53 protein-coding genes and 1 tRNA gene (1 of these 54 only partly in view) are annotated in these 56,652 nt (G+C 69.2%); 29 read left to right on the top strand and 25 right to left on the bottom strand.

Annotation, left to right across the window (positions count from 1 at the left end):
• From ACWGIC_RS20610 to ACWGIC_RS20560, 11 genes are all read left to right on the top strand, one after another.
• Window positions 1-142, top strand: partial view of an NUDIX domain-containing protein gene (locus ACWGIC_RS20610; RefSeq protein ID WP_452077546.1) — the final stretch only. It extends 323 nt beyond the left edge of the window; the window shows 142 of its 465 coding nt (coding positions 324-465); its start codon lies beyond the left edge, outside the window; the stop codon is at window positions 140-142.
• The gene (locus ACWGIC_RS20605; protein ID WP_452077545.1) at window positions 139-318 is read left to right on the top strand and encodes a hypothetical protein; all 180 of its coding nucleotides are present in this window, start codon (window positions 139-141) and stop codon (window positions 316-318) included. Before ACWGIC_RS20610 ends, ACWGIC_RS20605 begins: the two co-directional genes overlap by 4 nt.
• A gap of 1 nt (window position 319) precedes the next feature.
• The gene (locus ACWGIC_RS20600; protein ID WP_452077544.1) at window positions 320-961 is read left to right on the top strand and encodes an HNH endonuclease family protein; all 642 of its coding nucleotides are present in this window, start codon (window positions 320-322) and stop codon (window positions 959-961) included.
• A 14-nt stretch (window positions 962-975) separates the two neighbouring features.
• Window positions 976-1,416, top strand: a complete 441-nt coding sequence (locus ACWGIC_RS20595) for a hypothetical protein (protein ID WP_452077543.1) — start codon at window positions 976-978, stop codon at window positions 1,414-1,416.
• Window positions 1,413-1,757 carry a hypothetical protein gene (locus ACWGIC_RS20590; protein WP_452077542.1) on the top strand — a complete coding sequence of 115 codons (345 nt, stop codon included), beginning with the start codon at window positions 1,413-1,415 and terminating at the stop codon, window positions 1,755-1,757. The genes ACWGIC_RS20595 and ACWGIC_RS20590 overlap by 4 nt, the downstream gene beginning before the upstream one ends.
• A gap of 12 nt (window positions 1,758-1,769) precedes the next feature.
• Complete coding sequence (locus tag ACWGIC_RS20585) at window positions 1,770-2,708, top strand: bifunctional DNA primase/polymerase (RefSeq protein ID WP_452077541.1); 939 nt, start codon at window positions 1,770-1,772, stop codon at window positions 2,706-2,708.
• Window positions 2,709-2,742: 34 nt separating this feature from the next.
• A complete protein-coding gene (locus tag ACWGIC_RS20580) occupies window positions 2,743-3,768 on the top strand; it encodes an AAA family ATPase (RefSeq protein WP_452077540.1) in 1,026 nt (341 codons plus the stop codon).
• 129 nt (window positions 3,769-3,897) lie between these two features.
• Window positions 3,898-4,602, top strand: a complete 705-nt coding sequence (locus tag ACWGIC_RS20575) for a DNA methylase (protein WP_452077539.1) — start codon at window positions 3,898-3,900, stop codon at window positions 4,600-4,602.
• A gap of 43 nt (window positions 4,603-4,645) precedes the next feature.
• Window positions 4,646-5,194, top strand: a complete 549-nt coding sequence (locus ACWGIC_RS20570; protein WP_452077538.1) for a hypothetical protein — start codon at window positions 4,646-4,648, stop codon at window positions 5,192-5,194.
• Window positions 5,195-5,417: 223 nt separating this feature from the next.
• Entirely contained in the window at window positions 5,418-5,651 is a 234-nt protein-coding gene (locus tag ACWGIC_RS20565) for a helix-turn-helix domain-containing protein (protein ID WP_452077537.1), read from the top strand.
• Complete coding sequence (locus tag ACWGIC_RS20560) at window positions 5,635-6,840, top strand: tyrosine-type recombinase/integrase (RefSeq protein WP_452077536.1); 1,206 nt, start codon at window positions 5,635-5,637, stop codon at window positions 6,838-6,840. Before ACWGIC_RS20565 ends, ACWGIC_RS20560 begins: the two co-directional genes overlap by 17 nt.
• Before the next feature lie 71 nt (window positions 6,841-6,911).
• On the opposite strand, the gene ACWGIC_RS20555 is transcribed toward ACWGIC_RS20560, so the two are convergent.
• Window positions 6,912-6,985, bottom strand: a tRNA-Thr gene (locus ACWGIC_RS20555).
• A 127-nt stretch (window positions 6,986-7,112) separates the two neighbouring features.
• Between ACWGIC_RS20555 and ACWGIC_RS20550 the strand changes: the two genes are divergently transcribed.
• Window positions 7,113-8,801, top strand: a complete 1,689-nt coding sequence (locus ACWGIC_RS20550; RefSeq protein WP_452077535.1) for a hypothetical protein — start codon at window positions 7,113-7,115, stop codon at window positions 8,799-8,801.
• A 96-nt stretch (window positions 8,802-8,897) separates the two neighbouring features.
• Here the strand turns inward: ACWGIC_RS20550 and ACWGIC_RS20545 are convergent, their stop codons facing one another.
• From ACWGIC_RS20545 to ACWGIC_RS20535, 3 genes are all read right to left on the bottom strand, one after another.
• Complete coding sequence (locus tag ACWGIC_RS20545) at window positions 8,898-10,097, bottom strand: DNA polymerase III subunit delta' (protein WP_452077534.1); 1,200 nt, start codon at window positions 10,095-10,097, stop codon at window positions 8,898-8,900.
• Window positions 10,094-12,244: a bifunctional MFS transporter/dTMP kinase gene (locus ACWGIC_RS20540; RefSeq protein WP_452077533.1), complete on the bottom strand. Its 2,151-nt coding sequence runs from the start codon at window positions 12,242-12,244 to the stop codon at window positions 10,094-10,096. The genes ACWGIC_RS20545 and ACWGIC_RS20540 overlap by 4 nt, the downstream gene beginning before the upstream one ends.
• A 148-nt stretch (window positions 12,245-12,392) precedes the next feature.
• Window positions 12,393-12,974 (bottom strand): hypothetical protein, encoded by a 582-nt coding sequence (locus ACWGIC_RS20535; RefSeq protein WP_452077532.1) that lies wholly within the window; start codon window positions 12,972-12,974, stop codon window positions 12,393-12,395.
• Between the two features lie 564 nt (window positions 12,975-13,538).
• Here ACWGIC_RS20535 and ACWGIC_RS20530 point away from each other — a divergent pair.
• The gene (locus ACWGIC_RS20530) at window positions 13,539-13,667 is read left to right on the top strand and encodes a hypothetical protein (protein WP_452077531.1); all 129 of its coding nucleotides are present in this window, start codon (window positions 13,539-13,541) and stop codon (window positions 13,665-13,667) included.
• Window positions 13,668-13,742: 75 nt separating this feature from the next.
• Here ACWGIC_RS20530 and ACWGIC_RS20525 read toward each other — a convergent pair whose 3' ends face one another.
• From ACWGIC_RS20525 to topA, 3 genes are all read right to left on the bottom strand, one after another.
• Window positions 13,743-14,594, bottom strand: coding sequence for an ESX secretion-associated protein EspG (locus tag ACWGIC_RS20525; RefSeq protein ID WP_452077530.1), 852 nt, complete (start codon window positions 14,592-14,594; stop codon window positions 13,743-13,745).
• Window positions 14,595-14,657: 63 nt separating this feature from the next.
• A complete protein-coding gene (locus ACWGIC_RS20520) occupies window positions 14,658-15,806 on the bottom strand; it encodes an MFS transporter (RefSeq protein WP_452077529.1) in 1,149 nt (382 codons plus the stop codon).
• 61 nt (window positions 15,807-15,867) lie between these two features.
• The gene (topA, locus tag ACWGIC_RS20515) at window positions 15,868-18,744 is read right to left on the bottom strand and encodes a type I DNA topoisomerase (RefSeq protein WP_452077528.1); all 2,877 of its coding nucleotides are present in this window, start codon (window positions 18,742-18,744) and stop codon (window positions 15,868-15,870) included.
• A gap of 306 nt (window positions 18,745-19,050) precedes the next feature.
• On the opposite strand from topA, the gene ACWGIC_RS20510 reads away from it, so the two are divergent.
• Window positions 19,051-19,866, top strand: coding sequence for a S1 family peptidase (locus ACWGIC_RS20510; RefSeq protein WP_452077527.1), 816 nt, complete (start codon window positions 19,051-19,053; stop codon window positions 19,864-19,866).
• Window positions 19,867-19,931: 65 nt separating this feature from the next.
• Here ACWGIC_RS20510 and ACWGIC_RS20505 read toward each other — a convergent pair whose 3' ends face one another.
• Window positions 19,932-20,633, bottom strand: coding sequence for a hypothetical protein (locus tag ACWGIC_RS20505; protein ID WP_452077526.1), 702 nt, complete (start codon window positions 20,631-20,633; stop codon window positions 19,932-19,934).
• 102 nt (window positions 20,634-20,735) lie between these two features.
• Here ACWGIC_RS20505 and ACWGIC_RS20500 point away from each other — a divergent pair, with 102 nt between their 5' ends.
• Window positions 20,736-21,020, top strand: coding sequence for a hypothetical protein (locus tag ACWGIC_RS20500; protein WP_452077525.1), 285 nt, complete (start codon window positions 20,736-20,738; stop codon window positions 21,018-21,020).
• A 143-nt stretch (window positions 21,021-21,163) separates the two neighbouring features.
• Here the strand turns inward: ACWGIC_RS20500 and ACWGIC_RS20495 are convergent, their stop codons facing one another.
• The gene (locus ACWGIC_RS20495) at window positions 21,164-21,751 is read right to left on the bottom strand and encodes a hypothetical protein (RefSeq protein ID WP_452077524.1); all 588 of its coding nucleotides are present in this window, start codon (window positions 21,749-21,751) and stop codon (window positions 21,164-21,166) included.
• Window positions 21,752-21,888: 137 nt separating this feature from the next.
• Window positions 21,889-24,174, bottom strand: a complete 2,286-nt coding sequence (locus tag ACWGIC_RS20490; protein ID WP_452077523.1) for a sodium-translocating pyrophosphatase — start codon at window positions 24,172-24,174, stop codon at window positions 21,889-21,891.
• A gap of 276 nt (window positions 24,175-24,450) precedes the next feature.
• Between ACWGIC_RS20490 and ACWGIC_RS20485 the strand changes: the two genes are divergently transcribed.
• Window positions 24,451-27,591 (top strand): DEAD/DEAH box helicase, encoded by a 3,141-nt coding sequence (locus tag ACWGIC_RS20485; RefSeq protein WP_452077522.1) that lies wholly within the window; start codon window positions 24,451-24,453, stop codon window positions 27,589-27,591.
• Between the two features lie 46 nt (window positions 27,592-27,637).
• On the opposite strand, the gene ACWGIC_RS20480 is transcribed toward ACWGIC_RS20485, so the two are convergent.
• From ACWGIC_RS20480 to ssd, 8 genes are all read right to left on the bottom strand, one after another.
• Window positions 27,638-28,258: a bifunctional DNA primase/polymerase gene (locus ACWGIC_RS20480; protein ID WP_452077521.1), complete on the bottom strand. Its 621-nt coding sequence runs from the start codon at window positions 28,256-28,258 to the stop codon at window positions 27,638-27,640.
• A 1,108-nt stretch (window positions 28,259-29,366) separates the two neighbouring features.
• Entirely contained in the window at window positions 29,367-29,729 is a 363-nt protein-coding gene (locus ACWGIC_RS20475) for an Rv3654c family TadE-like protein (protein WP_452077520.1), read from the bottom strand.
• On the bottom strand, window positions 29,726-30,064 hold the full coding sequence (locus tag ACWGIC_RS20470) for a TadE family type IV pilus minor pilin (protein ID WP_452077519.1): 339 nt from the start codon (window positions 30,062-30,064) through the stop codon (window positions 29,726-29,728). The genes ACWGIC_RS20475 and ACWGIC_RS20470 overlap by 4 nt, the downstream gene beginning before the upstream one ends.
• Complete coding sequence (locus ACWGIC_RS20465) at window positions 30,064-30,228, bottom strand: DUF4244 domain-containing protein (RefSeq protein ID WP_344265646.1); 165 nt, start codon at window positions 30,226-30,228, stop codon at window positions 30,064-30,066. Before ACWGIC_RS20465 ends, ACWGIC_RS20470 begins: the two co-directional genes overlap by 1 nt.
• 42 nt (window positions 30,229-30,270) lie before the next feature.
• Window positions 30,271-30,966 carry a type II secretion system F family protein gene (locus ACWGIC_RS20460; protein ID WP_452077518.1) on the bottom strand — a complete coding sequence of 232 codons (696 nt, stop codon included), beginning with the start codon at window positions 30,964-30,966 and terminating at the stop codon, window positions 30,271-30,273.
• Window positions 30,963-31,715, bottom strand: a complete 753-nt coding sequence (locus ACWGIC_RS20455) for a type II secretion system F family protein (RefSeq protein ID WP_452077517.1) — start codon at window positions 31,713-31,715, stop codon at window positions 30,963-30,965. The genes ACWGIC_RS20460 and ACWGIC_RS20455 overlap by 4 nt, the downstream gene beginning before the upstream one ends.
• Window positions 31,716-31,755: 40 nt before the next feature.
• Window positions 31,756-32,907 (bottom strand): TadA family conjugal transfer-associated ATPase, encoded by a 1,152-nt coding sequence (locus tag ACWGIC_RS20450; protein ID WP_452077516.1) that lies wholly within the window; start codon window positions 32,905-32,907, stop codon window positions 31,756-31,758.
• A complete protein-coding gene (gene ssd / locus ACWGIC_RS20445) occupies window positions 32,908-33,966 on the bottom strand; it encodes a septum site-determining protein Ssd (protein WP_452077515.1) in 1,059 nt (352 codons plus the stop codon).
• A 689-nt stretch (window positions 33,967-34,655) separates the two neighbouring features.
• Between ssd and ACWGIC_RS20440 the strand changes: the two genes are divergently transcribed.
• The 8 genes from ACWGIC_RS20440 to ACWGIC_RS20405 all read left to right on the top strand — a co-directional run bounded on the left by ACWGIC_RS20440 (window position 34,656) and on the right by ACWGIC_RS20405 (window position 44,885).
• Window positions 34,656-35,477 (top strand): HAD family hydrolase, encoded by an 822-nt coding sequence (locus ACWGIC_RS20440; RefSeq protein WP_452077514.1) that lies wholly within the window; start codon window positions 34,656-34,658, stop codon window positions 35,475-35,477.
• 673 nt (window positions 35,478-36,150) lie between these two features.
• On the top strand, window positions 36,151-37,923 hold the full coding sequence (locus tag ACWGIC_RS20435; RefSeq protein ID WP_452077584.1) for a glycoside hydrolase family 3 protein: 1,773 nt from the start codon (window positions 36,151-36,153) through the stop codon (window positions 37,921-37,923).
• Window positions 37,920-39,200: an exo-beta-N-acetylmuramidase NamZ family protein gene (locus ACWGIC_RS20430; protein ID WP_452077513.1), complete on the top strand. Its 1,281-nt coding sequence runs from the start codon at window positions 37,920-37,922 to the stop codon at window positions 39,198-39,200. The genes ACWGIC_RS20435 and ACWGIC_RS20430 overlap by 4 nt, the downstream gene beginning before the upstream one ends.
• Window positions 39,201-39,211: 11 nt before the next feature.
• Entirely contained in the window at window positions 39,212-40,966 is a 1,755-nt protein-coding gene (locus ACWGIC_RS20425) for a serine hydrolase (RefSeq protein ID WP_452077512.1), read from the top strand.
• 211 nt (window positions 40,967-41,177) lie between these two features.
• A complete protein-coding gene (locus ACWGIC_RS20420; RefSeq protein WP_452077511.1) occupies window positions 41,178-42,179 on the top strand; it encodes a MurR/RpiR family transcriptional regulator in 1,002 nt (333 codons plus the stop codon).
• Between the two features lie 16 nt (window positions 42,180-42,195).
• Entirely contained in the window at window positions 42,196-43,125 is a 930-nt protein-coding gene (locus ACWGIC_RS20415) for an N-acetylmuramic acid 6-phosphate etherase (protein ID WP_452077583.1), read from the top strand.
• 91 nt (window positions 43,126-43,216) lie between these two features.
• Entirely contained in the window at window positions 43,217-44,293 is a 1,077-nt protein-coding gene (locus ACWGIC_RS20410; RefSeq protein ID WP_452077510.1) for a HoxN/HupN/NixA family nickel/cobalt transporter, read from the top strand.
• Window positions 44,294-44,306: 13 nt separating this feature from the next.
• Window positions 44,307-44,885, top strand: coding sequence for a hypothetical protein (locus ACWGIC_RS20405; protein ID WP_452077509.1), 579 nt, complete (start codon window positions 44,307-44,309; stop codon window positions 44,883-44,885).
• A gap of 60 nt (window positions 44,886-44,945) precedes the next feature.
• Here the strand turns inward: ACWGIC_RS20405 and ACWGIC_RS20400 are convergent, their stop codons facing one another.
• The gene (locus tag ACWGIC_RS20400; RefSeq protein ID WP_452077508.1) at window positions 44,946-45,398 is read right to left on the bottom strand and encodes a carboxymuconolactone decarboxylase family protein; all 453 of its coding nucleotides are present in this window, start codon (window positions 45,396-45,398) and stop codon (window positions 44,946-44,948) included.
• Window positions 45,399-45,469: 71 nt separating this feature from the next.
• Here ACWGIC_RS20400 and ACWGIC_RS20395 point away from each other — a divergent pair, with 71 nt between their 5' ends.
• Window positions 45,470-46,348: a sigma-70 family RNA polymerase sigma factor gene (locus ACWGIC_RS20395; protein WP_452077507.1), complete on the top strand. Its 879-nt coding sequence runs from the start codon at window positions 45,470-45,472 to the stop codon at window positions 46,346-46,348.
• Between the two features lie 2 nt (window positions 46,349-46,350).
• On the opposite strand, the gene ACWGIC_RS20390 is transcribed toward ACWGIC_RS20395, so the two are convergent.
• Window positions 46,351-47,226 carry an aldo/keto reductase gene (locus ACWGIC_RS20390; RefSeq protein ID WP_452077506.1) on the bottom strand — a complete coding sequence of 292 codons (876 nt, stop codon included), beginning with the start codon at window positions 47,224-47,226 and terminating at the stop codon, window positions 46,351-46,353.
• 88 nt (window positions 47,227-47,314) lie between these two features.
• Between ACWGIC_RS20390 and ACWGIC_RS20385 the strand changes: the two genes are divergently transcribed.
• Entirely contained in the window at window positions 47,315-47,884 is a 570-nt protein-coding gene (locus ACWGIC_RS20385) for a TetR/AcrR family transcriptional regulator (RefSeq protein WP_452077505.1), read from the top strand.
• Here ACWGIC_RS20385 and ACWGIC_RS20380 read toward each other — a convergent pair.
• From ACWGIC_RS20380 to ACWGIC_RS20360, 5 genes are all read right to left on the bottom strand, one after another.
• Window positions 47,869-49,689, bottom strand: a complete 1,821-nt coding sequence (locus ACWGIC_RS20380) for a helix-turn-helix domain-containing protein (protein WP_452077504.1) — start codon at window positions 49,687-49,689, stop codon at window positions 47,869-47,871. The genes ACWGIC_RS20385 and ACWGIC_RS20380 overlap by 16 nt on opposite strands.
• Window positions 49,686-50,993 (bottom strand): MFS transporter, encoded by a 1,308-nt coding sequence (locus ACWGIC_RS20375; RefSeq protein WP_452077503.1) that lies wholly within the window; start codon window positions 50,991-50,993, stop codon window positions 49,686-49,688. The genes ACWGIC_RS20380 and ACWGIC_RS20375 overlap by 4 nt, the downstream gene beginning before the upstream one ends.
• Before the next feature lie 34 nt (window positions 50,994-51,027).
• On the bottom strand, window positions 51,028-51,777 hold the full coding sequence (locus tag ACWGIC_RS20370) for a 3-hydroxybutyrate dehydrogenase (protein WP_452077502.1): 750 nt from the start codon (window positions 51,775-51,777) through the stop codon (window positions 51,028-51,030).
• Between the two features lie 89 nt (window positions 51,778-51,866).
• The gene (locus ACWGIC_RS20365; protein ID WP_452077501.1) at window positions 51,867-52,589 is read right to left on the bottom strand and encodes an oxidoreductase; all 723 of its coding nucleotides are present in this window, start codon (window positions 52,587-52,589) and stop codon (window positions 51,867-51,869) included.
• The gene (locus ACWGIC_RS20360) at window positions 52,586-53,083 is read right to left on the bottom strand and encodes a phosphoribosyltransferase (protein ID WP_452077500.1); all 498 of its coding nucleotides are present in this window, start codon (window positions 53,081-53,083) and stop codon (window positions 52,586-52,588) included. The genes ACWGIC_RS20365 and ACWGIC_RS20360 overlap by 4 nt, the downstream gene beginning before the upstream one ends.
• 113 nt (window positions 53,084-53,196) lie before the next feature.
• Between ACWGIC_RS20360 and ACWGIC_RS20355 the strand changes: the two genes are divergently transcribed.
• The 3 genes from ACWGIC_RS20355 to ACWGIC_RS20345 all read left to right on the top strand — a co-directional run bounded on the left by ACWGIC_RS20355 (window position 53,197) and on the right by ACWGIC_RS20345 (window position 56,538).
• A complete protein-coding gene (locus ACWGIC_RS20355) occupies window positions 53,197-53,775 on the top strand; it encodes a GNAT family N-acetyltransferase (protein WP_452077499.1) in 579 nt (192 codons plus the stop codon).
• A gap of 118 nt (window positions 53,776-53,893) precedes the next feature.
• Entirely contained in the window at window positions 53,894-55,873 is a 1,980-nt protein-coding gene (gene acs, locus ACWGIC_RS20350; protein WP_452077498.1) for an acetate--CoA ligase, read from the top strand.
• Window positions 55,874-56,010: 137 nt separating this feature from the next.
• Window positions 56,011-56,538 (top strand): DUF6319 family protein, encoded by a 528-nt coding sequence (locus ACWGIC_RS20345; RefSeq protein WP_452077497.1) that lies wholly within the window; start codon window positions 56,011-56,013, stop codon window positions 56,536-56,538.
• Window positions 56,539-56,652 lie beyond the last annotated feature (114 nt).

Below are 56,652 nucleotides of genomic sequence, written 5' to 3'. Positions count from 1 at the left end.
GCTCGCCGGGGACGACGCCGCCACCGCGGAATGGGTCCCGCTCGACACCGCGCTGTGCGCCCGCCTCGCGTTCGACCACGCCCGCATCCTCGCCGACGCCGCCGCCGTCCTGGTCGCCCTCACCTCGCAGGAGGACAAATGAGCACCGAGATCTACCACCTTGTCGCCAAAACCTCGTGGTGGAACGGGACCTACACCTCCTACTGCGGGATCACCAGCCCCCGCAAGGGTTCCCGGACCCCGTGGTTCCCGGCCACGAAGACGAAGTGCGCCGCCTGCCTCGCGGCCTACGCGATCGCGACAAACGGGGGCAAGTGACATGCGCGCCGCTCTGTTCGCCCTCGCCGTGGCCGGGCTCGCCCTCGGGGCCGCCCCGTCCGGCTGCTCCGCCCGCGCCGACCGCGCCCCGGCACCCGCTGCCGCGGGGTCGTCGGCGACGGATGTCCGTGCGGCGCAAGGGATGCTCGCCCGGCTGCGCGTCGCCCCGGAGGACACCGGGGTCCACTACCGGCGCGAGGACTGGCCGCACTGGGACCGCATCGGCGGCGAGTGCGACGCCCGGGAACAGGTCCTCAAGGCCCAGGGCCGGCACGTCACGACCGGCGCGCACTGCACGGTCACCGGCGGCGAGTGGACCAGCCCCTACGACGGCGTCACCGTCACCACACCGTCCGGGCTGGACATCGACCACATGGTGCCGCTGGCCGAGGCCGCGCGCTCGGGGACCCGCGGATGGACCCGCGCCCAGCGCGAGACCTACGCCAACGACACCGCCGCCGTGCTGGTCGCCGTCACCGCGAAAGCCAACCGCAGCAAGGGAGACCAGGACCCGGCCAAGTGGCTGCCTGCCCGCGACCGGTGCGGCTACGTCGCGCACTGGGTGGCCGTGAAAGCCAAGTACGCCATGACCGTCGACCCCGCCGAGGCCGCCGCGATCCGCGGCGTGCTCGACCACTGCTGAAAGGACTATCCACAATGGACGCCAACAACGCCGATGTGCGCGTGTTCGACCTGTACTCGATCCTCGCCGTCACGCACGGCCTGCCCTCGACCGCCCGCCAGTACCAGGACCTCATCGGGCACCTGATCGGCCAGCCCGCGCCCTCGCCCACGATGGCCGCGATCGCCTACGACGAGCGGTGCCGGGAAGCGCTGTTCGAGCAGCACCCGCGGCTGCGCAGCATCCCGCCCAAGCCCGTGTTCGGCGAGGCCGACACCGCCGCCATGGACGCCTGGGCCGCTGACCAGGCCAACCGGCTGGGAGCCGACCGGCTGCCGGTGCGGCGCATTCCGGCCGAGGACGCGCCCGGCGACCCCTACACCGAGTTCATCAACAACGTGCCCGACCCGTGGAAGGTCTACAACCTCGACCCCGACGCGCCCGACGTCGACCCGAACGCGGGGTGGACGGAATGACCACCATGGACACCGCCGCGCCCCTGCCTCCCGGATTCGCTTACATCACCTGCGTTCTGCCCGACCCGTGCCGCACCTGTGGCGTCTGCCCCGGCGAGGACTCGGACGGGTTCCGGTGGCACTGCGACGACATCGCGTCCGCCGTCGCCGCGCTGGCGGAATCCGGATGGCAGGTCACCCCGGACGGCCTGATCTGCGACCAGTGCGCCGCCCGCGCCGAATGCGACGCCCGCGGCCACGACTGGGGCGACTGGTACCCCTCACAGCTCTCCCGGCAGGGACCATCCGAGTTCCGCACCTGCCGCCGCTGCATCGCCCACGACACCCGCCCCGCCGCCTGAGAGGAGACCACTGTGGACAGCACGCTCATGGACGCCGCGCTCGACGCCGCCGCCCGCGGCTGGCACGTGTTCCCGCTGCGCCCCGGCACGAAGCGCCCGGCCGGGCACGGTGCCGAGGTCTGCCCTGGCACCGGCCGCTGTGCCGGCGGTCACCGCACCTGGGAGCAGCGCGCCACCACCGACCCGGAGAAGATCCGCGCCGCCTGGAGCCACGCGGCGTACGGGATCGGGATCGCGACCGGCCCGTCCGGGCTGTGCGTGATCGACCTCGACACCGCCAAGCCCGGCGACAAGGTCCCGCCCCGCTGGGCGGAAACCGGTGCTGCGTCGGGAGAAGACGTGCTCGCGGTGCTGGCCGAGGAAGCCGGGCAGGAGATGCCCGGCGACACCCTCACCGTCCGCACCCCCTCCGGCGGCCTGCACCTCTACCACCGCAGCCCAGGGGACGTGACATTGCGCAGCTCAGCGGGCGAACGCGGGAGCGGGCTCGGGTGGAAGGTCGACACCCGCGCGTGGGGCGGGTACGTCGTCGGGCCCGGCACCGTCACCGCCGCCGGCCGCTACGAACTGCTCGCCGACGTCCCGCCAGCTCCGCTGGCGGAGTGGCTGGTCGAGCGGCTGACCCCGCCGCCGCTGCCCGCCCCGCCCGCAATCCCGGTGCGCCCGGCGGGCGACCGGCGCGGCCGGTACCTGCAGGCCGCGATCACGGCCGAGTGCGGGAAGGTCGCCGACGCCAGCACCGACCGCAACGCCACGCTCTACGGCGCGGCCGTCGCGCTCGGGCAGCTGGTGGCCGGCAAAGCCCTGGGCGAGGACGAGGTGCGCGCGGCGCTGCTCGCCGCCGCCGGCCGCCACATCGGAATCCGGGCCTTCACCCGCCGCGAGGCCGAGGCCACCATCGCGTCCGGCCTGCGCGCCGGGCGCAACCGGCCACGGCAGATCGCCGCCTGACCTGCACGTTGTCACGTCCCTGGAGGTCTCGACCATGACCACGCCCCGGCCTTTGGCCGCCGTGCCGACACCGCCCGCCCGCCGCACCCGGTGGACCGACGCGGAACTCATGCGAGAGGAATTCCCGCCGGTCAAGTGGGCCGTCCCCGGCCTGCTCGCCGAAGGGGTCAACCTGCTGGCCGGCGCGCCGAAGCTGGGGAAATCGTGGCTCTCGCTCGGGTTGGGCGCGGCGATCGCCAACGGCGACCTCGCGCTCAACTCGATCGAGGTCGAACGCGGCCCGGTCCTCTACTGCGCACTGGAGGACACCGGACGTCGGCTGCAACGCCGCCGCCGACAGCAGATCTCCGCCGGCGGACGGCCCGCGCCGCTGCTCACCCTCGAAACCGCCTGCCCCACCATGACCGCCGGCGGCGAGGCCGTCCTGGTCGAATGGCTGGAAGAGAACGCGAGCGCGCGGCTGGTCATCATCGACACGTTCGAGAAGATGCGCGGCGCGGTCGCGCCCGGCTCCTCGGCCTACAGCGGCGACTACGCCGCCGGCACGCGGTTCAAGGAGATCGCCGACCACTACGGCGTCCCGTTCCTGCTCATCCACCACGTCCGCAAACAAGGCGCGGAGGACTGGCAGAACCTCGTGTCCGGCACCGCCGGATTGACCGGTGCCATGGACGCCACCCTGGTCCTCGAACGAGGCCGCGGCCAAGCGGACGGAATCCTGCACGTGACCGGCCGCGACGTCGAGGAAACCGACTACGCCATGGTTTTCGACGCGCACGCCGGCGCGTGGACCAAATTGGACGGACCCGCCAGCGACCACCTGGTCGCCGACACCCGCGCCGCCATCCTGCAACTGCTGCGCGAACACGGGCCCCTCGCGCCGAAGCTGGTCGCCGAATCGCTCGGCCTCAACGCGGGCACCGCCCGCCAGACCTGCAAGCGCATGGCCGACTCCGGGCAACTGCACAAGTCCCCCGGCGGCGAGTACAGCGTCCCCGCGCACAGCGGTGACACCCCCGTGCAGTCACCGCTGTCACCCCTGTCACTCAACCCCGGCTGACCAGCCGCAACAGGCGTGACAGCCCGCGTGACACCCCGCACGCCTGTCACGCTCCCGCCCCCGCCAGCACGCCAGGGGGACGTGACAAACCCCAGGTCAGACCCCATGCCCGCGAGAGAGGACACCGCGATGACCACCGTGACACTCCCGGAACGGCCCCGCTGGACCGGCCCCGGCCCCCGGCCGCGGATCCTGGCCTGCTTCTGCTGCCAGGGCGGGGAAGCCATGGGCTACTACCTCGCCGGATTCGACGTCACCGGCGTCGACATCCAACCCCAGCCCCGGTTCCCGTTCCCGTTCGTCCAAGCCGACGCGATCGCCTACGCCCGCGACCACGGCCACGAGTTCGACGCCGTCGCCGGCGGCCCGCCCTGCCAGGGCTACTCCCTGACCTGGCGCATCCACGGCAACGACCACCCTCGCCTGATCACCCAGTTCCGCGAGGTGCTGACCGGGCTGGGCAAGCCGTACGTGATCGAGAACGTCGAGGAAGCCCGCAGCCAGCTGCGCAACCCCGTGCTGCTGTGCGGCGCGATGCCGCAATTCGGGCTGCACACCCACCGGCACCGCCTGTTCGAAACCAACTGGGACCTCGCGGTCCCGGACCACCCCGACCACACCGCCGAACCCGTGAAAATGGGCCGCCCGCTGCGCCCCGGCGACTGGTACCACGCGGTCGGCAACTTCTCCGGCGTCGCCTACGTCCGCGCCGACATGGGCGTGCCCTGGATGAACCGCGACGGCATCCGCGAATGCATCCCGCCCGCCTACACCCGCCACATCGGCGCACAACTCCTCGCCCGCCTCGCCGCGCCGATACCCGCCGCCGCCTAGGGGACGCGACAAACCCCAGGTCAGGCCACCGAGAGGAGAGCAGATGATGTGCCGGTCAGCCGCCGAAGGAGGACGCCGCTGCAACGGGCGCAGCTGCGGAGCCGCCGGCGCACGCCAACGCCAAGCCAAACGCCGCGCACGACTCGCCCTCGAATCCGCCTACGAGTCCGGGGACATCACCGCCATCGGGGACGCGAAAGTGAAATACGCCCGCGTCACCGGTCAAGAACCGCCCAAACCCGTAGTCAAAAACACCGCGGCGACCCAGGATTTCGCCGCCCGCAAAGCCGCCGCGGCGTCCCTACCCAAGACCGGCACGACCGAGGAACGCATTCACGCCGCCGTGCGCACCCTCGCCCGCCAGTCCGGCGACTGGATCGGCCTGGCCGACCTGCGCGAAGCACTCGGAGACATCCACCCCGACGAACTCAACCGCGCAATGCGCGACCTGTCCCGGACCGGAAACGCCCACCTCGTCCCCGAATCCAACCGCAAAGCACTCCAGCAAGAAGACCACGACGCATCCGTGCGCATCGGCGGCGAAGCCAACCACCTCATCAGCATCCAAGACCACCAGCACACCCCGCACTAGCCACCTGACCAGGCACTTGTCACGTCCCCCTCCAGGACGCCCGCCGCGTGACAAGTACGGCACCCCAGACCTGTCACACCTGTCACTCCGTCACTCAACACCCCCTGACCAGCACAAACCGCCGTGACACCCGCGTGACACCCCACCCGGCTGTCACCCGACGAAAGGAGACCGCCGTGTTCGACACCGCACCCGTCCAGCTTCACGACACGAAAGGCCTCCCATGGACGCCAACGTTTCGCCGCTGCCAGTGCCGGCGCGGCACCTGTACCGCATTCCGGAAGCCATGCGGCTGCTCTCGATGAGCCGATCGGTCATCTACGAACAGCTGCGCGCCGGACGCCTGTTCTCCGTGAAGCAGGGCCGGGCGCGACTCATCCCCGCAAAAGCCATTCAGCAGTACGTAGACCAACTCATTCAGGAAGCAGAGGGGGCCGGATATGGCCAAGCGGCGTAGCCGCGGCGACGGCGGACTCTACTGGGACGAGTCCCGTCAACGCTGGACAGCTGAGGTCACCGTGGGATTCCGGGCCGACGGCAAGCGCATCGTCCGGAAAGCGCGGGGCAAGACGAAGACCGAGGCGAAAAACAAGCTGAAGGAACTCCTTAACGACGTTGAGGACGGTGCCACTAACGCGTCGGCCAGCTACACCGTCGCGCAGGCGGTGAACGACTGGCTGGACAGCTATGAACGGGGAGAGCGGGACCCGAACACGGTCAAGGCAGTCCGGTCGCTGGCGAATAACCACATCATCCCGGCGATCGGCGGGCGACCGCTGGTGAAGCTCGACGTCGACGACGTCGAGGAGTGGCTTGCTGACAAGGCGAACATGCTGGTCACCTCGACCCTGCGCAACCTCCGCTCCATCCTCCGGCGGGCGATCAACCGGGCTCAGGTGCGCAAGCGGGTTCGGCACAACGTCGTGCTGCTGTGCGACGAACTCCCGGCCGGGAAAGGGGAAGGCAGGCCGTCGAAGGCCCTCACGCTCGCACAGGCGGAAGCCGTGCTCACGGCGGCGGAGGAGTCGCCGATGCGCGCCTACATCGTGGTGTCGCTGCTCACCGGCGCTCGGACGGAGGAAATGCGGCCGATGACCTGGGATCACGTCGACCTGGTTGGCCGGCCGAAGGCAACGCCGCCCATCCCGCCGAACGTCAAGGTATGGCGGTCGGTGCGCGCGAAGGGGGAGACGAAGACCCGGAAGTCGCGCCGGACGCTGGCACTGCCCGCACGGGCCGTCAGGGCGCTAGAGGACCACCGGGTGGCCCAGCGGGCGGTGAAGGCGGTCGCTGGAAACAGCTGGAAAGAGCACGGGCTTGTGTTCCCGACCAGCATCGGCACGGAGCAGGATGTCAACAATGTCCGGCGCGACTTCCGCAGGGTGATCAAGGCGGCCGGGCTCAACCCGGCCCAGTGGACGCCCCGGGAACTGCGCCACAGCTTCGTGTCGATCCTCTCGGACAGCGGAATGCCCATCGAGGAGATCTCGCGCCTGGTCGGGCACAGCAGCACCGCAGTGACAGAGCTGGTTTACCGGAAGCAGATCCGGCCGGTAGTCGAGTCCGGCGCGACCGCGATGGACCAGCTGTTCCCCGAACCGGGTGAACCTGACGAAGACTCGCCACCCACCAGCAAGGCTTCTTAGTCACCCATTTAGTCACCCACCACACGAATCAGGCCCCATCCGATATGTCTCGGATGGGGCCTGACCTGCGGAGCCGCCTGGGGGAATCGAACCCCCGACCTATTCATTACGAGTGAATCGCTCTGGCCGACTGAGCTAAGGCGGCATGCCGCTGTGCGACGGTCATCAGTGTAGCGGAGACATGGTGCGTCACCTTGCGGGGGCCGCGTCGTTAGGCTCCTATGACTTCGGTCTCACTCCCCGACCCGGCCATTACCTGGAGGACCCGGCACATGCAGCGAAGACTGCCCCGTGCGCTGGCGGTACCCGCAACTGCCGCGTTGCTGCTGCTCCTGGCCGCGCCGGCCGGTGCGCAGGAGATCCCGACGACGCCGATCCCGCAGCCGAACAACCCCACGCAGCCGCCCGCGTCCGCGCCCATCGGGCCGCAGCCGCTCGGGCACGCGGTCGGGGACGCGGGCACGGCGCTCGGCGTTCTGCGGCTGCTGCCGAACTCGGTCAGCACGAGCACGATCCTTCCGGGCTTCGGCCAGACCTTGCCGAAGCAGTCCGCGCTCGAGGCGGGCATGGGCCTGTCCAGCGCGTCGGCCAACTCGGAGGCGTACCTGGCCTACGAGAAGGCGATCGCGCAGTCGTCGCCGTTCGGACTGGCCGTCGGGGGCCAGGCTCCGCAGACGCCGGGCAGCCTCGTGCAGACCGCGCTGCCGGACAACCCGAAGGAGATCAGCGGGGGCCTGAACGCGCCGTCCAACCCGCTGCTGAACGTCGGGCTGCTCAACGGCACCGCGCACGCCCGCTGGAGCGAATCGCTCGGCCCGTGCGTGGACACGATCGCCGACGCCAGCACGTCCGTCGCGAGCCTGTCGCTGCTGAACGTCATCCCGACGCTGCCGCAGGTCCCGCTGCTCGGCAGCGGCGGGCTGAACCTCCCGCAAGGCACCCAGCTCGCGCAGGGTTTCGACCCGAAGAGCGGGCTGCAGAGCCTCGGCGGGCTGCTGCCCGGCAGCGGCCAGACGCCCACCGCGGGCACCGGTTCGCTGCTGAGCCTGCCGAACACGCTGTCGTCGCGGTCGCAGGTGAAGCTCGTCGACATCCCCGGCTCGAAGAACAAGGCGGTGCAGTCGAAGTCCACGCTGCAGGCGGCGGACATCAACATCCTCAAGGGCACCCCGCTCGAGCTGAACCTCAAGGTGGCCAGCCAGCCGACGCTCACCGTCACCTCCACCGGCGACGCGAAGACGTCCAAGGTGGACTACCAGGCTCCGGTGATCACCATCGCGGCCGGCGGCAAGACGCTGTACACGCTCGACGCGGCGCACCCGACCAAGGACATCCCGATCGGCCTGCCGCTCTCGCAGCTGAGCGACCAGTTCGGCGCGCTGGACAACGTGCCGGTGGTCGGCGGTCTCGTCGCCACCGCCACGCAGGGCCTCAAGCAGCTCGGCGACACCGCGGGGAAGGTGCTCGACCTCGGCGTGCTGCGGCTGAGCATCGCGAACCTCGACCAGAAGCAGTCCGAGTCGACCACGCCGTTCAAGGGCTACCAGCTGGGCGCGGCGGCACGGCTGCTCGACCTCCAGGTGCTGCCGACGAAGAAGCTGAAGGAACTGCTGCCGAAGCAGGCGGGCGACAACCTGCCGTCGTCGCTGGCGCAGCTGTCGCTGGGCGAGCAGATCGCCCGCTCGTACGCCCCGACCGGCGGCGTCGTGTGCGGCACGGCGACGACTCCGCCAGCCCCGCCGCAGGGCGGTGCCGCACCGGCGGGTCCGGTGAAGCACCTGGCCTACACGAACGGCGCGTACGACACGGTGCCGCTGTTCTGGACGGGCACGGCGATGCTGCTGATGGGCGTCGTCATGGTCGCGGCGTTCCCGAACCGGCGACGTCCCGCGCTGGTGCTGAAGCGGCCGTCCGGCGGTCCGGACACCCCGTTCAAGCCGTCGCCGCATCCGCGCGACTGACCTAGGCAAAAGAGAACGGCCCTCTCGCTGACTGGCGAGGGGGCCGTTTTTCGTGAGCGGCGATCCCGGTTCTAACCGTGATCAACACTCACGAGGTCAGCCTTGGCGAAGCGTGGTGACCATGGCTTCCACCGCGATCCTCGGCTTCACGTTCAGGCCGATCGCCTCGCGGCACTCCAGCACGGCTTCCAGGCGGCGGAGCGTCGACTCCGGCGACCAGGCCGCCGCAGCCGAGTTGATCTGCTCGGCGTGGTCGGGATGGGTCAGCGTCGCGCCGGAGCGCGTGGTGGTGACGAGGACGTCCCGGTAGAAGCCAGCCAGGTCGACCAGCGCGAGGTCGAGCGTGTCCCGCTGGGTTCGCGTCGCGCGGGACTTCTGCCGCTTCTCCAGCTGCTTCACCGCGGCCTCGGCGGCCCGTTTCGCTCCGCCGACACCCTTGCCGGTGCCGTCGCCGCCCATCGCGGTGCGCAGTTCGGAGCGTTCCTGCTCGTCGCGGCCCTTGCTTTCCTCGCCCGCGTCCGCTTCCGCGGCGCTGATCAGCTGGTCGGCGCTGGTGAAAACGTCGTCCGGACGGCGCAGCCCGAGCGGAATTCGCAGCACGGTGGCGCGACGCTGCCGAGCGGCCTCGTCAGTGGCCAGGCGGCGAGCGCGGCCGACGTGCCCGTTGCACACCGCCGCGGCCCAGTTGGCTCGCTCAGGATCGACACCGTCCCGCGAGATCAGTACCTGCGCGATCGCCTCGGCGGGCGGAGTGCGCAGCGGGACCAGCCGACACCGCGAACGGATGGTGACCGAGACGTCCTCCGGGTGGTCCGACGGAGCGCACAGCAGGAACACGGTGCGCGCGGGCGGCTCTTCCACGGCCTTGAGCAGCGCGTTCGACGCACCCTCGGTCAGCCGGTCGGCGTCCTCGATGATCACGACCTGCCATTCGCCGGTCGTCGGCCGGCGTGCCGCCGCTTGCACGAGCGCGCGCATCTCGGCGACCGAAATGGACAGTCCTTCCGGGACGACCAGCCGCACGTCCGCGTGGGTTCCGGCCATCGTCGTGCGACAGCCGGGGCACGCGCCGCAGCCGGTTCCGGTGCTGCACTGCAGGGCCGCGGCGAACGTGCGCGCGGCGACCGAACGGCCGGAGCCCGGCGGTCCGGTGAGGAGCCAGGCGTGCGTCATCGCCGCTGGCGCGACAGGTTCTCCGGCAACGATTTTCGCTGCCGCGGCCGCCGCCGTGGACAACGTTTCCACGGCGGGTTCCTGGCCGACAAGTTCAGTCCAGACGCCGATCGGAGACGTCACCGATCCTCCACTTTGGACACCACGGGCAGCGCGTCCGCCCCGTTCTGTGTGGCTTCCGCTTCGGCGGCCGCTGCCTCGGCGACATCGGCCTGAGCCGCGTCTTGCGGCTGTTCGGGTTCTTCCTCCGCCGGTTCCGCGGGCACGAGCCCGGCGAGCGGGCCGACGAAAACCGACTGGACGGCGCTGCGGACACGGCCCGCGACCTCACCGTCGGAGCCCTCGGCGTCGACCACCACGTACCGGTCCGGGTCGGCGGCGGCCATCTCGGCGAGCAGCTTCTGCACCCACAGCTGGTCCTTCAGCGACGGCTGCGGATCATCCGGGTGCTCGGAGTCGAGAAGGACGGTCAGGTCCGGGCGGAGCCGTCCGGTGGCCCAGTCGACCAGCCCTTCCAGCTCGTCGCGGTCCAGCTCGCCGGCCGCGGACAGCGACGCGAGCGGAGAGTCGACGAAGCGCTCCATGACGACCACGGACCCGGCGTCGAGCGCGGGCTGGATCTGGCGTTCCACCAGTTCGGCGCGCACGGCCGCGGCGACGAGCGCCTGTGCCCGGACCCCGGTGAGGGCGGCGTCCGAAACGAGCGTGCGGAACCGCTGTTCGCCGAGCGCCGGGTCGGCGGAGAGGACGACCGGCCGGGTGCCGGTGCCGAGCCAGCGCGCGAGACGGGCGGCCTGCTCGGCGGTGTTGACGGCGGTGGTGCCCTCGATGGCGATCAGGAAGCCGTTGACGCGGCGCGGGTTGCGGCGCAGCGCGTTGCGCAGGTCGCTGAAGATCTTCTCGGTGCGCCGCTCGTCCATCTGCCGGTAGGCGATGATCCCGAGCAGCACGGCGAGCAGCCCGCCGCCGAGGATGACCGGACGGGTGCCGTCGACGATGATCGGGGTGCCGAACAGGGTGACGTTGCGCTGCCGGACCAAGCCGATCAGCACCGGCGTGACCACTGTCGCGCCGAACAGCACGATCTTGAGCATCGCCTGGTAGATCGCGTTGATGCGGCCGCGGATCGCGTCCTCGACGCGGGAGCCGATGATCGTGACGCCGGTGAGGAAGGCGGTGCCGGCGCAGATGCCGACGAAGGCGACCGCGCCCACCGAGATCGCCAGGTGCGGCGACAACGCGACGACGCCGAGCGCGAGCCCGGCGAGGACGATCGAGATGCCGAAAAGCCGGTCGTGCGGGAGCCGGTGCGCGAGCTTCGGGGCCAGCGCCATGCCGATGGCCAGCCCGATGAAAACGGCCAGCATGAGCAGGTTGAACGCCGCGTCGCCGCCCAGCAGCGAGGACGAGTACGGTTTGGCCGCGCCGATGACCGCGCCGCCGGCCGCGAACGCGCCGAAGGCACCGATCAGCAGGCCTCGGACGATCGGCGTGCTGCGGACGAACTTGAGCCCGTCGCGCATCATCGCGCCGAAGCCGAACTTCTCCTCGTCGGCCCGCTTGACCTTCTGCTCCGGCAGCGAGTGGACGTCGCGCAGGGACAGCTCGGGAATGCGGGTGGCGACGATGATGCCGCTGATCAGGTACAGCAGGCCGGTGATGACGACGACGACCTTGGCGATGTACAGGTCGACGCCGGGGCCCTGGAACAGGTGGAACGTGGAGTTCGCGCCCTGGATCAGCGCGTTGGCCCCGGCGGCGGTGATGACGGCGAGGCCGTAGGTCATCACCATGCCGAGCTGGTTGGCGGTCTCGACCTGCTCGGGGCGGCGCAGCAGATTCGGGACCGCGGCGTCCTTGGACGGGATCCACATGATCGAACAGCAGCCGACCAGGAAGTTCGCCACGAACAGCCACCACGGAGCCCCGACGACGGCGATCGAGAGCAGGAACCCGCAGCGCAGCAGGTCGCAGACGACCATGATCTTGCGCCGGTCGAACCGGTCCGCGAGCAGGCCGCCGACCGGCGCGAAGAGCAGGCCGGGCAGCAGCGCGGTGACGACGACGCCGACGAACGCGTAGTTCTGCGCGGAGTAGTTGTCGAGGAGCTTGGTGCTCAGGCTGGTCAAGTTCAGCAGGTTCAGCCAGTCGGCGACACTGCACAGATACGTGACGCCCCACAGCCGACGGAATGGCTTGATCGCCAGCACTCGGCGGGCCCGGTGGATCGTGGACGTCCCGCCCGATCCGCCCGGGCCGGTGCCAGGCACCGACCGTACGCCCTCGCTGATACGCCCACCCCACTTGTCACGGCGGCGTCAGGCGACCCCTGCGGATCCCCCGACCGTGTGGTCGCCAGGGTAGTCCCGCCGCGGACGCGGGTACGGCACGCCCCGTGATATGCGTGGTCAGCGAGGGTCAGCCAAACAGCCCCTTCACACTGCTCACCAGGCTAGCGATGAGTTCGATCGCGACAATTCCGAACACGATGAGCAACACCACGGCGAGCACCACGCCGGCCGTGCTGCTGGAGGGACGCCCGAAACTGGGCATGCTCATCGAGGGCAGCCCGCGCCGGCTCTGCCGCCCGGCGAGCTCCTCCTCGATGTCGTCGTCGGCGATCTCGGTCACCCGCTTCGCCCGCGGCAAGGGCACCTTTTTCAGCAGCTGAGGGGCCTTGGTCGGCCACGTCCGCTGCCGAGGCAACAGCCCGAGCGGCACCAGATCCGGCCGCTCGGTCGGCGGAATCGGATTCGGCGTCTTGACGACTTCCTTCTTCTTGGCCTCTTCCTTCAGTGCGGCCTCGACCATCCGCTTGACCTCTTCGGGGTCGTGCTGGACCGGCTTGGCGGTCGGCAACGGCCGTGGCCCGCGACTCGTCGCGATCTCGAACCCGGACAACGGGTCGGAGAACTGCTCGCCCCCGACGTCGCCGGCCAGCGTTCCGTCCCGGTCGGGCCCGGAGGCGGGAAAAAACGGAGTCCCGTCGCTCGTGCTCATGGTGACCACCTCACTACGGAATGTCCGCCGAGTCCAGTGTCGGCGAGAGTACCGGCTCCCGCATCCGCCCAATGGCCGCAGAACCACTACTGCCCGCGCTCGCGGAGCGGCTCGGGCACCCGGGCCAGTGACCGCTGATAGACGGCGGTATGACGGGGTTTGCCTGGGTGGGGCTGGGGTGGTTTGGGGGGCGGGGTCGGTTAGTGAGCGGACAAGGGGATGGGGGGGCTGGCAGCCGCTGGGGGCTGGGCTGGCAGCACGCTCCGCGTGCGGGAGCCGCTGACGGGCTGGGTTGGCAGCACGGCTCCGCGTGCGAGAGCCGCTGGCGGCCTGGGTTGACTCGCCCGGCTTCAGCGCCGAACTGGTCTCGCCGGAGCCGATTGAGGGCCTGAGTCAGCCAGGTCCAGCCCAGCCGAACCAGCCGAGCCCAGTTTCGAGAGGACGCGGCCGGACCGCCCGCGGGCCCGACTCGTCTAAACCCGGACTCGGCCGGACCAGCGCAGCTCGGCCGGGCTCGGCCCTGGAACGGCACGGGCTCAGCTCGCCTAGCCGGGCACGGCTGGAGTGACCGGGCTCGACCAGTCCTCGCTGGCCGAGCTGGACTTGCTGGCTGCGCTCGGCTCGCCGAGCCCAGGCCAGACGAGCGCGGTACGGCACGACTCGCTTGACCGGGCTCGGCTCGCCCGCCCCTAGCCTCGACCTCGCCAGCACGGCCTAACCCGCCCCAGCCACCCCCGCCAGAACCCGCTCCACCGGCCTCACTCCCCGTCAAGCATGACTGCGCACCGCCTCCACGATCCAAGCCTCCGCCGTCCCCCGCGTAGCGGGCGACCACGTCACCACCCATCCACCGCCGCCGCCCTTCGGCGCGGCCCGGAACTGATACCTCCCCTGGTCGTTGTCCACCAGCCCGAACGCCCCGTGCGGGTACTCCGCCAGCACCGCGTCCCGCACGGCCAGGTCCACCAGCACCGTCCCCTGCCGGGGCCGGGCCACTGCTTCCCGGATGACGTCCAGGTCTCCCCACGCCGCCCGCGGGATCAGGCCGCTGTCGTCCGTTTCGATGCGCACTGCCGGGCCGGGGCCGGGCGGGCGGTCCGGCAGACCGTCGAACACCCACCCGGGCAGTGCGCTGAGCATCCCGGACCGCAGTCGCGCCCGGCGGCCCAGTTTGCTCATCACCGTGGTGAAGTCCTCGTCCCCGAAGAACCGCACCTCCCACGGCTCCTCGCTCGCCGGGAACACCCCGGTGACCACTCCCCGGATGAACCCTCCGCGCAGCACTCGGTACAGCTCGACCGCCTCGGCGGTCACCTGGCCGTCCGTGGCGAGCCCGAGCGCGGCCATCCCGGCGACGAACCGGGTGTACTGCTCCACCTCCTCGGCCAGCCCGGCGCCGAGCATCGGCCCGAACGACTGCCGGACCTCCTCGGCGAGGCTCAGTCCCGAAGCCGCTCCGGCGGGCTCCTCCTCGGCCAGCACGGGCGGCACCTCGAAATGCGGGTCGTAGAACTCCATCACCGAAGGCCGCTGCGGCATCTCGGCCCGCAGCGGTCCGATGACCTCGTCGATGACGTCGAAGACGACGGGTGCTGAACTGCTCACCCCGTCATTGAACACCCTGGTACCGACAATTTCTCGAACTTTTGTTCGAATCAACCCATCCGTGCGGCGAGCGGTCGGTCAACGCCGCGACACTGGATCGCTGACACGCATCGTGGGCGCGAGGAAACCGACCGTTACCAGGAGAGCGCCGACCACGGCGAGCGTCCAATGCAGGCCGATCCCACCGCTCAGGCCGCTGACCAGCACCGGACCGGCGAGGAACCCGAGGTACCCGCACGCCGCGACGGCCGCGATCGCCCGGCCTGGGGCTTCCGGCTGCTTCCGTCCGGCCGCGCTCCAGGCGAGCGGCACCATCCCGGAAACCCCGAGCCCGACCACGGCGAACCCGAGCACCGCGACCGCCGGCACCGGGACCGCGACCACCAGCAGGAACCCGGCGACCGTCACCGCGGTCGCAACCCTCATGAATAGCACCGCACCGACCCTCTCGACGAGACGGTCGGCGACCGTGCGCACCGCGATCATCGTGATCGAGAACGCGAAGTAGCCCAGCGATGCGACGGCTGCGCTCGCGGTGGTGACGTCCCGGAGGTAGACCGCGCTCCAGTCGTTCACCGTGCCTTCCGCGACGAAACCGCAGAACGCGATCACACCCAACGGGATCAAAGCCTTGCTAGGCAAGGCAAACGCTGCCTCGCCTTGTCCACGGTCGGCCCCCGGCAGGAACTGCGAAGCAGCGAAAACCGCGAGCACCACCAGCACGACGCCAGCGCCGGTGAAGTGCGCTTCGATCGGCACGCGCCACACCTCCATAAGTGCCGCGACGCCCGAGCCAGCCAGTCCCCCGATGTTCCAGAACGCATGGAAACCGGCGAAAATCGGTCGCCCGTAAGCCTCTTCGACGCGCGCGGCGTGCGCGTTCATCGAGACGTCCAGCAGGCTGTTGCCCACTCCGAGCACCACGAGCGCGGCGACGAACAACGGAACGCTGGGCGCGAAGGCGACGAGCGGCAGGCCCCCGCACAACACCGCGGCCCCGCAAAGAACCCCGCGCCGGCTGCCGATCTTCGTGATCAACGGCCCCGCGGCCAGCAAAGCGACGACCGAACCGGCGGCGAGCCCGAACAACCCGATCCCGAGTTCTCCGGCGCCCATGCCGAGTTTCGCTTGTGCCGCAGGCACTCGCGCCGCCCACGAAGCGAAGGCCGCGCCGCACACCGCGAAAACTACGGAAACCGCGGCACGAGCGCGCTGTGTCTCCCCCATCGATCCCCCTGACACGAGAAAGGGCCACCCGGAGTTTTCCAGGTGGCCCTTCAGATCCTCGTTACTTCGACTTCGTCGCGGTACTGCTCCGCTTAGCCGGCGCCTTCTTCGCAGTAGTCGACTTCGCCGCCGCGGACTTCGTCGTGGTCGACTTGGTCGTGGTGGACTTCGCCGGTGCCTTGCGCGTCGTCCGCTTCTTCGGAGCCGGGCCCTTCGCGCGCTTCTCCGCCAGCAGTTCGGCTCCGCGCTCCGCGGTGAGTTCCTCGATGCTGTCGGACTTCCGCAGCGTCGCGTTGTACTCGCCGTCGGTCACGTACGGGCCGAAGCGACCGTCCTTGACCACCATCGGCTTGCCCGACACCGGGTCGTCGCCGAGTTCCTTCAGCGGCGGACGCGCGGTGGCCGACCGGCCGCGCTGCTTCGGCTCCGAGTAGATCTTCAGCGCTTCTTCGAGCGTGATCGAGAACAGCTGGTCCTCGGTCTGGATCGACCGCGAGTCCGTGCCCTTCTTCAGGTACGGCCCGTAGCGTCCGTTCTGCGCGGTGATCTCGTCACCCGACTCCGGGTCCTTGCCCACGACGCGCGGCAGCGACAGCAGCTTCAGCGCGTCGTCGAGCGTGATCGTCTCGATCGACATCGACTTGAACAGCGAACCCGTACGCGGCTTCGGAGCCTTCGCCTTCGCGGCCTTCTTCTGCGCCGCAGTAGCGTCCTCGGGCAGCTCCGGCTCAGGCAGCAGCTCGGTGACGTACGGACCGAAGCGGCCTTCCTTCGCCACGATCTCGTGCCCGCTGACCGGGTCGGTGCCCAGCACACGGCCTTCCTGCGGCGTCGCGAAGAGCTTCTCCGCGATCTCCGGCGACAGCTCGTCCGGCGGCAGGTCCTCGGGCAGGTTCGCGCGCTGCGACTCGCCGTTGACCTCACGCTCGAGGTACGGCCCGTAGCGGCCGACGCGCACCACGACCTGGTGCCCTTCGGCGTCGCTGAACATCGGGATCGAGTTGATCTCGCGCGCGTCGATGCCCTCGACACTGCCGTCGACCAGCTTCTTCAGCCCGCCGAGACGGCCGACCGAGCCCTCGACGCCGAAGTCGCCGCCGAAGTAGAACTTCGACAGCCATTCGACGCGGTGCTCGTCGCCGTTGGCGATGCGGTCCAGCTCGTCCTCGAGACCGGCGGTGAAGTTGTAGTCCACCAGCCGCTCGAAGTGCCGTTCCATCAGCCCGACCACGGCGAACGCGACCCACGAGGGCACCAGCGCGGAGCCCTTCTTCCACACGTAGCCGCGGTCCTGGATGGTCTTGATGATCGACGCGTACGTCGACGGGCGGCCGATGCCCAGCTCTTCCAGCTTGCTGACCAGGCTCGGCTCGGAGTAGCGCGCGGGCGGCGACGTGGAGTGGCCGTCCGCGGACAGCTCGGGCGCGGTCAGGCCCTGGTCCTTGACCAGCACCGGAAGCCGGCTCTGCTTGTCGTCGGCCTCGCCGCCGGCTTCGGTATCGACTGCCTCGACGTACGCCTTCAGGAAGCCGGCGAAGGTGATCGTGCGGCCCGAAGCGGCGAAGGTGCACTCCTCGCCAGTCGACGCGGTGCCGACGATGCGCACCGACATCGTGGTGCCCTTCGCGTCCGCCATCTGCGACGCGATGGTGCGCTGCCAGATCATCTCGTAGAGCCGGAACTCGTCGGTGTCCAGCTCTTTCGCGACCTGACCTGGCGTACGGAAGACCTCGCCCGACGGCCGGATCGCCTCGTGCGCTTCCTGCGCGTTCTTCACCTTGCGCGTGTACTGGCGCGGCGACGGCGAGACGTACTCCTTGCCGTACAGCTGCGTTGCCTGGTTTCGCGCGGCCGTGATCGCCGACTCCGACAGCGTCGTGGAGTCGGTACGCATATAAGTGATGTAACCGTTCTCGTACAGCTTCTGCGCGACCCGCATCGTGCGCTCGGAGGTGAAGCGCAGCTTGCGGCCCGCCTCCTGCTGCAGCGTGGACGTCATGAACGGCGCGTACGGCTTGCGCGTGTACGGCTTCTCTTCGACGCTCGCGACCTTGTAGTCGCGGTCCTGCAGCCCCTGGGCCAGCGCCCGGGCCTCGGACTCGCCGAGCACGCGGATGTCCGCGGCGTTGCCCTTCAGCTGGCCGTTCGAGTCGAAGTCCCGGCCGGTCGCGAGCCGCGAACCGTCCACCGCGACCAAGCGAGCCGGGAAGTTGCGCGGCGAAGCCTCGGCACCGGCGTCCATGGTCGCCGAGATGTCCCAGTACGACGCCGAGGTGAAGCGCATCCGCTCGCGCTCGCGCTCCACGACGATCCGGGTCGCCACCGACTGCACGCGGCCCGCCGAGAGCTTCGGCATGACCTTCTTCCACAGCACCGGCGAGACCTCGTAGCCGTAAAGCCGGTCGAGGATGCGGCGGGTTTCCTGCGCGTCGACGAGGTCGGCGTCCAGTTCGCGGGTGGCCGCGGCGGCCGCCTGGATGGCCTGCTCGGTGACCTCGTGGAAGACCATCCGGCGCACCGGGACCTTGGGCTTCAAGGTCTCCAGCAGGTGCCAGGCGATGGCCTCGCCCTCGCGGTCGGGGTCCGTCGCGAGGTAAAGCTCGTCGACGTCCTTGAGCAGTCCCTTCAGCTCGGTGACCTTGGACTTCTTGTCCGGGGTGACGATGTAGAGCGGCTTGAAGTCGTTGTCGATGTCGACGCCGAGCCGAGCCCACGATTCGCCCTTGTACTGGGCGGGGACGTCGGCGGCGCCGCGGGGCAGGTCCCGGATGTGCCCGACGGAGGACTCGACGACGTAGTTGCCGCCGAGATAGGGGGCGATCTTGCGGGCCTTGGTTGGCGACTCGACGATCACCAGCCGCCGTCGATCGGCACCGCTGCCCCCGGTACCGCTCTTCTTGGTCCGTGTTCCTGCCACGCTGCCCTGCTCTCCACTCATCTCCGCGCCGCCGCAGCGGCGCTCTCCCCCCTGCGTCAGAGGGGTACTGCGCCCGCGTCTCGACCTGTCAGTGTGCACGTCCCCGGTGTCCGCGCAGCGTCGAGGTGCCCTGACGAGCCGCCGGGCCCTTGCCCGTCGGATCGCCGCTGACCTCGGCGATGTTTCTCCTCCACACCTAGCACGTGATGTCGGACACGTGCCGTGCAGGGTAACCGGTCATACCACCGATACCCTCCGTTAGACGGTGGCGGGTCCAAGTCTGTCGACGGTTCACTTATTCCTCCCCCCAGCCGAAAGGAACCCACCATGATCCGCCGACTGGTTGGCACCGCGATCGCCGTCGCGGCGACATTCGCGCTGGTCACCGCCCCCGAAGCAAGCGCGGCGACCACCACGTTCACCGGTGCCGTGGCGCTGTCCAACTGCTCTGGTTCGGTCGTCAAACCGGCCGCCACGCCGATGGACGCGCCCGCGATGGTGCTGTCGAACGGCCACTGTCTTGAGGAAGGCATGCCCGAACCGGGTCAGGTGATTGTCGGGCAGGGCTCGAACCGCTCGTTCGATCTGCTGTCGCCGGACGGGCAGAGCTCGGTGGGCACCGTGACGGCGACCAAGGTCGTCTACGCGACGATGACCGACACCGACATCTCGCTGTACCAGCTGAGCGAGACCTACGCCGACATCGAGCAGAAGTACAGCGTCCCGCCGCTCGAACTGGTCAACAGCCACCCGCAGGCGGGCACGCCGATCGACGTGGTGTCCGGGTACTGGAAGCAGATCTACTCCTGCTCGATCGACGGTTTCGTGCACGAACTGCACGAGAACAACTGGGTCTGGAAGGACTCGATCCGCTACGTGCCCGGCTGCGAGACCATCGGCGGCACCTCCGGTTCGCCGGTCGTCGACCGCAACACCGGCAAGGTCATCGGCGTGAACAACACGGCCAACGACAACGGCGAGCGCTGCACGCTGAACAACCCGTGCGAGGTCGACGAAGCCGGCAACGTGACCGTGCGGCCGAACTACAAGTACGGCGAGCAGACCTACGGAATTCCGGCCTGCCTGACCGCGGCCAACGAGATCGACCTCAACCAGCAGGGCTGCACTCTGCCGAAACCGTAAGACGCTTGCCCGGAAAGGTCCCTCGTCGCTCCGCTGAGCGATGGGGGACCTTTCTTCTGCCACGGCTATCCCACAGCCTCCAGTAAATACTGAGAAGGACTCTCCGCCGGAGCCCCGCGACGCGATTCTCCCGGCGTCCTCTCGCGACGTTCCCCGGCTGGTGGCAGCTCCGGCCACGCCGCTTCCGCCCCGGCCGGAGGTTCGCCGATCAGTTCCAGGAGACCAGCCAGCTTCCGCCGTCCGCTGACCCGCACGGCGGGCTGCTCCGCTCGCGGCCCGAGCAGCCGTGCCTGGACGCCCAGCGGCGCGAGCACGGCCAGCAATTCCTCGTGCGTCCCCGGAGCCAGCGGATCGACGCCCAGCAGATAACCGCCGGGTTCGGGGCGGCCGGCCGCGAGCGCCCACATCCGCAGCATCGCGCCGCTCAGCCGGAACCCGCCTGGCACCGCCTTGCCCGAATCGTCCTCTGCCGGACCGGTGTGCCCCGGCCGGAGCCATTGTTCGGCGAGACCGAGCAGATCGACCCGGAACGACGTGCGCACCTGCGGACTGCCGCATTCGGCCACCGCGACCTGCGCGTCCGCGCCCCGGCTGCGGCATTCCCGCGCCAGCACCCGGGCCCGCCAGGGCTCCTCGACCAGCACCGACAGCCGCGCCGCCGTGCGGCCGAACCCGGTGATCTGCCCTTGACAGCACAACAGCCCGGCCAGGTCAGGCAAGCCCGGGCCGGTCGCCTCCGCCGAGAACAGCGAGATCGTCCGATCCACGCGGCCGATGATAGAACACAAGTTCGATTGAAGGCGAGCGTCACGCCGAGGTTTTTCCCGGGCACGCAGCGTTGCCGGACAGTAATACCGGTACGCGAGGGGATGACTGTGTTCGAGGTCGGCGAACGCGCCCGGATCCGTGCCGAGCTGATCGCCGCCGCCCTGGGCGGACCGGCCGCCCGCGGTACCGAGGACCGCTGGTCGGACATCGATCTCGTCCTCCAGCTCGCGGAAGCCGCGGACGAGCCCGCGGTCGTCGCGCGCTGGACACGGTCGCTCGGCGAAAAGTTCGGAGTCGCCGACACCTTCGACGTGACGTCGCGTGAAGGAGTTCGCTACCGGGTCTTCCTTCTCGGCCCCTCACTCCAGATCGATTTGTCGTTCTAGCCCCGCGAGTTGTTCCGCGCCACCGAGGACGGCTTCCCGCTCGTTTTCGGTCAGGCCAGCGCCGCCGAAGCGAGCGGTGAGCAAGTGATCGGGTTGGCCTGGCTGCACGCGTTGCGCGCTCCGCCATCGCCCTCGGGCGTCGATCAGCGTGGCGCGGGCGGGACCACCAGCTCCTGACAGCCCGCCGCGCGCTTGCCCGCCGCCGACAGGGCTGGCGTCGCGTCCAGGCCCTTGAGGACGTCAAGCTGGGAAATCTGGTCGATAGCCGATTTCGCGTCGTCCAGCGCCGCTTTCACCGCGTCGGGATTGTCGGCGGCGTCGAGTTTGCCGCGCACTTCGTCGGCCTGGTGCCGCACCGAAGTGAACTGGCTCAGCAAAGCCGTCCGCGCCGGTTCGCCGCCGGGCAGCGGAGCCGGGCCGACCCGGTGCAGCCCGGCCACGGTCTGGTCGATGCCGGTGGCGACCGAGGCCAGGAGATCGCTCGACGTGCGAGTGGCCTGCGCCGACGAACTCGGGTCGATCGAAGGCAGATTCGCCAGCGCACGAACCAGATGCGTGACCGCCCCGCAGTATCCGTCGGCCCATTTCGCGGCCGGATCGGTGGGGTTCGCCGCGTCCGCGTGCCCGCCGGAGGCGACCTGCTCGGACGGCGGCGGCGGTTGCCCGCAGCCGGAGAGCCCGATGCCGATTCCTGTTGCCAGCGCGGCTAACCCGGTCCACCGCGGCCGCACCCGCACCACTCCTGTCCGTCGAACTCCGTGTCCTCCGCACGGTACCGACCCGCCAGTAGTCCGCAACTCGCCCCGGGGTGTGAACGCGAACGGGCCCGGTACGCACAAGGCGTACCGGGCCCGAATGGAGCAACGCGTCAGGCTTTCGCCTCCGCCGGAGTGTCCGCCATGACGCTGCCGCGCCGCTTGGACACCACGATCGCCGCGACGATCACCGCGACCGCGACCACCGCGATCACGATCCGCCACGTGGTGTCCGCGCCGCCGCCCAGCGTCAGCGTGACCACCGCGGGCGCGATCAGCACCGAGACCAGGTTCATGACCTTGATCAGCGGGTTGATCGCGGGACCGGCGGTGTCCTTGAACGGGTCGCCGACCGTGTCGCCGATGATCGTCGCCTCGTGCGCGTCGGAACCCTTGCCGCCGTGGTTGCCGTCCTCGACAAGCTTCTTGGCGTTGTCCCAGGCCCCACCGGAGTTGGCGAGGAAGATCGCCATCAGCGTGCCGGTCGCGATCGCGCCCGCCAGATACCCGGCGAGCGCGCCGGTGCCGAGGCCGAACCCGACCGCGATCGGCGCGAAAACGGCCAGCAGACCCGGCGTCGCCAGCTCCCGCAGCGAATCGCGGGTGACGATGTCGACGACCCTGCCGTACTCGGGCCGCGTGGTGCCCTCCATGATCCCGGGGATCTCGCGGAACTGGCGGCGCACCTCGTACACCACCGCGCCGGCGGCACGCGAAACCGCGTTGACCGCGAGGCCGGAGAAGAGGAACACCACTGCCGCACCGACGATGACGCCGACCAGCGTGTTCGGGCTGACCACCTGGTTGACGAACGAGCTCACCGCGGTGACCGCGCCCTCGCCGCGTTCGGCGACAGTCTTGGCGATCGCGTCCGAATAGGACCCGAACAGAGCAGTCGCCGCCAGCACCGCGGTAGCGATCGCGATGCCCTTGGTGATGGCCTTGGTGGTGTTGCCGACCGCGTCCAGTTCGGTGAGGATCTGCGCGGCCTTTTCGTCGACGTCGCCGGACATCTCGGCGATGCCCTGCGCGTTGTCCGAGACCGGACCGAAGGTGTCCATCGCGACGATGACGCCGACAGTGGTCAGCAGGCCGGTGCCGGCCAGTGCCACCGCGAACAGCGCGACGCCGCCGCCGAGCAGGTAAGCGCCGAACACAGCCGCGGCGATCACCAGCGCGGTGTACACAGCGGACTCGAACCCGACCGAGATACCGGACAGGATCACTGTCGCCGCACCGGTTTCCGACGTCTTGCCGACGTCCTGCACCGGCTTGTGCTCGGTGCCGGTGTAGTAGCCGGTGATGCGCAGGATCAGCGCGGCGAGCACGATGCCGATGATCACCGAGACCGTGGCGATCACCGCCGGGTTGCCGGTGTTGTGCGAGAAGCCCTCGCCGAAGTCGGCGAAGCTGCTCGGCAGATACACGAACGCGGCGACCGCCGACAGCACCGCGGAAATGACGGCGGAGATGTAGAACGAGCGGTTGATCGTGACCAGGCCGCCCTCGCCGGCGCGCGCCTTCGTGATGTAGACGCCGATCACCGCGGTGATCACGCCGATGGCGGGCACGATCAGCGGGAAGATCAGGCCGTGCGCGCCGAAAGCGGAGCTGCCGAGGATCAGCGCGGCGACGAGCATCACCGCGTAGGACTCGAAAAGGTCCGCGGCCATGCCCGCGCAGTCGCCCACGTTGTCGCCGACGTTGTCGGCGATCGTCGCGGCGTTGCGCGGGTCGTCCTCGGGGATACCCTGCTCCACCTTGCCGACCAGGTCAGCGCCGACGTCGGCGGCCTTCGTGAAGATGCCGCCGCCGACTCGCATGAACATGGCGATCAGCGCCGCGCCAAAACCGAAGCCCTCCAACACCTTCGGTGCCTGGCCGGTGTAGACGAGCACCACGATCGCCGCGCCGAAAAGGCCGAGCCCGACGGTGATCATGCCGACCACGCCGCCGGTGCGGAACGCCACGCGCATCGCCTTCTCGCGACCGCCCTCCTCGCGCGACGCGGCGGCCACGCGCAGGTTCGCCTGCGTGGCCAGCCACATGCCGAGGTAGCCGATGGTGAACGAGAACACCGCCCCGACGAGGAAGAAGATCGACCGGCCGATCCGTTCGCTCCAGTCGTCCGCGGGAAGCGCGAACAGGAGCAGGAACACGATCACGCCGAAGATGGCGAGGGTGTTGCGCTGCCGCTTCAGGTATGCGGCCGCACCTTCCTGCACTGCCTTGGCGATGTCTTGCATCTTGGCGGTGCCCTGGCCCGCGGCCAGTACCTCCTTGAGCAGGACGTAACCGATGGCCAGTGCGACAAGGGCGACCACGGCGACCACACCGACGATGGTGTAGCCACCCCCGGAGAGCGTGATACCGCCCTCCGCGAGGAACTGCCGGGACATTCGTCCTCCTGGGAACGCCGTCTGGCCAGCGCTGGCCCGTCGTACCCGGCGCGCCTGCACTGACGTGGATCTGTGCCGAAGGACACGCTAGCCGTGCAAGCAATGCACGTCTCACATGACGCTCGCCACAGTGGGTGTGGATCGAGGGAGTGTATTGGTAGTGATCTGCGCGTCCGCAATGTGTCCCGGCGACAGCACGTTCGGTAACCATGTGTGATTGGTCACTGGATCGATCTCGCCCCGGTTTTGTCGGTGCCCTGTGCGAAGCTTCGGCACGTGGTGGGAGAGCGAGGACGGAGGCTGCTGGACCGGGTCACGGCAGGGATCCCGGCGCACGAGAATCCGGTCACGCACGTGTCCCGGCTGCCGGAACGCGCGGCCCGGCACGAGCCGTGGCCGGAGTGGGCGGAGGCGTCGGTCGTGGCCGCGTTCGGCGCGGCCGGAGTGAAAAAACCGTGGCGGCATCAGGTCGAGGCGGCGTCGCTGGCTCATTCGGGCACGCACGTCGTGGTGTCCACCGGCACCGCGTCCGGGAAGTCGCTGGCGTATCAGCTGCCGGTGCTCAGCGCGCTGGCCACGGACGCGCGGGCGACCGCGCTGTATCTTTCGCCGACGAAGGCGCTCGGCGCTGATCAGCTGCGCGCGGTGTCCTCTTTGGACATCGCGGGAGTACGCGCGGCGGCGTTCGACGGGGACACCCCGATGACAGAGCGCGACTGGGTTCGCGCGCACGCGAACTGGGTGTTCAGCAACCCCGACATGCTGCATCGGGGCATCCTCTCGGCGCACTCCCGCTGGACGCAGTTCTTCCGCCGGTTGCGGTACGTCGTGGTCGACGAATGCCACAGCTATCGCGGCGTCTTCGGCTCGCACGTCGCGCTGTTGCTGCGCCGTTTGCGTCGGGTGGCGGAGCACTACGGCGCTTCGCCGGTGTTCGTGCTGGCTTCGGCGACCACCGCCTCGCCCGCCGCCTTCGCTACCCGGCTCACCGGCGTGGAATGTTCCGCGATCACCGACGACACCTCTCCGCGCGGGGCGCGAACCGTCGCGCTGTGGGAGCCGCCGCTGCTGGATGAGCTGACTGGCGAGAACGGCGCGCCCGTCCGCCGTCCGGCTGGCGTCGAGACCGCGCGGATTCTCACCGAACTGGTAGTCGAAGGCGCGCGATCGCTGGCTTTCGTCCGCTCCCGCCGCGGCGCCGAGCTGACCGCGCTCGGGGCTCGCCGCCTGCTGTCCGAAGTGGACCCTCGGCTGGCGGATACCGTTGCCGCGTACCGATCCGGCTATCTTCCGGAGGAGCGACGCGCCCTGGAACAGGCCCTGCTCTCAGGGCGGCTGCTCGGTGTCGCGACCACGAACGCGTTGGAGCTGGGCGTCGACATCGCCGGCCTGGACGCCGTGGTCCTGGCCGGCTACCCCGGCACGCTCGCGTCGTTCTGGCAGCAATCCGGCCGCGCGGGCCGGTCGGGCGATGAAGCGCTGGTGGTGTTCGTCGCCCGGGACGATCCGCTCGACACCTACCTGGTGCACCATCCCGCTGCGTTGCTGGAACGCCCAGTGGAAACGGCCGTGCTGGACCCGACGAACCCGTACGTGCTGGGCCCGCAGCTCGCGTGCGCCGTCGCCGAACTGCCGCTCACCGAACCAGAACTGGAAACCTTCGGCGGCGACGCGGCCCGGGCGGTGCTGGCGGATCTCGCCGAGCAGAAACTGCTGCGCCGTCGTTCCAGCGGCTGGTACTGGACTTCGCGCGACCGCCCGCACCCGGAGGTAGGCATCCGCGGCTCGGGCGGTGACCAGATCGCGGTGGTGGAAGCGGATTCGGGCCGGATGCTCGGCACCGTCGACCCAGGTTCGGCTTGCTACTCCGTCCATCCCGGTGCGGTGTATTTGCACCAGGGTTCGTCGTATGTGGTTGACGAGCTGGATTTGGAGACGGGCCTGGCGCTCGTGCACGCGGAGGACCCGGACTGGACGACTTCGCCGCGCGAGATCGTGGACATTTCGGTGCTGTCGACGGAAGAGCAGTGCCGCCACGGCGGGGTGACGGTGTGCCTGGGCGAGGTAGCGGTGACGTCGCAGGTGGTGGGGTATCTGCGGCGGCGGCCATCGGGTGAGGTGCTGGACCATACGCCGCTCAACCTGCCGGAGCAGAGCCTTCACACGAGGGCGGTGTGGTACACGGTTTCGGGGGAACTGCTGGAGGGTCCGGCTGGGAAGCCGGGCTCGGTGGCTGGGTCGCGGATTGCCGGTGGAGCCGCTTCGGGTCCGGAGGCCGGTGGGGTGGCTGGCGGGTCGGCCGCCGGGGTTGGCTTAACCGCTGCGGAGCCGACGGGCGGTGAGGCGGTTGGCGGATCGGTCGGGACCGGGTCGCCTTCGCTAGTCGCTGGCGGTACCGGCGAAACCGCTGCTGAGCCAACGACCATGGAGGCGGCTGGCGGATCGGCGGCGGCCGGGTCGCCAACCCCCGGGGCTGGCGGCCAAACGGCTGCGGGGACTGGGGCCTATGAGACTGCTGGCGAACCGGCGGGGACCGGGCGGCCTTCGCCAGTCGCTGGCGGCACCGGCGAAACCGGTACCGAGCCAACGACCAGCCAGGCGGCTGGCGAACCAGTGGGGACCGAGCAACCTTCGCTGGTCACTGGTGGCACCGGCGAAACCACTGCGGGGACCGCGGTTGGTGAACCAGTGGGGACCGGTCAACCTTCGCCAGCCGCTGGCGGCACCGGCGAAACCGCTGCCAAGCCAACGACCAGCGGGGCGGCTGGCGAACCGGTGGGGACCGGGAGCGTGTCGCCAACCACCGCGGAATTCCGCGGGACCGCTTCGGGGGCAGCGGCCAGTCGTGCGGTTGGAGAACCGGTGGGGACCGGGGGCGCCTCGTCGGTTGTCGGGGTAACCGGCGAAGTTTCTGGGGGTCCGGCGGCTGGGCGGGGGCCCGGTGCCGGGGTGGAGATCGGTGGTGCGGTGGGACCGGTGGGGACCGGGGGTGCTGGCAGAGCACCGGGGGGCGCCGGTTTGCTTCCGGCGCGCGTCCCCGGTGCCCTGCATGCCGCCGAGCACGCGGCGATCGGCCTGCTACCGCTGTTCGCTACGTGCGACCGCTGGGACATCGGCGGGGTGTCTACCGCGTGGCACGAGGACACCGGGGAGGCGACGGTGTTCGTGCACGATGGGCATCCCGGGGGTGCGGGGTTTGCCGACCGCGGTTATGCCGCGATTGTCCCGTGGCTGGCCGCTACGCGGGAGGCGATCGTCTCCTGCGAGTGCCCGACGGGCTGCCCGTCCTGCGTCCAGTCGCCGAAGTGCGGGAACGGCAACGATCCGCTGGACAAGGCGGGGGCAGTGGCCGTACTGGGAGCCGTGCTCGGGGCGTTGCGTCAGCACGGGGAACAGTGCGGCCACGGTGGAACGTGAAGACTTTCTTCGGTTGTCGCGTGCTGCCTGCCGGGATGGGACCGGATCAGGCGGCGGTGCTTTCGACCAGCATCGGGGCGTGCTCGTCGGCAAGGGCGCGGACCAGCACGTCCTGCACCTCGGCGGCGGGCGGCAGCTTCCAGCCGCACACCTCCGGCTTCACGCGCCAGTGCACGACACCGTGCTGGAACGGCGACGGCGGCAGCGGGATGTAGCTGTCCTTGCCGTGCCACTGCACGGCAACCTGCTCGGCGAGTTCGGCGGGCAGGTGCTCGGCGGGCAAGGTGAGGAACAGCCACCGGCCGTTCGGCATCGCGACGATCGGGGCCGGGTGCCCGATGGCCCGCAGCAGCCGCGCGGCGCGCTTGCCCAGTTCCTGGTCCACCTCGACCGCGTCGAGCACGGTGCCGGTCGCCACGAGCAGGCTGTGCGTACGGTCGGAGAACCAGCCAGCGACCTCGTGGGCGTGCGTGCCGAGAAGCTCACGCCAGTCGTCGCGCACCGGCACCGGCCGGCGCCAGGTCAGGTCGTCCCCCTCCGCGGTGATCGGTTCCGGGGTCGCCCCCGGAAGCACCGGCCAGCCGCGCCAGGCGAGGCCGATCGCCTCCGCACGCAGTTCGATGCGGAAGGCGTTCCGCCAGCTGTCCGGCCAATTCGCGTCCAACATTGCTTTCCTGCCTTCGAGGTCCGGTTTTCGCGCCGTCCGGGTCGGGGCCGTGGTGGCGCATGTCTCACTAAACGGCAAGTTGCACATTGCCGGGAAGACTCCGCGCGACAACCGGCCGTTACCGAGCGATGAACGCCCGGTAGCCCACTGTCCGGCCGATAACAACGCGCCGATCACCGGCCGCTGGGCCCGCCGCCCACCCGGCGAGAACGGGCCCACCACGGGATTCGACACTTTCTCACCTTTTCGCGAGGGTGCTGGCGCATCCCGGCTGACAGGTCGCTGAACTGGGGATTTAACCGTTCGGCGTTCGCCAGCGACCGCTGCTCGTGGCGTACGCCACTCGTCGGCGGTGCCGGAAAAGTCCGGACGCGTGGGGGCCCTGCGGACTGATCACCTGGCGGCCGGGACGGCGATGAGCGGTTCCGGTGGCCGACCGGAAGGCCTCGGGCGGCGGTGCGAGGCGACCGGACGGGAGAGGTGCGCGGGAGAGGGTGGCAGGTTGCAAATCTCTTCGGTTGAGGCGGGCATGGGTCGGTGCGGAGGGTCAGGAGGCCAGTGCGGAGGGTCAGCGGGTCGGTTGGGGCGGCACGGAGGTCGGCGGGCCGCGGCGGGGTTAGCGGAGCGGTTCCCGATACAAGTCGCGCACTGGGCTGGTGGCGGCTGCTCGAACCGTCCGCGCGGGGATGTGCCGCTGGGCTGAACTGGCTGAACACCGGGCTTGATTCAAGCTCGTGGCGACTGAATGGAACGGCGAGGCACGACATCGACAGGACGATGCCGTGCCCGCGAGTGGCCGCTAGTTCGGCGAACTGGCGTGAGCCCTCCTGCCCCGCGCCGAGCGGTGCAGGACCACCAGCTAGAAGCGGCAACCTGCCCACGCCGAGGGCCGCTGACCGCGGACAGCCAGGCTCGGCGCCGGACAGCACGGCCGGTCCCTAACTCAGACAGGCCCGCCTGAGTCGTCCCGAGCGCAACCGCCCGTCACCGCAGTTACCGACGGGCTCGGCTGCGCCCGCGAGGGCACTTCTCCAGTTGCCGATGCCGATCGTCCGCAGCGGCCGCGTCAGCGCGGGACCCGCCGAGTGGGCCCGTAGCGACTGCCCGGCTAGGGAGGCAGGTCTACCGGACCGGCGCGCGCCTTCGCGGTGGGGGCGGGTAGGCCAGGGATCGGTGCGGTGGTGGCGCGGACTTCGACGAAAGTGTCGCGGTTGTGCCAGCGGCAACTGGTCAACACTGCGCGTTCGTGGTCGGCGACCTCCTTGGCTCGGGCGCAGGCGATGGTCGGTCCGGCGGCGGCGTGGGCTGCGGCGGCCAGTGCGCCGAGGTCGGCGGCGGCTTCGGTGCGGTGGCGGGCGGTGATGGCCGCGGCTAGCCACCACACCAGGACCGTGATGGCGATCAGGGTGGTGGCGGCCAGGGCTGTCCAGATGGTGGCTACGCCTGCGTCGGCTGGTTGTTCTTCGGTCATGACGTTGAGCCTGGTTCGAGGATGGCGTAGGCGGTTGCGTTCAGCTGGAGAACAGCCAGGGCGTCGGTGGTTACTTCGGCGGTGACGCCGTCGCCGGCGCGGCGAATGGTCAGGTGTGCGCCGCGCGGGGCAATGGTTTGGACCACTGCGTCGGCGGCTTCTGGTTGTCCGGCCGCGGTCAGGCGGGCGGCTTCGCGGGCGGCGTCCAGGCAGCGGAGGTGTCCGGCGATCGCACTCGTGCCGGCGAGCAGGATCGCCAGCACGGCGGTCAGTGCGCCCAGCGAAAGAGCGGCTTCTACCGTGACGAATCCGCCGTCCCGGCGACGGCTGGCCATCAAGTGGCCACTGTCAGGGCTTTTTGCACCAGGCCGGCCAGCGCGGCGGAGACCGAGTCTCCGCTGAGCAGCACGTAGAGCGCCACCGCGAACGCTGCGGCGGCTACCGTGCCGATGGCGTATTCGGCGGTGGTGGTGCCCTCGTCTCCGGGCAAGAACCACATGGTCGGTTTCCCTTTCTGTCGTGGAGTTTGTCGTGGAGGGGTTCACAGCAGGCCGCCGATTCGCCCGGCCAGGCCGAGCACTACCGGCAGCACGCCGAGGGCGAAGAACGCGGGCAGGAAGCACAGCCCTACCGGCAGGGCCAGGGCGACCCCGGCACGTTCGGCTCGTCCTTCGGCTTCGACGCCCAGTCCGTCGCGTGCGCGGCGGGCCAGATCGTCTGCGGTCGAGGCGAGTGCTGCCCCGGACCGCGCGGTTCGGGTGGCGGCGACTGCCAGTTCGGCGAAGCCTGGCCGGGCTCGCAGCGGTGCCCAGGCGGGGGCCGGATCCGCGCCTAGCGCCAGCAGGTTTGCTGTGGCGTGCAGGGCGTTTCCGGTGTCTGGGGGCGCGCCGGGTGCTACCGCTTCCAGAGCGATGGGGACTGGCATTCCGGCGCGCAGGCAGGCGGCTAGCAGGTCTAGGACTGACGCGGAACGGAGTCGTTCCGAGACGTCGTCCGGGTTTTTGGGTTGACGGGACTTGCGGAGAAGCCACCAGGCACCCGCTCCGACGGTTAGTCCTACTGGGATTCCAGCGACTACAGCGGCGGACAGGCCTGCGACTAGTGCGACGGCGGGGTGCCAGACCTCTGGACGCAGGGTGCGGCGTGAGCGCTTGGGCGGGGCTAGGTGCCGGGGCGGAGTGGCGTTCGGCCAGAGCAGCAGTGCGGTGGCGATCAGGGCGAGGCTCAGGGTGGTCATGGGGCGGCCTTGCGGTTGGTCAGGGCTCTGGACCAGGCGGTGCCTGCCCAAAGCAGGGCTGCGCCCGCGACTAGGAAGGCTTGTCCGAGAAGGGTTTCGGTCAAGACCGAGAGCGGGTCGGCTCCGATGAGCTGGCCCATTGCCAGGCAGCCGACGGGGAGCACGGTCAGGACTATTGCGCTCATGCGCGGGCCTGCCATTTTCGCGTGCAGGCGACGGGTGAACGCGACTTCGGCGTCGACGTCCCGGCGGGCGGCGTCGAGGACGTCGGCGATGGGCAGGCCGTGGCGGCGGGCGAGGTTCCAGGATTGGGCGACGGCGGGGAGCACGGACGATTGCAGGGTTCCGTCCAGCCGGGCGGCGGTGGAGAGGTTGTGCAGTTCTGCGGCTAGTTCAGGGACGGTCTCGGCGGCTGCTTCGACGGCGGCTACTGGGTGGGCACCGGCGCGTAGTTCGGAGACCATCGTGCGGAGGACGGTCGAGGTGCGTTCGGCGCGGGTCAGGGTTTCGGTGGTTTCCCTTCTGCTGTGCCATTCCTGTCGTACGGCGAGGGTGAGCAGGGCGGTGGTTATCGCGGCACCGATTCCGGCCAGTGGCAGGGCTATGACGGCCGGGGCCAGCCAGAGGGACTGGCGGGGCGGGATGGGGAGGCGGAGCCGGATGCGCGGAGACGGGAGCAGGCGGTTGGGGGCGGTTGGCCAGCACAGGATTCCGGTGCCTGCGCAGAGGAACGGCCATGCGGAGATCAACGGGTCACCTCGATGCTGGGATGGTCGGACAATGGAGGAGCTAGTCGCGGGCGGGTGCGGGACTAGTCAGTGCGGTGAAGAGAGGACGACGGCTCGTCCAGTGGCCGTCGCGCCAGACGGGGTGGATTCTTACTTCTCCGTGGTAGCGCTGGAGTACTGCGACTTCCGTCAGGCGGCGGCCGGTGGTTGTTCGGCGCATGTGGAGGATTACGCGGACTGCTGCGGCTAGTTGGCTGTGCAAGGCATCCCTGGGCAGACCGCCTAGAGCTGCCAGTGCTTCCAGGCGTGCGGGGGCTTCCGCGGGAGAGTTCGCGTGCAGGGTGCAGGCTCCGCCGTCGTGGCCGGTGTTCATGGCGTTCAGCAGGGAGCACACTTCTGCGCCGCGGACCTCGCCGACGATCAGCCGGTCTGGGCGCATTCGCAGGGCTTGGCGAACCAACTCAGGCAGAGAGACGACACCGGCGCCTTCTACGTTCGCGGGGCGGGCGACGAGGCTGACGAACTGTGGGTGAGTCGGGCGTAATTCGCCGGCGTCTTCCACGCAGACGATTCGTTCGGTCGGCGCTACCGCACTCAGCAAGGCGCTCAGGAGCGTCGTCTTCCCGGCACCGGTACCGCCGGTGATCAGGAAAGCCAAGCGGTGCTTGAGGATTGTCTGAAGGATGGTCAGGGCGGTGGGGTCGAGGGAGCCGTGGGCGTGGAGTGCGGCTAGGTCGTGAGTCACCGGGCGCAGGACCCGTAGTGACAGGCAGGTGCCGTTGGCGGCGATCGGCGGCAGTACGGCGTGGACACGGATTCGGCCTTGCCGGGCGGGGAGCCAGCCGTCTACGTAAGGCTGGGCGTCGTCCAGGCGGCGACCGGCGGCTAGGGCCAGACGCTGCGCTAGCCGGCGGACGGCGTCCTCGTCCGGGAAGCGGATCGTCGTGTGAGCGAGGCCAGCCGGCCCGTCGGTCCATACCTGATCGGGAGCGGTGACCAGGACGTCGGTGATGCTGTCGTCCTCCAGCAACGGGGCCAGCGGCCCTGCGCCGACGAACTCGTCTCGGGCTTGGCGGACGGCGGCTAGTACCGCGTCGTGGCTCAGAGCGCCACCGGCTTCTGCGCGGACGGCTTCGGCCAAGGCGATCGGGTCGGTGCCGCGGCTTTCCCCGGCCAGACGGTGGCGGACTCGTTCTACCAACTCGGTCGTCATCTATGCCGCCTGCGCGGTGGGAAGAGGGCGCACGTTGGCCAGTACGGCTCGGGCGGCGGTGACCAGTGCACCTTTCGGGGGCAGGTCGAACTCGCCGGATTCCAAGGTGGTGGCTACTCGGCGTTCTGGAGCTACGGCAGCGATCAAGGGCGGGCCAAGCATGCCCGCGGTTTGCGAAGCCTGGACACCGTCGATGGGATGTCCACTTGCGACTATCGCGAAACGCTCGGTGTGCGGGCGGAGGCAGTTCAAGACCTGCTTCGCTGCCATGCAGGCACGGAATTCGACCGGGACGACCACCACGATTAAGTCGGCGACGGAAGCGACGGCGGCTGTGCCCTCGTCGAAATGGCGGGGCAAATCGCAGACGACGGTGCGTCCGGCGCGGCTGCCCGCGGCGACCACAGCGGACAGCGCACGAGGTGTCGGACCGTCGCCGGAGCGGCCGCAGGACAGCACGGGAAGCTTGCCTCGGCTCGGGAGAGACGCGATCAGAGAAGGGACGGAAACCCGGCCGGACAATCGGACTTCCGGCCAGCGCAGGCCTTTCGTGTGTTCGAGGCCTAGCGGGAGATCCAATCCGCCGCCTAGCGGGTCGCAGTCGACCAAGAGCGCGGAGCCGGTGCGAGCGGCTTCGACGGCGACCGCAGCGGCAAGCACTGAGGTGCCGGAACCGCCTCGGCCGCCTACGAAAGCGACTACGGGGCCGGGAGATTCTGCTGGCGCGTCGGTGACATCGGCGAACGCGCCAGTCAAACCCGCTTCGTCGTCGGGAAGGCTGTACACGCGGCGGGCGCCGAGCGCGGCGGCGCGCCGCCAGGTTTCCACATCGGGTGCGCCTTTGCAGACGAGCACGACACTGTCGCGTACTGGCATTGGCGGGCTGTCGACAGCAATGTCCTCGTCCAGCACCACGAGCGGAGCCCGGGTCCATCGTCCGCGTGCGGCGGCCAGATCCGGCGCGTGGTCGAACTCGCAGCCGACTACGGCGGCGACGCGGCGGATCTCTTCGAACACGGTGCCCTCGCCGGAGACGACGAGCGGTTGTGCGGTGGCCATGTGCCCCTCCCCTGGGTCTCGTGGGCCGGACTTCCACCGTCGCCCGCCCCCAGGCCACGCGACAAGGACCGCTTTTCCGCCCTGTGGACAACCCAGGGGTTGTGGACAACCCAGGGGCCGAAATCGATCCAGAACTGCCGGAGCGTCCGCCCGTACCGGACAATGCGCGGCTCCGCACATTCGGCCGAGAAAACGATTGCTGCGAAGAACCTCCGGAAAATCGAGCGGAAAGAAGCAAATTTGCCGCACCGGAAGCAGTAACCGACACAGAGACCGCAGAAAATGCCGAAAGGGTAAGCGAGCGGTTAACTGATCTTGCCCGCAAGGCGCTCAGCGGACGACCGCAACAGCGCAGGTCAGCCCGAAAACGCAGGCAGCGCAATGGTTTCCGACCAGACCTGAAAATTGTTCGCCGACGCGGAAACGGGAGAATAGAAGGCGGCCCTCGCCAGGGGGGAGGGACGAGGGCCGCCAGGGGTTCAGCCCCGGGGGGTCGGACTGAACCAGCCCGGTTCACGACCGGGTCAGTTCACTGTAACTCCGTTAGCTATGAGTTGGCTGTGTGAGTGACACATACGATTCGATAACGGCACCCGAGGCCGTAAGCGAGTCGATGTCATCGATTTTCCGGCCGTCGCCACGCCCGGTGTGCTGCCAACAACACCGCGCGGTACGCCTATCCTGATCACGTGGCCGAACCCCGCAGCGAAGAAGCACCCCGGCGCGTAGCCGCCTTCTTCGATCTCGACAAGACGATCATCGCGTCGTCCAGTGCGCTCGCGTTCAGCAAGCCGTTGCTGCGCGAAGGGCTGATCAACCGGCGCGCAGCACTGAGAAGTGCTTACGCGCAACTGGTTTTCTCGCTCGCCGGCGCGGACGCGGAGAAGACCGAGCGGATGCGGGCCGAGGTTTCCGCGCTGTGCGCGGGCTGGGATGTCGCGCAGGTTTCCGCGATCGTGCGCGAAACATTGCACGACGTAGTCGATCCGCTCGTTTACGTAGAGGCGACCGACCTCATCACGCAGCACCTCGCCGACGGACACGACGTGATCGTGCTTTCGGCGACCGGCGAGGAGGTCGCCGCGCCGGTCGCGGAGATGCTCGGCGCGACCCGTTGCGTCGCCACCCGCATGGAGATCGTCGGCGGCCGCTACTCCGGCGAGGTCGATTTCTATTGCTACGGCGAGAACAAAGCCGTAGCCGCGAAGCAGCAAGCCGCCACCCACGGTTACGACCTCGCCGACTGCTTCGCCTACACCGACTCCAGCACCGACATCCCGCTGCTGGAGGTGGTCGGCCATCCGCACGCGGTGAATCCGGACAAGCTGCTGCGCCGCGCCGCGGACGAGCACGGCTGGCCGATCCTCGCGTTCGAGCGGCCGATGTCGTTGCGCACGCGGATCCCGGCGAAGTCGGCGGGGATGGTCGCGCTCGGCGTCGGCGCGGTGGCGGCGGGCGCGACCTGGTACAGCCTCAGCCGTCGCCGACGTTCTCGCGGCACCGGCCACTGAGCACCCGCGTGGCGGTACCAATCCCGCGGTTTCCGCAGCTAGGCCCGTTGCTGAGGGTGGTGCCGTCACCGGATCGAGCCTCTGTACCGGTGCACCCGTACGCGCACTTGAAGTGACCGCGCTCACGGCGTAGAAAGTAGGTGCGGACGTTGATTCGGCCAGGACAGAGGTAGAAGAGAAGCCTCTGTCACCCCGGGCAACCTCCGTGCGCGGACTCCGGGTACCCACGCGCAGCACGCCGCGGGAGGCTCGTCGTCTAGGGACTGCGTACCGGGACGCCGGACGCCGAGTCCATGAAGGTACGACCAGAGTTGCACGCTTGGTCGCCCGAGATGTTCGCGCTGACTGGCGGTGCCCGTTGGCCCTTGGCTGACGGGCACCGCCAGTGTTATGTCCACCGACGGCATATTCACGCGCAGCGGACCGAGCCGGGCTCGAAGAAATCCGCGCGCACCCAGGTGCCGTCCTCCCAGGTGAACCCTCCCGTTCCTGCGCTCGGCCGATGGACAACCCCGTGTCGCGGTGAGTAGCTTCCCGATACCGGTGCTGCCCGGTGGACGCTTCACGACTCGCGTCCTCGCCCGCGGCGGCACGCGACACTGGGAGGCAATTCGTGACGAACCGACTCGCGCGCACGCGGAGGCTGCAGGTGTTCGCTGTTCCCCTCGCGGGGGTGCTCGCCGTCGGGGGGTTGAGTTCCTCGGCGTTCGCGGCGCCGAAACAACCGCAGCAGACGCCCCAGCAGACGGCCGCGCAGCTCGACGCCGCCGCGGCGCAGGCGCTGCGCGGGATGAGCCTGGAAGAAAAAGTGGGGCAGCTGTTCGTCACGTGGGTGAACGGGAAGTCCGCCGACGAGGTCAACCCGAAGAACCAAACCGATTTCGGCGTCGACACCGCCGCGCAGGCGGTGCAGAAGTACCACCTCGGCGGCGTCATCTACTTCAACAACACCAGCCGGGACAACTTCGACGACCCGGTTCAGGTCGCGAAGCTGTCCAACGGCCTGCAGCGCGCGGCGATCTCCAGCGGCGCGCACATCCCGCTGCAGATCGGCACCGACCAGGAGGGCGGCACGGTCACGCGGATGGGCGCGCCGGCCACCGAGTTCCCCAACTCGATGGCCATCGCCGCCGGCCGGGACACCGGCAACGCGACCAAGGTCGCCACGATCCTCGGCCACGAACTGCGCGCGGTCGGCATCAACCAGGACTACGCGCCGGACGCGGACGTCAACTCCAATCCGGCCAACCCGGTGATCGGCGTCCGGTCGTTCTCCGGACGGCCTGACCTGGCCAGCAGTTTCGTGACCGCGGAGGTCAAGGGCTACCAGGAGTCCGGGCCGGCGAGCCAGACCGTCTCGTCCACCGCGAAGCACTTCCCCGGCCACGGCGACGCGGCGACCGACAGCCACACCGGGCTGCCGAAGATCAACCGCACCGAGGAGCAGTGGCGGGCGATCGACGTGCCGCCATTCAAGGCCGCGATCGCCGCGGGCATCGACTCGATCATGAGCGCGCACATCCAGTTCCCGAGCCTCGACCCGTCCGGTGAGCCGGCGACGCTGTCGAAGCCGATCATCACCGGCAAGCTGCGCGGCGAACTCGGCTACAACGGCGTCGTGATCACCGACTCGCTCGAGATGCAGGGCGTGCGGGAGCTGCACAGCGACGCCGAAATCCCGGTCCTCGCGCTGAAAGCCGGCGTCGACCAGCTGCTCATGCCGGTACACCTGGACGTCGCGATCAACGCTGTGCTCGCCGCGGTGAAGTCCGGCGACCTGCCGATGCAGCGGATCGACCAGAGCGTGCTGCGGGTGCTGAAGCTCAAGCTGAAGCGCGGGATCCTGTACTCGCCGTTCACCAACCCTTCGCAGGTCATGAAGAAGGTCGGGACGCCGGAGCACCTGGCCACCGCGCAGGGCATCGCCGACCGGTCGGTCACCGCGATCGCCAACGACGCCGGGGTGCTGCCGCTCAAGCAGAAGCCGTCGACCGTGCTGGTCACCGGCTGGGGCGCGACCACGACGCAAGCGCTTGCCGGCAGGTTCACCGCGCACGGCACGAAGGCGACCGCGCTGGCCACCGGACAGACGCCGACCGACGCGCAGATCGCCGAGGCCGCGGCAGCCGCGAAGCAGAACGACGTTGTCGTGGTGCTGACCAACAACCTCGGCGGTTTCCCCTTGCAGGGCAAGCTTCTGCAGGCGCTGATGGACACCGGCAAGCCGGTGGTCGCGGTCGCCGCGCAGATTCCGTACGACGCCGGGTACGCGAACCCGGTGCCGACCTGGCTCGCTACCTACGGCTACATCACGCCGTCGCTCGAAGCGCTGGCCAAGGTCGTGCTCGGCGAGACGAAGCCCAGCGGGAAGCTGCCGGTCGACGTCCCCGCCGGGGCGGACGTGCACACCGTCAAGTACCCCTTCGGACACGGACTGACCTGGTGACTCTCAACCGCAGGAATTTCCTGGCCGTTCCGGCGCTCGCCGTCCCGGTGCTCGCGGGCGGATCGGCAGCGGCACAGGCGGCCCCCGAAGCAACCGAAGCGCCGCAAGCTGAGCTGGAACGCCGGGTGCTCACCGGTGCCGAACAGCTCGCCGCGCGGGGCTGGCGTCCGCTCGCCGGACGCAAGCTCGGCGTGCTGTCCAACCCGACCGGTGTGCTCGCCAACGGTGACCACGTTGTCGACTCGATGGTCGCGGCGGGCGTACGTCCCGTCGCGGCCTTCGGGCCCGAGCACGGCTTTCGCGGTAGCGCGCAGGCCGGTGGCTCCGAAGGCGACTACACCGACCCGCGCACCGGTATCCCCGTGTACGACGCGTACGGCGCTAACGCGACGAAGCTCGCTTCGCTCTTCCAGAAGGCCGGACTGGACACTGTCGTCTTCGACATCGCGGACGTCGGCGCGCGCTTCTACACCTACATCTGGTCGCTGTACACGGCGATGGTCGCGGCAGCGAAGGTCAACGCGGCCTTCGTCGTCCTAGACCGGCCAAACCCCATCGGCGGACGACTGTCCGGGCCGGTGCTCGACCCGAAGTTCTCGTCCGGTGTCGGGCTGAAGCCGATCGCGCAGCAGCACGGTATGACTGTCGGCGAGCTAGCGCGGTTCTTCGCCGCCGAGTTCTTGCCCGGCGAAGGCGTGAAGCTGGCGAAGCTCGAAATCGTCGAGGTACGCGGCTGGCGACGCGACAGCTTCTTCGCTGACACCGGTCTCCGTTGGGTGCTGCCGAGCCCGAACATGCCGACGCCGGACACCGCGCTCGTGTACCCGGGCACAGGCATGTTCGAGGGCACTGTGTTCTCCGAAGGACGCGGCACCACCCGGCCGTTCGAAATCATCGGTGCGCCCGGCCTCGACTGGCATTGGCGCGAAGAGCTCGAGAAGCTCCACTTGCCGGGCGCAGCGTTCCGCGAGATCTACTTCGTGCCGACTTTCGGCAAGTTCGTGAACGAGCCTTGCGGCGGCGTACAGGTCACCGTCACCGATCCGCGGGCCTTCGACGCGATCAGCACCACCGTCTCGATGTTCGTGACGGCCAAGCGCGTCGCGCCCGACAAGTTCGCCTGGCGGCCGGACCACATGATCGACAAGCTGTCCGGATCCGCGCGGCTGCGCACCATGGTCGACGCCGGCGCCGGGGTGGACGAGATCACCGGCGCGTGGCGCGCCGAACTCGCCGACTTCGCCCGCAGACGCCGCCCCCACCTGATCTATCGCTGAGGAGAGCGGTCATGCGTGCTAGGAAAGTGCTCGTCGCGACGTTGGCCGTCCTAGTCGCGGCCACGACGACCGCGGGAGCAGCCACGATCGACAACCGACACGGCGGCTTCGCCGGCCGCTTCGACCGTCCGCAGCACGGGTTCGCGCCGGCGAGCACGAAGCTGCGGGACGGCAGCCCCGGCGAGGTCAACCTCGACCCGCGGCCGATCCGCGACGCCGAGCAGTTCCTGAAGAGCTGGACGCAGCCGGACGCCAGCGGGCATCCGCACTTCTCCGGCGCGGTCGGCCTGCTCGCGCACGACGGCGTGGTCGTGGACCGCTACGCCGTCGGCGGCGCGCTGCGGTACGCCGACGCCAAGGGCACCGAACTGCCGCCGGACCAGCAGGTCCCGATGCGGAACGACACCATTTTCGACATGGCGTCGATCTCGAAGCTCTTCACCTCGATCGCCGCGCTGCAGCTGACCGAGCAGGGCAAGCTGGACGTCAACGCCCCGGTCGTGCGCTATCTGCCGGACTTCGGCGTCAACGGCAAGCAGGACGTCACCGTGCTGCAACTCCTCACGCACACCTCCGGCTTCGACGCCGACCCGTCACCGTCGCTCTGGCAGGGCTATCCGGACATCCCGTCGCGGCGCAAGGCCGTGCTCGACAGCCCGCTCAAGAACGCGCCGGGCAGCACGTACCTGTACTCCGACCTCAACATGCTCACCCTCGGCTTCCTGATCGAAAAGCTCTCCGGCAAGCCGCTCGACCAGGTCGTGCACGAGCGCATCACGGTGCCGCTCGACATGGTCGACACCGGTTACAACCCGCCCGCGTCGAAGCTGGGCCGCGTCGCCGCGACCGAGTACGAGACAACCCCGCCGCGCGGGCTCGTGCGCGGACAGGTGCACGACGAGAACGCCTGGTCGCTCGGCGGCGTCGCCGGGCACGCGGGCGTGTTCTCCACGGCGAGCGACATGGCCGTGCTCTGCCAGGCCATCCTCAACGGCGGCAGCTACCGCGGGCACCGGATTCTGCGGCCGGACACCGTCACGAAGATGCTGACGAACTACAACCAGCGCTTCCCCGGCGACGAGCACGGGCTCGGCTTCGAACTGGACCAGCCTTGGTACATGGGCGCGCTGGCGTCGCCGATCAGCGCGGGCCACACCGGCTTCACCGGCACCACGCTGGTCATCGACCCCCAATCGCGGTCGTTCGCGTTGCTGCTCACCAACCGCGTGCACCCCACGCGCACCTGGGGTTCCATCAACACCGCCCGTCAGGTCTGGGCGACCTCGCTCGCCAAGGCGATGGCCGTACGCCCGGTCGAAGGCCGCGACGCTTGGTACGCGAGCCCTGGAAACAACGGTGTCGCTACGCTCAGCACTCAGCCGCTTCCAGTCGGTGCGCCACTGCGAGTGTCCTTCGCCGCTTTCGTCGACACAGAGGGCCCGAGCGACCCGTTGCAGCTCGAATCCAGCACCGACGGGGTGAATTGGCAACCTGTTCCGCTTCAGGCCCGTGGCCCGGGTGCACCCGGCGGCGAGACGTCCTCGCTCAGCGGGCACGGGCACCGGTCCTGGTGGCGGGTGTCTGCGGAGGTGCCCGCGTTTGCCGTTACCTCACTTAGGTGGCGTTACAGCACCGATCCGAATTACACGGGTCGGGGAGTTTCCCTCGATAGTGTGAAAGTCACCCAACGCGGCCATGTCGTTCTCGATGGTGAGCGAAACCCCTCGGAGCTGGCCTCTTCCGGCTGGATTTTGAGCGCTCGGTAGGCACCCCGGCGCGCATTGCCACCATTGTGTCCCCACTCAGTGGAACAAAACTCCTTCGCTAGACACACTTAGTTGCCAAGTCGTTAGCTTGAGCTCGTTAACGCGGTGGACCCGGTTGGCGACTTTCTTGACAACGATTAATCGCAAACCGAAGTCCGCAGACACGGACGGGTTGTGGTTCTGCCGAAGGATGTGGGTAGCCTTGTCGCAAATGCCAACGGTTAGTAACTTTCCGACGGCGGATGATACTGATTCCGTAGTCAGCAGCGCACCCTCTGAGCACTTCGCTGGTCAGACGACGGGGCGCGACGCCGATGCGAGCCCTCTGGTCCGCATCCGCTCTCTGCTGCCCGGACTCGCCCGGGCCGAGCAGCGCGTCGCGAAGGTCGTCCTCGAGGATCCGGCCGCCGTCGCGCGCCGCAGCATCACCGAGGTCGCGCTCGCCGCGAACACCTCCGAGACCACCGTCACGCGCTTCTGCAAGGCCGTCGGCGTCGGCGGCTACCCGCAGCTGCGCATCGCGCTCGCCGCGGACACCGCCCGCACCGAGGCGCGCTCCTCGCGCAACCTCGGCGGCGAGATCGGCCCCGGCGACGACCTGGCGGCCGTCATCGGCAAGGTCAGCTTCGCCGACGCGCGCGCTGTCGAAGAGACCGCGGACCAGCTCGACGTCGCGTCGCTGCAGAGCGTCATCGACCTTGTCGCCGAAGCCGGCCGGGTCGACGTGTACGGCGTGGGCGCAAGCGCTTTCGTCGCCGCTGACCTGCAGCAGAAGCTGCACCGGATCGGCCGGGTCAGTTTCTCCTGGTCGGACACGCACATCATGCTGACCTCGGCCGCCGTGCTGAAGCCGGGCGACGTCGCGATCGGCGTCTCGCACACCGGCGCGACCACGGACACGGTCGAGGCGCTGCGGGTCGCGCGCGAGCACGGCGCGGTGACCGTCGCGGTCACGAACTTCCCGCGCTCGCCGATCACCGAGGTCGCCGACCACGTGCTCACCACGGCGGCCCGCGAAACGACCTTCCGGTCGGGGGCGACCGCGAGCCGGATCGCCCAGCTGACCGTGATCGACTGCCTCTTCATCGGCGTCGCACAGCGTCACATGGAGGCGTCGGTCAGCGCGTTGGACGCCACGAGGGACGCGGTCGGCTCGCACCGGCTCGGGGTCAGACCTGACGGTCGTCGTCGTCCGCGGGAAACCGGCAAGTGAACCAAGAAGCGAGGATCTGATGTCCGTCCCCTGCCAGACGGTGCACGTCGATTCGCCTACCGAACAACGAAACCCGCGCACGGTGGACATCGATCTGATGTCCACCATGGGGATCCTCGGCGCGATCAACGCCGAGGACCGCCGGGTGCCGGACGCGGTGGCCGCGGTGCTGCCGCAACTGGCCCGCGCGGTCGACTACGCCGTCGAGGCGTTGCGCGGCGGGGGGCGCGTGCATTACGTCGGCGCGGGCACCTCTGGCCGCCTGGCGACGCTGGACGCCGCCGAGCTGGTGCCGACGTTCAACGTGCCCGGCGACTGGTTCGTCGCCCACCACGCGGGCGGGGAGAAGGCGCTGCGGCAGGCCGTCGAGAACGCTGAGGACGACGCGGACGCCGGTGCGGCGGAAATCGCCCTCTCGGTGCGGCCGGGCGACTTCGTGCTCGGCCTCGCCGCCTCCGGGCGCACGCCGTACGTGCTCGGCGCGCTCGCCGAGGCCAGCCGGATCAGCGCGCACACCGGGCTCGTCTCGGCCAACCCGCGCGCCGCGCAACCGCCTGGCGTGGACGTGCTGATCGCCGTCGCCACCGGCCCGGAAGCCATCGCGGGCTCGACCCGGATGAAGGCGGGCACGGCGCAGAAGCTGATCCTCACCGCGTTCTCCAGCGCGACGATGATCAAGCTGGGCAAGACGTACTCGAACCTGATGGTGAGCATGCGCGCGACGAACGCGAAGCTGCGCGGCCGCACCATCCGGATCCTGCAGGAAGCGACCGGCATGACGATGGCCGACTGCTCGGACGCGCTCACCGAAGCCGGTGGCGACCTCAAGGTGGCGCTCGTGCACCTGCTGTCCGGCAGCGATGTCACCCGCTCCGCCGAGGCGCTGTCCGCTGCGGGCGGGCACGTGCGCAAGGCGCTCGATTCGCTGCACCTGCGCGCCGGCTGAGCTTTACCTGATTGTCTGTGAAGGGCTCCTTGCGGGAATCTGATTCCGGCAAGGAGCCCTTCACGGCTTTCCGGTGAGCGAGAGGACGACGATGACGCAGCGGCTCACTCGCGGCGACCGTTGGTCGATCGGCGGCATGGCGGCCGTGATCCTGCTGCTCAATCTCGTCGGCTGGGGTTTGCTGGTTCTGGTTGTCGCGCCTCGGCATTACGCGCTCGGCGCGGGCGGCACCTTCGGCATCGGCCTCGGCGTCACCGCGTTCACGCTTGGCATGCGGCACGCCTTCGACGCCGACCACATCGCCGCCATCGACAACACCACGCGCAAGCTGATGGCCGACGGGCAGCGTCCGCTGTCGGTCGGGTTCTGGTTCTCCCTCGGGCATTCCACGATCGTCTTCGCGCTGTGCCTGCTGCTGTCGATGGGCGTCCGCGCGATCGCCGGACAGCTGGAGGACGACGGTTCCGCGCTGCACGAGACGACCGGGCTGATCGGGACGTCGGTGTCCGGGATTTTCCTGTACCTCATCGCGATCATGAACCTCGTCGTACTCGTCGGGCTCGCGCGCGTGTTCGCCGGGATGCGCCGCGGCGAACTGGACGAGGCCGAACTCGAACGCCATCTCGACAACCGCGGCCTGATGAACCGGCTGTTGCGCGGGGCGACCAAAGCGGTGCGGAAGCCGTGGCACATCTATCCGGTGGGAGTCCTTTTCGGACTCGGTTTCGACACCGCGACGGAAATCGGGCTGCTCGTGCTCGCCGCGGGCGCGGCCGCGTTCGCCTTGCCCTGGTACGCGATTCTCGTGCTGCCGATCCTGTTCGCCGCCGGGATGAGCCTGTTCGACGCCGCGGACGGCGTGCTCATGAACTACGCCTACGGCTGGGCGTTCTCCCGGCCGATCCGGAAGATTTATTACAACCTCACGGTCACCGCGCTTTCCGTAGCGGTCGCGCTCGGCATCGGGACCATCGAACTGGTGACACTGCTCGCGGAGAAGCTCGGCATTACCTCTGGCCCGCTCGCCGCGATCGCCTCGGTGGACCTGGACTACGTGGGCTTCGCGATCGTCGGACTGTTCGTCGTCACCTGGTTGGCCGCGTTCGCGATCTGGAAATTCGGGAGAATAGAGGAGAAGTGGGCCGCGCGGCTGGGTACCGCCGACTGACACTGGGGGCACCGTGAAAAGACAAGTGCTGATACTGGCGAGGGCGTTGTCGCTCGTGTTCCACCGCCGGGCCGACGTGCCGCCGGACGGCGTCGCGATCCACTACAGCCGTGGCATCCGTCCGCTGTTCTGGGTGATGCTGGCGGTCAACCCGGTCGACATCGCACTGGTCGAGGTGGTGGTGAAGTCCGTACCACTGCGGATCGCGTTGCTGGTACTGGAAATCCTCGGCGCGCTCTGGTTCCTCGCGCTCGTCGCGACGCTCTACAAGTACCCGCACTCAGTCGGCAAGGACGCGCTGCGGGTGCGCTATCTTTCCTTTTTCGACTGCCGGATTCCGTTGTCCAGCATCGATTCCGTCCGGCAGGTGAGCCGATCGCTGCGCGCGCGGGGCGGCGTCACCGTGCCCGAAGACGGCGTGCTGGCAGTGGGAATCAACCAGTCGACCAACCTCTCGGTCGCCCTGCGCGAACCGCAGGTGGTCGATCTCGGCCGCAAGGGCGCCGTCGAAATCACTCAGCTCGACTTCTGGGCCGACGATCCGCGAGCCGCCGTCGCCGCGATCCGGGATCAGCTGCCAGCGAGTGTGTGAAGCTGCCGGAAGCGGCGGCGGATCCCCGCACCGCCGCCCCGGCAACACCCCCAGTGCGTTTCAGAACGATCCGACCGGCTGGCGGATCGCGGCGTTGAGCCGGTTCCACACGTTGATCCCGGCGATGGACAGCAGCAGCGCCGACAGTTCCTTCTCGTCGTAGATGTCCGCGGCGGCGTCCCAGACCTCGTCCGGGATCGGGTCCGACTGGTCGGCCAGCCGCGTCACGCACTCGGCGAGTTCCAGCGCGGCGCGTTCGGCGTCGGTGAAGTACGGCGATTCGCGCCACGCGCCGACGGCCCAGATCCGCTCGTCCTTCTCGCCGGCCTCCTTCATCTCGCGGGCGTGCAGATCGACGCACACGCTGCAGCCGTTGATCTGGCTGGCCCGCAGGTGGATCAGGTGGTGCGTGGTCGCGGGCACGGTGCTGTCCTTCGTGGCGGTGGCCAGCGCCATCAGCGCCTTCATCGCTTCCGGGTGCACCTTGATCGGGTGGGTCATCCGAGCCTGCATGGTGATCTCCTCCTGTCACGTCCGCCGCGTTCGGCGGGTCTTGGTGGTAGGACCCGGCCCAAGGAGAAGATGTGACAGTGCGGGACGAAAAACAGGACGAGAATTTTTGGGCGGCTCAGTTCGAGGAGCATCGGCCCAGGTTGCGGGCGGTGGCGTACCGGATGCTCGGTTCGTTCGCCGAGGCCGACGACGCCATCCAGGAGACCTGGCTGCGGGTGACGCGGTCGTCCGGGGAGGACATTCGCAACACCGGCAGCTGGCTGACGACGATCGTGTCGCGGCAATGCCTCAACATGCTGCGTTCGCGCGCGACCCGCCGCGAGGACCCGCTGGACATCCGGGTGCCCGACCCCGTCGTGGAAACCGGGGACGGCGTCGATCCGGCGGAGCAGGAGGTCCTCGCGGACTCGGTCGGGCTCGCGCTGCTGGTGGTGCTGGAGGCGCTCGACCCGGCGGAGCGGCTCGCCTTCGTCCTGCACGACATGTTCGCCGTGCCCTTCGACGAGATCGCGACAATGCTCGACAAGAACACCGCAGCGGTACGGCAATTGGCGAGCCGGGCGCGGCGGCGTGTGCAGGGCGCGACGCCGGCCGGTCCGCCAGACCGCGCCCAGCAGCGCAAAATCGCGGACGCCTGGCTCACCGCGGCCCGCGGCGGCAACTTCGAAGGGCTCGTCACCCTTCTGCATCCGGACGCTTTGCTGCGCGTCGACACCGGCGGCCCGGACTCGAAGGTCGTGCGCGGCGCGGCCGAGGTCGCGGGCAACGCGTCGCGGTTCCGGCCGACCGGCATGGTGTCGCAGTACGCGACCGTCAACGGCGGTCCCGGCATCGTCGCCCTGCGCGACGGGAAGCCGGTTTCGGTGCTGTCGTTCACCGTGTCCGACGGGCTGATCACGGAGATCAACATCCTCGCCGACGTCGAGCGGATCGCGGCGTTGAACTTCTGAGGTCAGCCGAGCCGGTTCAGGGCAGCTACCGCTTCGGCGGGCAGCTGTACCTGGCCGGCAGCGAGGTTTTCGGCGAGATGCGCTCGCGTCGCCGTGCCCGCGATCAGCAGTGTGTCGTCGTAGCGCTGCAACAGCCAGGCCAGGGCGACCTGCGCCGGGGTACAGCCGAGTTCGGCCGCGATCCCGGTCACGACCGGATTGCCGCGCACGTCCTGGCCCTGCTCGAACGCGGACCCCAGCGGGAAGTACGGCACCCAGGCGATCCCGAGTTCCCGGCACAGCTCCAGCACCGGTTCGGTGGCACGGTAGAGCACGTTGTAGGAGTTCTGCACGCAGACGATCCCGGCTCCGAGCGCATGCCGGAGCTGGTCGGCTGACACGTTGCTCAGCCCGAGCGAGCCGATCTTCCCGGCGTCGCGCAGGGAGATCAGCTCGGCGAGCTGGTCGTCGATGTCGACGATTTGGTCGCCTTCCGCGATCAGGCCGGGTCCGGCGTCCGCCCGGCGCAGGTTGACCACGTCGAGCTGGTCGACACCGAGTGTGGCGAGGTTGGCCTCGACCTGCTCGCGAAGCTGCGCTGGCTGTTGCGCGAGCCGGAGCCCTTGCGATCCTTCCTCGGCACCGACCTTGGTCACCACGACCAGGTCGTCCGGATAGGGCGAGAAGGCTTCGCGGATCAGCTCGTTGCACCGGCCGTCGCTGTAGAACTGGGCCGTGTCCAGGTGGTTCACGCCCGCCTTCGCTGCGGAGCGCAGCAGTTCTACCTGGTCAGCGCGGTTGGTTCCGGGACGGCCGAGCTGCATCACGCCGTAACCGATCCGCGCGACCTCGTGGCCGGCGAGCTTCGCGGTGCCGCCGGGGGAAGTGGCTGCCGTCATGAGGAAAGACTCCTGCCGTGGCATAGTGGAAGGTGATGCGGAGGCGCCTCCGTATCACCACTGTAGCAGAAACGGAGGACCCTCCGCTTTGTCGAGCCCTAAGAAGCCGCGCGCGGACGCCGAACGCAACCGTCTCCGCTTGCTCGCTGCTGCCCGCAAAGCGTTCGGCGAAGGCGACGAGCCCGTCACGCTGGAGCGAGTCGCGCGCGAAGCAGGCGTCGGCATCGGCACGCTCTACCGTCACTTCCCTACCCGCGAAGCGTTGGTCGAAGCGCTGTACCGGGACGAGTTGGCGCAGGTTGTCGCGAGCGCACCGAAGCTGCTCGAGACCGAGAAGCCGCTTCGCGCACTACGTCGGTGGATGGACCGCTTCGCCGAGTACGCGAGCACTAAGCACGACATGGCCGACACACTGCGCGCGATTATCGAAGCAGGCACGGTCGACATGACTCAGGTACGCGCGGAGCTGACCGAGGCTGTCCAGCTGATCATGGACGCGGGCGCGGCAGACGGCACGCTGCGAGCGGACGTGCGCGCGCAAGACGTCGTCGTGACCGTCGTTGGCGCGTGCAGTATGCGGACGCTGCCGGGCGGGCCGGAGCAGCTGGACCGAATGCTTGACTTGATTCTCGCTGGAGTCCGTCAGCCGCCGAGTTGATGCACGCGCAGCGCGAGCTGGATCTCCAGTGACCGTTCGGGCTCGCGCCAATCCTCGCCCAGCAGCACGGTGAGGCGTTCCATCCGTTGCGCCACCGTGTTGACGTGGACGTGCAGGGTTTCCTTTGCCCGCGCCAAATTCCCGCCAGCCGCGTAGTACGCGCGCAGCGTGCCGATGAGGTCAGTGCCGCGGCGGGCGTCGTAGTCGAGGACTGGACCGAGCGTCGCCCGGACGTAGCCGGACAGGTCGGAATGGCGGCCGAGCAGAACGCCGAGGAATCCGAGATCGGACATCGCCGCGCCGTCGCCCTCGCGGCCGAGAGCCAGCAGAGTATTCACACATCGAACAGCTTCGGTGTACGCCTGCGCCAACGCTTCCGGCCCGCTTGCCGGACCAGCCGCACCGACCGTCACCGGACAGTCCACAACGGACTTCAGCTCCGCCGCGATTCGCGCTGCCGCAGGCTGATCCGGCGCGAGCGCGACGACCTGCTCCGCGTGCACACCGACCAAATCGCCGTACCGCGCACAGGCCGCGGCGAGCCCACGCCGGGAAATCCCGGCCGCGTGCGCGACCAAAACCGCGTGCGGTGCCGACAAATCGACGCCCAGCCGACGTGCGCGAGCCACCAGCGAACCCGGGTTGCGGGTCGGCGCGGTGAGCAAGTCCGTCAGCAACTCCCCGCGCACCTGGTCCTCGGCCTGAGCCACGGAACGGCGCAGCAGCAACAACAAGGCCGTGACAACCGCAGCCCGTTCAAAGAGGCGACGGTCGTCCCCGGCCAGCTCCGGCCGTCCGGACAACGTCAGGCTGCCGAGCAATTCGCGACCCGCTCGCACCGCGCAGACCCAGAAGTCCTTTGTGGATACTGCGCGGCCGTTGGCGTGTGACGAAGCCACTGCGGCCGCGTCGAAAGCCACCGCGGTACCGGCGAGCAACCCGCCTTCCTCGTCGTGCACGGCAATCGAGCCACGCAAGACTCCGGCCACTTCCGCTGCCACCGCAGGCAAATCCGCGCCGCCGAGCACGAGGTCCATCAGCCGGTCGTGCGCGTCGTCAGCCCGGCGCATCGTCGCGTTGGCCGCATTCAGCTCCGCAGCCGCCGAACGCGTTTCTTCCAGCAAATGCGCAGTGTCCAGCGCGATCGCGGCGTGCGCGGCCAACGACGACAGCAACGCGACCTCCGCCGTCGAGAACGCCCGCGACGACCGGTCGGACGCGTACAACACGCCCAGCACCTTGCCGCCGATCGCCAACGGCACGCCAAGGATCGCCTTGAGCCCTTCCTCGCGAACGCCCGCGTCGATCGGGTTCGTATGCCGGAACCGCTCGTCCTCGAAATAGTCCGCGGTCGCGTAGGGACGCGCAGTCTGCGCCACCAGCCCGCCGAGCCCTTCGCCCATCCCGAGCACAATCTGCTGGAACAGCGCGGAAACCGACCCGTCCGTGACCCGGATGTAGGTCTCGCCGTTCGCCTCGTCGTTGAGGCTGAGGTACGAAACATCCACGCCCAGCAACGTCCGCGCACGCCGGACGATCGACCGCAGCACCGCGTCCGGATCGCGCAGCCGGGCAAGATCGCTCGCAGTGTCGAACAACGCGGTCAGCTCGGCTTCCCGCCGCCGGTGCTCGCTGAGCGTCTCGCGGATCCGCAACGCCAGCTCGGTCGCCGAACCGATCGCGGCGGACTGCTCCGCGGACAACCCCCGGGCGGCGACGTGCGCGAGCTGCTCGCTGCTCGCTCCGGCGGCGAGCAGTTCGAGCAGCCGGCGATACGCCTCGGCAGTGGGGTCCACACCCGTCATGCTGTCATTGAAGCCTGCCGTTCAGCCGCCGTCTCGTGCAACGACGCGCCGCGCGTCTCGCGGGCAGCGAGCAGTGCGACCAGCGACAACAGGCACATCGCGACGACGTAGACCGAAACCGGCACCGTGGAGTGGTACGCCTCGAACAGCGCCACCGCGATCAGCGGCGCGACCGCACCGGCCGCGATGGACGACAGCTGACCGCCGACCGAAAGCCCGGTGTAGCGCACCCGCGTCGGGAATTGTTCCGCGAAGAACGCCGCCTGCGGCCCGTACATCGCGCCGTGCACCACCAGCCCGATCACCGCCGCGCCGATCACCGACCAGGTCGTGCGCAAGTCGAGCAGCCAGAAGAACCCGAACGACCACGCGGCCATGCCGACCACGCCGAACAGGTACACCGGTTTCCGGCCGATCTTGTCAGACAGCAACCCCCACAAGGGAATCGTCACGAAATGCACTGCGGATGCGACGAGCACCGCGGTCAGCCCAGTGGCCTTCGGCAGCCCGAGCCCGGTGGTCACGTACACGAGAATGAACGCGGTGATCACGTAGTAGGACACGTTTTCCGCGATACGCGCGCCGAACGTCACCGCCAGCGCGCGGAAGTGGCCGCGGAAGACGTCGACAATCGGTGCCTGCTCACGCTCGTCCGCAGCGGCCTTCGCCGCGATGAACACCGGCGATTCCGAAACCGCCAGCCGGATCCACAGGCCAAGCACGACCAGTACGCCGGACAACAGGAACGGAACCCGCCAGCCCCAAGCCTGGAAGGCCGCGTCCGACTGGGCTGACGCCAGGATCGCGAGCACCGCTGTGGCCAGCAGGTTCCCCGCCGGAACGCCAGTCTGCGGCCAAGACGCCCAGAATCCGCGACGCCGATCGTCGCCGTGCTCGGAAACCAGCAGGACCGCTCCGCCCCATTCGCCGCCGAGGGCGAAGCCTTGGATCAGCCGCAGCAAGGTCAACAGAATCGGCGCGAGCACGCCGACCGCGCTGTGCGTAGGCAGCAATCCCATCGCGAACGTCGAGCCGCCCATCAGCAGCAGGCTCACGACCAGCAGCTTCTTGCGTCCGATCCGGTCGCCGAAGTGCCCGAACACGAGTCCGCCGATCGGCCGGGCGAGGAACCCGACCGCGTAGGTGAGCAACGCCAGCAGGGTGCCGGTAAGCGGGTCGGCGGTCGGGAAGAAGAGCTTGTTGAAGACCAGCGCGGCGGCCGAGGTGTAGAGGAAGAAGTCGTACCACTCGATGGTGGTTCCGATCAGCCCGGCTCCGACGACGCGCAGCAGCTTTTTGTCCATAGTGGACTCCACTCTGTTGTGGGGAAAGGGGATTTCAGCCAGCGGTCCAGCCGCCGTCAACGGGAAGCGACGCACCGGTGAGGTGCCCGGCGGACTCGCCGCACAGCCACAGCACGAGAGCGGCGACGTCCTCGGGTTCGATCAGCCGCTTGATCGCGGCGCGGCGCAGCAAAACCTGCTCCAGCACTTCCTCCGGCGGCACACCGTGTTCGGCCGCCTGCGCTTCGAGCTGACCGGTGACGAGCGGCGTACGGACGTAGCCGGGATTCACGCAGTTACTGGTCACGCCGTGTTCCGCGCCTTCGAGAGCGGCCACTTTGGACAGCCCCTCGAGCGCGTGTTTCGCCGTGACATAGGCAGCTTTGTACGGACTCGCCCGCACGCCGTGGACGCTCGACAGGTTGACGATCCGTCCCCAGCCGCGCGCGTACATCGCGGGCAAACACCGGCGGATCAACAGAAACGGCGCGGTCACCATCAAGGACTGAATGAAGGCGAACCGTTCCGGCGGAAATTCCGGCAGCGGCGCGACGTGCTGAACGCCCGCGTTGTTGACGAGCACGTCGACGTCCGCGGGGAGTGTCTCCAGCGCCGCCGAGTCGGTCAGGTCCACGACGTGCGCCTGCCCGCCGACCTCAGCGGCCGCCGCCTCCGCCCCGGCGACGTCCACCACGTGCACCTTCGCCCCGGCCGCACCGAACGCCCGCACGCAAGCAAGCCCGATGCCGCTGCCGCCGCCGGTCACCAACACAGCGCGCCCGGCGAGGGAACTGTCACTGGTCATGGCCGGAAACAGTAAGTCGCTCCGACCAGGGCGACCATGGCTCAAGCCACTACAGAATGCCGTTCAGTGATGTGGTCAGGCCACACCTGTCAGCCAGCGGCCGACGAGATGCTCCGAGCCTCGTTCGCCCCGGTTTCGAAGGATTCGCAGCAGAAGAGCAGCCACTCGCGCACGCCGTCCGGCGTCCCGCCAGCAAACCCTTGCGCCAGTTCGACATACCGAGGCACCCGGCGGAAATAGGCCACCTCGGGCACCGTCAACGCCTTGGGATCGAGGCCCGTAGCGACCATCGACAGCCGCGCCGCCGCCCGGGCGACCACCCCGTCCGCCGAACCAAACGGTGCCAACGCCAGCAGCTCGCCGTGCACGACCGCGGTCAGCACCGGCCCGGGCACCGAAGTCGCGCCGGTGACGAGCTGGGCCAGCAACTCCAGCCGCTCGCCGCCGCGCTGCGGACGGCCGAGCTGATCCGGATCAGCCACCACGTCCGACGCGGCCAGCAAATGCAGCCGAGCCAACGCCTGCAACGGAGCCCGCCGCCACGTCGGCAGCAACGACTCCAGCTTCTCCGCCACGCGCAGCGCCCCGGCGAGCAGCGGATCGGTCACCGAGCCGTCTTCGGGCAATTCGGGATTAGCCCCGTCGATCCCCGCCGAAGCCCGCGCCGCGCGAACCGAAGCTTCGGCGGCGGTTTCCGCACCGCCACGCAGATTCGCGGGCAGCCGGTGCACGGCGAAGACGGCGTCCTGAGCAGCTTTCGCCGCCGCGGCAACGCCGTCCAGCTCCAGCAACGGCTTCAGTGGATCGCTCATGCGTCCAGCACCTGCCCGGCCCGCTCCACGACCGGAGGCAGCACCGACCACGGGAAGTTGATCCACCGGTCCGTCCGCTTCCACACGTACTCGCACTTCACCGTCGAAGCGGGCTTCTCGTAAACCACCGCGCACCGCACGTCCGCGACGTGGTCGGCGCAGAAGTCCCGAACGAGCTTGAGCGTCGCCCCGGTGTCCGCGACGTCGTCGGTGACCAGCACCTTCTTGTGTGTGAGATCCACCACGTTGGGCACCGGCGGCAGCATGACCGGAAGGTCCAGCCGCTGGTCGACCCCGGTGTAGAACTCGACGTTCATCACGTGCAGGTTCTTCACGTCGAGCGCGTACCCGAGCGCGCCGGCGACGAACAGCCCGCCGCGCGCGATGGAGAGAATGAGGTCGGGGGCGAACCCGTCGTCGGCCACCGCCTCCGCCAGCTCCCGGCTCGCCGAACCGAACAACTCCCAGGTGAGGTTTTCTCGTTCCTCGGCCATGCGCGCTCTCTTTCTCGGGTGGTCCGCCGAGCATAAGCGGCCGGAAAGTGGACTGCTGAAATGACTGGGAGATGGCACTTCGACACAGCCACTTGCCGTCGTAGCGTAGGCCCGTGACCTGGAACGAGCACCCCATTCTGTCCGGCCGCCACGTACGGCTCGAACCCCTCACGCCCGACCACGCGCCCGGCCTGTTCGAGGCGGGGGCCGACCCGGCCATCTGGGCCTGGCTGAGCGTTCGCCAGCCCGCCGACCTCGGCGAAGCCGAAACGATGGTGAAGGACGCGCTCGCCGACCCGGACCGCCGCGCGTGGGCACAGATCGACCTCGCGTCCGGCCGCGTCGCCGGCACCACCTCTTACTACCAGGTAGTAGCGAAGCACCGGATCCTGTCGATCGGGCACACCTGGATCGGCGCGGACTTCCAGCGCACCGCGCTCAACACCGAGGCCAAATTCCTCCTGCTGCGCAACGCCTTCGAGGACTGGGGAGCCCAGCGCGTCGCGTGGGAAACCGACAGCCGCAACCTCCGTTCGCAACGCGCCATCGAACGGCTCGGCGCGCTGCGCGAGGGGGTGCTGCGGGCACACCGGATCCGTCCGGACGGCACGACCCGCGACACGGTGCTCTACTCGATGACGGACGCCGAGTGGCCGGGCGCCCGTGCCCGGCTGCTCGCCCGCCTCGGCTGAGCCTCGCCGCACATCGCTTGGCGCTGCGCGCGCAACGTGGCTGCAACCTTGTCGTAGGCGGACTAACGTCGCTAGCGTTCCCTGAGCCGCGGGTTCGCACTACAGGAGGCTTTGCACCATGACCGAGCAGTCCCCAGCGTTGGACAACCTGCTCACGGAGAGCCGTACGTTTCCCCCCAGCGACGAATTCGCTGGTCAGGCGAACGCGAAGGCCGAGTTGTACGCGACGGCGGACGCTGACCGGGAGCAGTTCTGGGCCGGACAGGCGGAGCGGCTGTCGTGGGACACGAAGTGGTCTCAGGTATTGGACTGGACCAATGCGCCGTTCGCGAAATGGTTCGTCGGCGGGAAACTGAACGTCGCCTACAACTGCGTGGACCGCCATGTCGAGTCCGGCCACGGGGACCAGGTCGCGATCCACTGGGTCGGCGAGCCGGGCGACACCCGCGACATCACCTACGCGCAGTTGAAGGACGAGGTCTCCAAGGCCGCGAACGCGCTGACGTCGCTGGGCGTCGTCGCCGGGGACGTCGTGGCGATTCAGCTGCAGATGGTGCCCGAGGCGATTTTCGCGATGCTGGCGTGCGCGCGGATCGGCGCACTGCACAGCGTCGTGTTCGGCGGCTTCTCGCCGACGGCACTGCGCGCGCGGGTGGACGACGCGGCGGCGAAGATCGTGATCACTTCGGACGGTCAGTACCGCCGGGGCAAGGCCGCGCCGATGAAGGCGAACGTCGACGAAGCCTTGCAGGGCGCGGAAACCGTGCAGAAGGTCATCGTCGTCAAGCGCACCGGCAGCGACCTCGAAGGCGAGACGCCGTGGACCGAGGGCCGCGACCTGTGGTGGCACGAACTGGTCGACGGACAGTCCACAGAGCACAAGCCGGAAGCGTTCGATTCCGAACACCCGCTGTTCATCCTGTACACCTCGGGCACCACCGGTAAGCCGAAGGGCATTCTGCACACCTCCGGCGGCTACCTGACCCAGACCGCGTACACCCACAACGTCGTGTTCGACCACAAGCCGGGCGAGGACGTCTACTGGTGCACCGCCGACATCGGCTGGATCACCGGGCACTCGTACATCGTGTACGGGCCGCTGGCGAACCGCGTGACCCAGGTCGTCTACGAAGGCACGCCGAACACGCCGCACGAGGGCCGGCACTGGGAAATCATCCAGAAGTACAAGGTCTCGATCTACTACACCGCGCCGACGCTGATCCGCACCTTCATGAAGTGGGGCGAGGACATCCCGGCGAAGTACGACCTGTCCTCGCTGCGGGTGCTGGGAAGCGTGGGCGAACCGATCAACCCCGAAGCCTGGATCTGGTACCGGGAAAAGATCGGCGCGAACAAGACGCCGATCGTGGACACGTGGTGGCAGACCGAAACCGGCGCGATCATGATCTCGCCGCTGCCCGGCGTCACCTCCGCCAAGCCGGGTTCCGCGCAGCGCGCGCTGCCGGGCATCTCGGCGAAGGTCGTGGACGACACCGGCGCCGAGGTTCCGCACGGCGGCGGCGGATACCTGGTGCTGGACAAGCCGTGGCCGTCGATGCTGCGCGGCGTGTGGGGCGACGACGAGCGCTTCCGCGACACCTACTGGTCCCGTTTCTCCGAGCAGGGCTACTACTTCGCCGGCGACGGCGCGAAGTACGACGGCGACGGCGACATCTGGCTGCTCGGCCGCGTGGACGACGTGATGAACGTGTCCGGGCACCGGATCTCGACCACCGAGGTCGAGTCCGCGCTCGTGTCGCACCCGACGGTCGCCGAGGCCGCGGTCGTCGGCGCGACCGACCCGACCACCGGACAGGGCATCGTCGCGTTCGTGATCCTGCGCGGCAACGCTGTCGACGGCGGGGATGACGCAGTGCAGAAGCTGCGCAACCACGTCGCGAAGGAGATCGGGCCGATCGCGAAGCCGCGGCAGATCATGGTCGTGGCCGAACTGCCGAAGACCCGCTCCGGCAAGATCATGCGCCGGCTGCTGCGCGACGTCGCGGAGAACCGCCAGATCGGCGACGTCACCACGCTCGCCGACTCGTCGGTCATGGACCTCATCTCCTCCGGACTGAACTCCGGCAAGGAGGAGTAAGTTCTTCACCGTCAGGAAGGGGCTCTCCCGGCTGGGAGGGTCCCTTCCTGCATTGATCCCCTGAAAGTGCGGACATCGAACGCATGTTCTAAGATGCCCGCGTACCCAACCCAGATCCGGGCAAGGAGACGACACGAATGTCCGTGGAAGCCTTGACGCACGACGAGGACACTGCGGCCGGGCCGGCGGCGGCGTCATCGCCGCAGGCCGCCGGCACCCCGGAGGCCCCGGAAGTCACCGAGCCCACTGCCGCTCCCGCGGAGAAGGCCGATTCGGACGCCGCCCCGGCGGACGCCTCGAAGCCGGAGTCCGAAGGGTCTTCAGAGACCTCGGCCGTTGATTCGCCGAAGCCGAAGCGCGGCCGCCCGAAGGCCGCGGCGTCGACGGCGAAGAAGACCCGCACCGTGGAGCTGACGCTGACCGTCACCGGCACGGCGGACGGCGAATGGCAGGCCGAGCTGAAGAACGGCGCGAAGTGGGTCGCGAAGGGCCTGGCGGTCCCGGCCGCGGCGGTGTCGCGGGCAGCGAAGGAACTGCACGACGACCTGTCCGGCCCGATCGACGAGGTCATCAACGCCGCCCGCGAGGCGCAGGCCGCGAAGGTCGCGCAGCTGGAGGCCGAGCTGGAAGCCGCCAAGGCGGCGCTGGCCGAACTCGACAACTGAGCAAGACCCCGGTTCGCCCGGGTCCGGTGTCCGCTGTGGCGCCGGACCCGGGCGTTCGTCGTTTCAGCTCCCTGACCAGGTCCGTGAGGGGAACCCTGAGGGAATCTGATTCCC

Source organism: Amycolatopsis sp. NPDC054798, from assembly GCF_053611505.1.
The sequence above is the reverse complement of the archived record's forward strand: the minus strand, read 5'-3'. Positions and strand labels throughout refer to the sequence as shown.

What these genes read in the sequence shown, in the direction of transcription:
- ACWGIC_RS20605 (WP_452077545.1), top strand. Translation starts at nt 139, where the DNA reads ATGAGCACCGAGATCTACCACCTTGTCGCCAAAACCTCGTGGTGGAAC.
- ACWGIC_RS20600 (WP_452077544.1), top strand. Translation starts at nt 320, where the DNA reads ATGCGCGCCGCTCTGTTCGCCCTCGCCGTGGCCGGGCTCGCCCTCGGG.
- ACWGIC_RS20595 (WP_452077543.1), top strand. Translation starts at nt 976, where the DNA reads ATGGACGCCAACAACGCCGATGTGCGCGTGTTCGACCTGTACTCGATC.
- ACWGIC_RS20590 (WP_452077542.1), top strand. Translation starts at nt 1,413, where the DNA reads ATGACCACCATGGACACCGCCGCGCCCCTGCCTCCCGGATTCGCTTAC.
- ACWGIC_RS20580 (WP_452077540.1), top strand. Translation starts at nt 2,743, where the DNA reads ATGACCACGCCCCGGCCTTTGGCCGCCGTGCCGACACCGCCCGCCCGC.
- ACWGIC_RS20575 (WP_452077539.1), top strand. Translation starts at nt 3,898, where the DNA reads ATGACCACCGTGACACTCCCGGAACGGCCCCGCTGGACCGGCCCCGGC.
- ACWGIC_RS20570 (WP_452077538.1), top strand. Translation starts at nt 4,646, where the DNA reads ATGATGTGCCGGTCAGCCGCCGAAGGAGGACGCCGCTGCAACGGGCGC.
- ACWGIC_RS20565 (WP_452077537.1), top strand. Translation starts at nt 5,418, where the DNA reads ATGGACGCCAACGTTTCGCCGCTGCCAGTGCCGGCGCGGCACCTGTAC.
- ACWGIC_RS20560 (WP_452077536.1), top strand. Translation starts at nt 5,635, where the DNA reads ATGGCCAAGCGGCGTAGCCGCGGCGACGGCGGACTCTACTGGGACGAG.
- ACWGIC_RS20550 (WP_452077535.1), top strand. Translation starts at nt 7,113, where the DNA reads ATGCAGCGAAGACTGCCCCGTGCGCTGGCGGTACCCGCAACTGCCGCG.
- ACWGIC_RS20535 (WP_452077532.1), bottom strand. Translation starts at nt 12,974, where the DNA reads ATGAGCACGAGCGACGGGACTCCGTTTTTTCCCGCCTCCGGGCCCGAC.
- ACWGIC_RS20520 (WP_452077529.1), bottom strand. Translation starts at nt 15,806, where the DNA reads ATGGGGGAGACACAGCGCGCTCGTGCCGCGGTTTCCGTAGTTTTCGCG.
- topA (WP_452077528.1), bottom strand. Translation starts at nt 18,744, where the DNA reads ATGAGTGGAGAGCAGGGCAGCGTGGCAGGAACACGGACCAAGAAGAGC.
- ACWGIC_RS20510 (WP_452077527.1), top strand. Translation starts at nt 19,051, where the DNA reads ATGATCCGCCGACTGGTTGGCACCGCGATCGCCGTCGCGGCGACATTC.
- ACWGIC_RS20500 (WP_452077525.1), top strand. Translation starts at nt 20,736, where the DNA reads ATGACTGTGTTCGAGGTCGGCGAACGCGCCCGGATCCGTGCCGAGCTG.
- ACWGIC_RS20490 (WP_452077523.1), bottom strand. Translation starts at nt 24,174, where the DNA reads ATGTCCCGGCAGTTCCTCGCGGAGGGCGGTATCACGCTCTCCGGGGGT.
- ACWGIC_RS20480 (WP_452077521.1), bottom strand. Translation starts at nt 28,258, where the DNA reads ATGTTGGACGCGAATTGGCCGGACAGCTGGCGGAACGCCTTCCGCATC.
- ACWGIC_RS20475 (WP_452077520.1), bottom strand. Translation starts at nt 29,729, where the DNA reads ATGACCGAAGAACAACCAGCCGACGCAGGCGTAGCCACCATCTGGACA.
- ACWGIC_RS20470 (WP_452077519.1), bottom strand. Translation starts at nt 30,064, where the DNA reads ATGGCCAGCCGTCGCCGGGACGGCGGATTCGTCACGGTAGAAGCCGCT.
- ACWGIC_RS20465 (WP_344265646.1), bottom strand. Translation starts at nt 30,228, where the DNA reads ATGTGGTTCTTGCCCGGAGACGAGGGCACCACCACCGCCGAATACGCC.
- ACWGIC_RS20460 (WP_452077518.1), bottom strand. Translation starts at nt 30,966, where the DNA reads ATGACCACCCTGAGCCTCGCCCTGATCGCCACCGCACTGCTGCTCTGG.
- ACWGIC_RS20450 (WP_452077516.1), bottom strand. Translation starts at nt 32,907, where the DNA reads ATGACGACCGAGTTGGTAGAACGAGTCCGCCACCGTCTGGCCGGGGAA.
- ssd (WP_452077515.1), bottom strand. Translation starts at nt 33,966, where the DNA reads ATGGCCACCGCACAACCGCTCGTCGTCTCCGGCGAGGGCACCGTGTTC.
- ACWGIC_RS20425 (WP_452077512.1), top strand. Translation starts at nt 39,212, where the DNA reads ATGCGTGCTAGGAAAGTGCTCGTCGCGACGTTGGCCGTCCTAGTCGCG.
- ACWGIC_RS20420 (WP_452077511.1), top strand. Translation starts at nt 41,178, where the DNA reads ATGCCAACGGTTAGTAACTTTCCGACGGCGGATGATACTGATTCCGTA.
- ACWGIC_RS20410 (WP_452077510.1), top strand. Translation starts at nt 43,217, where the DNA reads ATGACGCAGCGGCTCACTCGCGGCGACCGTTGGTCGATCGGCGGCATG.
- ACWGIC_RS20400 (WP_452077508.1), bottom strand. Translation starts at nt 45,398, where the DNA reads ATGCAGGCTCGGATGACCCACCCGATCAAGGTGCACCCGGAAGCGATG.
- ACWGIC_RS20390 (WP_452077506.1), bottom strand. Translation starts at nt 47,226, where the DNA reads ATGACGGCAGCCACTTCCCCCGGCGGCACCGCGAAGCTCGCCGGCCAC.
- ACWGIC_RS20380 (WP_452077504.1), bottom strand. Translation starts at nt 49,689, where the DNA reads ATGACGGGTGTGGACCCCACTGCCGAGGCGTATCGCCGGCTGCTCGAA.
- ACWGIC_RS20375 (WP_452077503.1), bottom strand. Translation starts at nt 50,993, where the DNA reads ATGGACAAAAAGCTGCTGCGCGTCGTCGGAGCCGGGCTGATCGGAACC.
- ACWGIC_RS20370 (WP_452077502.1), bottom strand. Translation starts at nt 51,777, where the DNA reads ATGACCAGTGACAGTTCCCTCGCCGGGCGCGCTGTGTTGGTGACCGGC.
- ACWGIC_RS20365 (WP_452077501.1), bottom strand. Translation starts at nt 52,589, where the DNA reads ATGAGCGATCCACTGAAGCCGTTGCTGGAGCTGGACGGCGTTGCCGCG.
- ACWGIC_RS20360 (WP_452077500.1), bottom strand. Translation starts at nt 53,083, where the DNA reads ATGGCCGAGGAACGAGAAAACCTCACCTGGGAGTTGTTCGGTTCGGCG.
- acs (WP_452077498.1), top strand. Translation starts at nt 53,894, where the DNA reads ATGACCGAGCAGTCCCCAGCGTTGGACAACCTGCTCACGGAGAGCCGT.
- ACWGIC_RS20345 (WP_452077497.1), top strand. Translation starts at nt 56,011, where the DNA reads ATGTCCGTGGAAGCCTTGACGCACGACGAGGACACTGCGGCCGGGCCG.